Below are 45,444 nucleotides of genomic sequence, written 5' to 3'. Positions count from 1 at the left end.
CACGAGGCCGTGACCGAAGATCGGGCTGACCTTCAAATGCCGGAAGCAGCCACTGAGTTGCTGTTTCAGTCCGATGCGGGAGAACAGTGCCTGAAACACCACGAGGCCGGCGAACGAGGTCAATTTCTGGTCCTCGAACCGGATATCGGGAATGCGATGGGTCTTGCGATGAACGGCGGCTCTGCTACACTTCATCCAGACGGTCTCCGTTGGTTTTGTTGGACGGTGTGGTGCCACCAATTCTACCAACTTCGAGACCGTTTTTTTATGCGTGCAAGCCATCTTCTCCCACCGATTTAGGCCGTTTTCTGGACTTCACTTTTGGTGAGGTCCAGCAACAGCCGTGCAACAGGCAGTTCGTACCGTATATAAGCCGTTTTCTTGTAAAACCGTGCCGGATTTATGCAACTGTCGGGTAAACGCACAGGCTCAAGCGCCTTTCAGCAGATCCAGCGCCCTGGCATGCAGTGCCGGGGTGGCGGCGGCCAGCACGCTGGTGGTCTCCAGGGTCAGTTCGCGGCCGTCCAGGTCGGTGAACACGCCGCCGGCCTCGCGCACGATCACCGCCAGGGCGGCGATGTCCAGGATGTTCACGTCGGACTCCACCACCAGGTCGATGCGACCCGAGGCCAGCAGGTGGTAGTGGTAGAAATCCCCGTAGCCGCGGGTGCGGTTCACCTGGCGCACCAGGCTGCCGAGGGCCTCCCAGCGATCACTGCCGGCCAGGGTCTTGATGTTGCCCAGTGACAGGGTGGCATCGCTGAACGCATCCACCCCGCTGACCCGGATGGGCTTGTCGTCCAGGTAGGCGCCGAGCCCCTTCTCCGCGTAGGCGATCTCCTCGAACTCCGGCGCGCTGGAGACCCCCATGACCAGCTCCCGGGTGTGCATCAGGGCGATCTGGGTGGAGAAGAACGGGTAGTGACGCACGAAGCTCTTGGTGCCGTCGATGGGGTCGATCAGCCAGGTGTAGGGGGCGCTGCCGGTACTGTGCCCGGTCTCCTCGCCGAAGAAGCCGTGGGCCGGGAAGGCCCCGGTGATGATGCCCTTGATGGTCTTCTCCGTCTCCACGTCGGCGATGGTTACCGGGCTCTGGTCTGCCTTGAGTTCCACCGGGATCTCCTGGCGGTAGTAGCGCTGGATGACCTTCTGGGCAGCCTGTGCGGCCTCGATGGCGGTCTGGAGAAACGGGCTCATGAATACGGGTTCCTGACGGGTCGGATGGCGTGAAAAAGAGGGCGAAGATTATCATGGGCGGATCAGGCCGGCATCCCGCGGCCGCTACAGAACCCGCACAGCGCGCCGGGGTCTATGTCTTTGTCGACCGGCGGAAGCCGGAATCCGGGCGGACACTCGATCCCGCCGCGCCTGCCTCCAGGAGAATTTCAACGCCATGAAACCCCTGAATCTTGCCGCTCCCCTGCTCCTTGCCGCCGCCGCCCTGGGCCTGGGCGCCTGCGCCAGCCTGGACGGCTGGCAGTCCCCCCATGCCCGCATCCCGGTGGGCACCACGATTACCCTGAACCAGGACCTGTCCATCCCCTCGGGCCATGCCCGGGTGTTCATGCAGGACGGCCGGGTCATCCCCAAGAGCGCGGTGAACATCTACTACCCCCACTGCAACTTCGAGGTCTCCACCGTCAGCGACGGCAGCGGGCGCATCGGGGCGGACCGGTTCCTGGTCACCGGCACTCGCCAGGGTTACGTGGAAGTGGTGCGCGGCCCCGCGGCCTCGGTGCAGGTGGCCGCCGTGGGGCTGGTGATGGCCGGCGAAGACGCCGGCGGCCCGCCGCCCATGAGCCGGCTGGTGCACTACCGGCTGCACGCCGAGCGCCAGCCGGACGTGCGCGGCCTGACCTGTCACGGCGGCATGGCCGAGGAATGGGAGGCCGCGTATCCGACCCTGGACGAGATGCGCCAGGTGCTGGGCGGGATCGTCAGCCTGGGAGACTGATGACCTTCTCGCCCGCCCCCGGCAACAGGGTGGCGGCCACCTCGGCGGTCACCGGCCGGCCGGTGAGGTAGCCCTGCACCTTGTCACAGCCGGTGGCACGCAGGTAGTCCAGCTGGGCCTGGGTCTCCACGCCCTCGGCCACCACCTCCAGCCCCAGGCTGTGGCTCACGCCGATCACCGCCTCGGTGATGGCCCGTGCATTCTCATCGCCGGGCAGGCCGCTGACGAAGGAGCGGTCCACCTTCAGGTAGTTCACGTGGAAGCGCTGCAGGTAGCCCAGTGACGAGTAGCCCGTGCCGAAATCGTCGATGGCCACCACCACGCCTGCGTCGCGCAGGCGCCTGATGCGTTCCTCCGCCAGGCTGACGGGCTCCATCAGGGCACTCTCGGTCAGTTCGATGATCAGGGACTGCGGCTGCACCCCCGCCTCGCGCACCACCTCCAGGACCTCCTCCACGAAGCCCGGCTGACAGAAATGGCGCGCCGGGATGTTCACCGACACCGGCACCGGTTCGAGCCCCGCATCGGCCCAGGCCCGCACCTGGGCACAGGCGCTCATCAGGGCCCAGCGCCCCAGGGCAAGGATCAGGTCGCTCTGCTCCGCCACCGGGATGAACACCCCGGGGGAGACCTGGCCGCGCTCGGGATGCTGCCAGCGCATCAGGGACTCCATGGCAGCGATGCGCCCGCCGGCGACGTCCAGGATCGGCTGGTAGTGCAGGCGCAGCTCGTCCCGCTCCAGGGCATGGCGCAGGCCGGTCTCGATGCTGAGCCTGGAGAACACCGCCTCGGTGAGGGCGTGGGTGTAGAACTGGAAGTTGTTGCGCCCCTCGCGCTTGGCCAGGGCCATGGCGGTGTCCGCATGGCGCAGCAGCGTGGCCGCGTCCGTGCCGTCGGCGGGGAACACGGCGATGCCGATACTCGCCGTGCAGAACAGTTCCTGGCCGCCCAGGCGCAGCGGTGCGCGCATGGCCTCGAGGATGCGCTCCGCCTGCATGCCCGCATCCGCGGCATCCGACAGCCCCTCCAGGATGATGCCGAACTCGTCGCCGCCCAGGCGGGCCACGGTGTCCGAATCGCGCACGCAGCGCCCGAGGCGGCGGCCGGTCTCCCGCAGCAGGGCATCCCCCGGGCCATGCCCCATGCCGTCGTTGACCAGCCGGAAACGGTCCAGGTCCAGCAGCAGCAGGCCCACGTGCTGGCCGTTGCGTCCGGCCATGCTGATGGCATGGCCGAGCCTGTCCTCGAACAGGTTGCGGTTGGCCAGACCGGTGAGCGGATCGTGGTTGGCGAGGAAATCGATCTCCTGCTCCGAGCGCTTCTGCGCGGTGATGTCCGAGAACACTGCGACAAAATGGCTCACCTCGCCGTCCGGGTCAGTGAGGGTGCTGATGGTCAGCCACTCGGGATAGATCTCACCGTCCTTGCGCCGGTTCCAGATCTCTCCCGTCCAGATGCCCTCGTGCTTGATCGTGTCCCACATGCGCCGGTAGAAGGCCTTGTCCTGGCGCCCGGAGGACAGGAGGCTGGGATTGCGGCCCACCACCTCCTCGGCGCTGTAACCGGTGACCTGCTCGAAGGCCCGGTTGACGCTCAGGATGCGCGCCCGGGCATCGGCGATCATCACCCCCTCGGTGGCGGTGTCGAAGACCCGCGCATGCAGGCGCAGGCTCTCCTCGATGCGCTTGCGACCGGTGATGTCCCGACAGCTGAACACGCCGCCGCGCACCCGAGCGCCGTCCAGGATGGGACGAAAGGCATAGTCCACCACCAGCACCCGGCCATCGCGGTGATAGAGGGTCTGATCATAGGCGCGGCGGATGTCCCCGGGCATCGGATCCCCGGCCAGGCAATCCCCTTGGCCCTCCCAGACCGAGCGTCCCTGACCGTCGCGGATCTGCAGCACTTCGGACAGGCGATGCCCGTGCATCTGACCGATGCTGCGCCCGGCCAGCGCCTCGGCGGCCGGGTTGGCGAACTCCACCCGGCAATCCGCATCCAGACCGAAGATGGCCTCGTCCACGGTCTCCAGCACCTGGGCTTGGCGCCGGGACTGGGCCAGCACCTCGGCCTGCGCCTGGCGGCGCTGTTCCACCTCCCGTTGCAGGCTGCGGTTGGCCACGTTGAGGTGTTCGGTGCGCATCTCCACCCGGGACTGCAACAGGCGCCCGGCCTCAGCGAGTCGGCGGTTGAGGCGCTGGCCTCGGAACAGCGCCAGTGCAAGTCCGAACAAGAGGAGAAGTCCCGCTGAGATCTGCCAGCGGTACTGGGCCCAGAGGTCGGAGAGGCCCAGATGCCTGGGTGCGTCGTAGGGCGCCAGGCGCAGGGTGTAGAGCAGCTCATGCACCGGCTGATAATTGAGCGGCGCGGTCCAGCCCTGGATGCCGGCGGCCCGCGCGGCGGGATGTTCCTCGGGCATGGACAGCAGCGCCACCGAGACCTGGTTGGCCAGGGACACGGGCACATGGGGCAAGGCCGCCAGGGGCCACTCCGGATACAGGCGGGTGCTCAGGCGCAGGGACAGACCCTCGGAGGCCCCCCGCGCGCCCACCACCCGGAAGGCATCCAGACGCACCCTCCGCTCCTCGGCCATGGCCTCGAGGATGCCGGTGCGCACCACGCCCGCGTCGTAACGGCCGCTCAGCACCGCCTGGACCACCGCGTCGTGATCCCCCAGGAAGTCCATGCGCGCCAGGGCACGGTGCTGCGAGATGCCCAGCTCGTGCAGTTCGCGCAGCAGCATCTGGTAGCCGCCGAAGGAATGCTCGTGCACCGCCGCGATACGCTGCCGCTCCAGGTCCCGCAGATGCCGCAGGTCGTCCCGGTCCGCCCGGGTGAACACCACCGCGCCGAAACGGCAGCAGCCCTGGCCGGAGCGCAGCCCGGTGTCCAGAGAAGCCAGGGGGCGAGCACCGTGGAGATACTCCAGCCGGGCATAGAAGCCCGGGTTGGTCAGCACCAGGTCCACATCACCCCGGGCCACCACCTGTTCCAGCTGGTTGAAATCCAGGGGCCGCAGTTCCACCCGGTGATCCGCCAGCGCCTCGTCCAGATAGCGGGCCGTGGCCGACCAGCGTGACCGGGCGTCCGCCTCACCGCGAAACTCCAGCACCCCCAGGCGCAGGGTCGCGCCGTCCTCGGCCATGGCCGGCGAGCCGGCGAGGCCCAGCAGGAGCAGGCCCAGCCAGGGCAGGACGCGAATGTTCGGCAGGGAAGCGAAAGGCAGGTTCACGGGGATATACTTTCGGGTTTGGGACATCCCCCGAGCGGCCAGGGCCGAACGGGTCAAGCGTCCCGAGCAAGGGGTTTTTGCGATGCACAAAGGATTGCTATCGTAACAGTTCGCCCCGCCAGACACCGGAAAAATGACAATTCATTGACCGGAATCATCCCCAGCCACTTTCGGAGAGCCCATGGCCAGCTTCCAGGACAACCTTAAACAGCTCCCCTCCATCGACCACATCGCCCGCCTGGAGCTCTATGGCGACGGCTACGAGCCCGAGGCCAGCATCGAGAACAAGCCCGGCAGCCAGGGCTCCCTGGCGGTCTACTACAAGGTCTCCTTGGACCACGGCGGGCTCACCCCCAACGCCGCCCGTGACGCCCTGGGCCTGTTCGCCGAACACGTGCAGGATGCCCACGACCACCCCGGCAAGCACCCCAACATCGACCGGCTGTTCAAGGTGATCGACGAGGATCTGTATTACTCGGTGAAGGCCGTACCGAAGGTGTGAAGTGGGAATTGGGAAGTGGGAATTGAGCAGCGAAACAGCCATGGGCGGTCGGGCGAGTCCAAGGCCCTGGATCATGCGCCAGGTCTTCATTTCGTACTTCCCAATTCACACTTCTCACTTGATTTTCATCCTTCTCCTATGAGGTGCACCGCCACCCGCCGCACCTGGGGCGCCCGGCGGTGCTCGAACACGTACAATCCCTGCCAGGTGCCGAGCGCCAGGCGGCCGTCCATCACCGGGATGGAAAGCTGGGTCTGGGTGAGCGCACTGCGCACGTGGGCGGGCATGTCGTCGGGACCTTCCAGGGTGTGGCGGTAGATGGGGTCGTTCTCCGGCACCAGGCGGCTGAAAAACCTCTGCAGGTCTCCCCGCACGTCCGGATCGGCGTTCTCCTGGATCACCAGACTCGCCGAGGTGTGCTGAATGAGCAGGGTCAGCAGCCCGGTGCGGATCCCCGCATCCGCCACCCACCGGCGCACCGGGTCGGTGAACATGTAAAGCCCCGGACCCCGGGTCTCGATCTCCAGCATGTGCGTGGTCTGCATCAGGGACATGGTGCGACAATCCTCCCGATATTCTCCGTTGTGTGACGACGCCGATGGATGCCACATCTTACCCCCAGGTCCTCGAACAGCTGCGCGCGCGTTGCAGCGCGCGGGACTACGCCAAGGGCGATGCCGTGTTCCGCCACGGCGACCCGGCCCGCGCCGTGTACTACCTGCTCACCGAGGGTTCACCAGCGGGCGAGTTGGAACTGAATTTCACGCTGACCCAGTGGGCGGATCTGCTGGGGCTCACCCGGGAAACCCTGTACCGGACCCTGGCGCGCCTGGAGGAGCGGGGCGAACTGACCCGCAGCGGCCATCGCCTGCGGCTCACGGACAGCCGAATGCGCCCCGGTGCCTATGATCTGGATCATAGGCACCGGCGCTCGGGACGCCTACGATCCGGGTTTGAGCCAGCCCATCATTCGAGGACCCCATGAAAGCGATCCTGACCAGTGCCCTGTTGAGCCTCAGCCTTGCCATCCCCGCCCTGACACACGCGGACAGCCGTGAAATGGTGCAGATGCCGCCCATGATGCAGGAACACATGCTCGCCAACATGCGCGATCACCTGGAGGCCATCGACGAGATCCTGGCGGCCCTCAACATGGAAGACTTCGATGCCGCCGCCAGGGTGGCCGAGTTCCGCCTGGGCATGAGTTCCCTGGAAAGTCATGGCGCCAGCCACATGGCCCAGGTGATGCCCGCCCCCATGCGCGAGATGGGCACCCACATGCACCGGGCCGCCAGCCAGTTCGCACGCACGGCCGAGGAAGGGGATCAGCTCAACGCCTTCCGCGCCCTGCGCGCGGTGACCCAGAGCTGCGTCACCTGTCACGCGGCCTATCGCATCCGCTGAACAACACCCGTCCACCGTGGCCGGCTGGTGTCCGGCCCGGTGGATGGCCTTTGTCGTGCGCTTGCCCGACACTGCCACCATGGGACGCTCCCCGACCCCATGGCTGCGCGCGGTCCGCGCGCCCTTCCTGCTGGCCTCGCTGCTGCCCGGCCTGCTGGGTCTCGCCTGGGCCTCCCATCGGGGGCTCGAGCTCGATCCGCATGACCCTCTGGGCGCTCATGATCCACACCGCCGTGATCGCGGCGAGCCTCTGGGCCACGGCGCCCTGAGATGAAGTACGAGGTGCGAATTGTGAAGTGTGAAAAACCCTCAATTGACTTCGCACTTCCCGATTCACACTTCGAACTTTAGTTCACCGATTCACAAACTCCACCGACATCCCCCGCTCGTCCACCCGCAGACGGGTGAGCGCCGCATAGGGCATGCGCAGTCGGTAGAGGGCCGCGGGGGAGACGTCCATGGCCAGGGTGATGGCGGCGCGGATCACGCCGGAATGGGCCACCACCAGCAGGTGACCGCGGGCGTGGCGCTCGGTCGCCGCGGCGAGTGCAAGCCTCACGCGTCGGGCAAATGCGTCCAGGGGTTCGGCGCCCGCGGGCCGCGCACCCACCGGGTCGCTGTAGAAGGCCAGGTACTCGTCCAGGGCCTCGGCCTTGATGGCCTCGGGGCTGCGCCCCTCCCAGCTGCCGAACCCCACCTCGCGTAGTTCAGGCTCCACCGAGAGCGCAATACCCCGCTCACGGGAGAGGGCCTCGGCGAATTCACGGCAACGGCGCATGGGAGAGGTGATGATGTGATCCCAGGACGCAGCGTTCGCCTGCACCGCCGCGCGCATCTGCGCCCAGCCGGTCTCGCTCAGGGGATCATCGATGCCGCACCCCCGGTAGCGCTGACCACCCTCGGGCTCACCATGACGCAGCAGGTCAATCAACATAAAGACAGTGGCGGGAAGTCAGTGGCTAGTGGTTAGTCTCAAGTGGCAAGGGAAACCACCCTCACCCCAACCCTCTCCCTGAGGGAGAGGGGGAAAGATCGGTTCTGACCTTCCTTGCCACTTGCCACTTGAGACTGGCCACTGCCCCTATCCTGCCCATCCCGCCAGGGTCATCAGCGCCAGCACCGCCAGGAACACCACCAGGGTGCGCATGATCAGGTGGTTGGCCCGCTCCACCAGGGCATTGATCTCGTTGGGGTCTTCCCAGTGTTCGCCGCGCACGTGATCCAGGTGCAGGGACTCGGCACCCGCCTCCCTCAGCAGGCGCGTATTCTCCTCGGCCATGTTTGCCCAGCTGCCGGGCAGGAACCGCGTCAGCACGGCAAAGGCCGTGTCGAAGCTGCCCACCAGGGCGTAACCCAGGGCGAACAGGCGGGCCGGGATCCAGTCCATGAGGGCCTGCAAGCGGGCGGCGGCAGCCATCACCCCTTCGGGGCGATCCTCGCCGGGGGTCTTGAGCAGACTGCCCAGTCGGTAGATGAAGGCGCCCAGGGGACCGAGCACGGCGAACCAGAACAACACGGCGAACAGGCGGTTGTTGGCCTCGGAGAACATGGCCTGGACTATGGACAGGGTGCGTTCACGCAGGTCCTCCGGGACCTCCTGCTGACCCAGCAAATCCCTGGCGTGGCGCTTCTGGCGCTCCTCGTCCTTCATGGCGCCAGCCTCCACATAGGCCTCCACCTGGTCGTTGAGATCCTTCGGACCCAGGCACAGCAGCAGGATGATCACCCCCAGCACGATGTCCAGCAGGCCCAGAACAGCGCCGTGCACCAAGAGGGCCACGATGGCCAGCAGCAGCACCGGCGGCAGCAGGGTCACCACGAACACCGCCGTGCCGTCCGAGATGCCCAGGGACTCCATGCGCTCACGGATCCAGTTGGCATAACCGTCCAGCCAGCGGAACTGGCGCAGGTCGTCCAGGGTGCCGGCAAAGCGCTCCAGGAACAGGGCGATGAGGATGGTGATCAGTGACATGGGCGGTCCGGGGTTCGTGGCCTAAGCCCAGAGTTTCGGGCACGCCACCGGCCGGCGCAACCCCGAGGGGCGGTATTGAAGTGCGAAGGGGGAATTGGGAAGTGGGAAGTGGGAAAGAAACCAGCCTCACCCCCACCCCCTATTCCCTTCCTACATCCTACTTCCTACATCCTACTTCCCAATTCCCACTTCGCACTTCCATTTATCCCCCCGCGCTCACGGTCACGCGGTCGGCACCCGGCTCCAGGCGCCCGCGCAGACGCCAGCTGCGGTCCTCGGGCTCCAGATGCACGTGCCAGCGGGCGGCGGGCAGGCTGGCCAGCGTGCCCTGCCAGGTGCCTTGCCCGGCGTCATGGGTCAGGCGGATCTCCGCGTCCTTGTTGGCCCGGGTGGGATGCAGCAGGCGCAGGGTCAGCGGCGCCGGCGGCAGGGGGGTGCCTTCCATGCGCAGGACGAAGTACTCACCTTCGCGGACCAGCTCGCCGCCCAGGCCCAGCTGGGCGGCGAAGCGTTCACGCTCCAGCACCTCGTTGATGGCTCGCCCCTCCTGGTAATAGTCGGCCACCACCAGCCCGTCGGGCTCCCAAGTGGCGGCACGCAGCAGCGCCATGCCCACGAACACCGCCGTCACCGGCGGGATCATCAGCAACCAGGGCCAGGGCTGGCGGTACCAGGGACCGTTGTCCTCTCTCACATAGCGCATGGTTAATGCCCTTCTGTCATGGATATCTTAAAGAATCAGGAGAGTCCGCAAATGAACGCCAATCAGCGCAAATGAGATTCAAAAAGCCCTAACGCAAAGGGCGCAAAGGTATGCGCGAAGGGCGCGAGGGATCTTCTGATAAAAGAAAGTCCTTTGCCCCCTTCGCGGTCCGGCTTCTGAGGTTCCATTTGCGTCCATTCGCGTTCATTCGCGGACCCAACGACTTCACCGCATCCGCCCGACAAAACGTCCGGCACGTTCGTTGCCGGCATCCGGTTCGCCCGCCACCCGGGCGATGAAGACCAGCTCGGCGGTGGGGGCGTCGAGCACCACCGGATCCAGGCGCACCCGGGCGGGCAGTTCCACCACCCCGCCGGCCGGCACGGGGACGGGCATCACCCGGTCGATCACCAGTTCAGCACCTTCCAGGCCACGGATCTCCACATGGTACTCGCGCAGGCTGTCGGACTTGTTGAGCAGCTTGAGGGTGTAGACGTTCTCCACCCGGCCGTCGGGCAGTTCACGGAACAGCACATTGCGGTCGCGGATCACGTCGATGCCCACCGGGTTGCGGCTCATGATGCCGTACAAAAGCCCGGCCATGAGCACCAGCAAGAGTAGGGCGTAGAGCACCACCCGGGGACGCAGCACCTTGGTGACCTTACCCTCCATGGCGTTCTCGGTGGTGTAGCGCACCAGGCCCCTGGGGTAGCCCATCTTGTCCATCACCTGATCGCAGACGTCCACGCAGGCGGCGCAGCCGATGCACTGGTATTGCAGGCCGTCGCGGATGTCGATGCCCGTGGGACAGACCTGCACGCACAGGGTGCAGTCGATGCAATCGCCGAGACCCTTTTCCTTGGGATCGACGCCGCGTTTGCGGGAACCGCGCGGCTCGCCGCGTTTTTCGTCGTAGGAGATGATCAGGGTGTCCTTATCGAACATGGCACTCTGGAAGCGGGCGTAGGGACACATGTAGATGCACACCTGCTCGCGCATGAAACCCGCATTGCCCCAGGTGGCGAAGGCGTAGAACAGGATCCAGAAGGTCTCCCAGCCGCCGGTCTGGAAAGTGAAGAAGCGCGGCATGAGTTCGGCGATGGGCGTGAAATAGCCCACGAAGGTCAGGCCCGTGAACAGGGCAAATATCAGCCAGATGGCGTGCTTGGTGCCCTTGATGGCGAGCTTGCGGCCACCCCAGGGGGCCTTGTCCAGCTTCATCTGCGCCGAGCGGTCACCTTCGATGCGCCGCTCGATCCACAGGAAGGCCTCGGTCCATACCGTCTGGGGGCAGGCGTAGCCGCACCACAGCCGCCCGGCCAGGGTGGTGAAAAAGAACAGGGACAGGGCCGCGATGATCAGCAGCAGGGCCAGCAGGAAGAAGTCCTGGGGCCAGAAGGTCCAGCCGATCACGTGGAACTTGCGTCCCGGCAGATCGAACCAGATGGCCTGTCGGTCACCCCAGGTGAGCCAGGGCGCGCCGTAGAAGATGCCCAGCAGGCCGAGCACGCCCGCCGTGCGCAGGCGCGCGAACAGGCCGTGCACCTCGCGGGGATAGACCTTGGCGCGCTTGGCGTAGAACTCCTGTTCGTTGCCTTCCGGGGGTGTGGCGGCTTTGCTCATGGACGCGGCATTCGGGCTGGTGGACCTTTGCCGGCCCCGGCAGTGTCGCCGGGGCCGATCATGGGTTGAGATTCAACGGCCGGCGGGGCGGCCGAAATAACTGGTCAGGGCACTGGAGACGGCGGTGATGGCCCAGAGGCCGAAGAAACCCGCCGAGTAGGCGCCCAGGCGCGTGACACCCTCTGCGCCGGGCACGTACAGGGACAGCTCGGCGGGATCGATCCAGGTGAACAGCAGCACCGTGGCCAGGCCGGCGGTCAAAAAGGAGGGCCAGAGGATGGCGATCACCCGCTGTGCCAGCGAGGTGTACAGAGGATCACGCACATCGCTCATGGCCGCTCGAACACCCCTGACCTATTGCGCTTGATGTGAGAGGCTATAGACGTAGGCCGCCAGCACGTGCACCCGGTCCTCGCCCAGGAAGTCGCCGAAGGCGGGCATCACCCCGTGGCGTCCCTCGCGGATGGTGCGGGCGATGGCACCGGCGGAGCCGCCGTAGAGCCAGATGTTGTTGGTCAGATCCGGCGCGCCCAGGGCGGTGTTGCCGGTCCCCTCGGCACCGTGACACACCGCGCACATCACCGCGAAGCGGGGCGCACCCAACTCCGCCAGCTCGGCATTGGCGTCCTCACGCCCGGCCAGGCTCAGCACGTAATGGGTCACCTGCTCCACCCCGTCCGCGCCCAGGGCATCGCCCATGGCCGGCATCACGCCCTGGCGTCCCGCCATGATGGTCTGGTGGATGTCGGCGGGCGAACTGCCCCACTGCCACTGCCCATCGGTGAGATTGGGGAAGCCCGGTGCGCCCCGGGCATCGGAGCCGTGGCAGGTGGAACAGTAGTTGAGGAACAGCCGCTGACCGGTGCGCAGCGCGTCCTCGTCCCGGGCCAGGGCCGGCAGATCACGGTCCGCGTAGGCGGCGAAGATGGGCCCGAAACGCTCCTCGAAACGGCTCGCCTCCTGCTGGTACTGGCCTACGGAGGACCAGCCCAGGAAGCCGGCGAAGCGGCCCAGGCCCGGATAGAGCGCCAGGTAGATCACCGAGAACACGATGGTCAGGTAGAACATCCACAGCCACCAGCGGGGCAGCGGGTTGTTGTACTCGGACAGGTTGCCGTCCCAGACGTGGCCGGTCTCCTGCCCCTCCGCCACCTCACCGGCGCGGCGCTTGCTGGTCCAGCGGATGAGCCAGAAGATGCCAACGATATTGGCCACCGTGAGCACAATGACCCACCAGTGCCAGAACGTGCTCATGTCATGTTCAGTCATGGTTCTTCTCCCCTGTGCGACGCTTGCCCTGGGTGCCCTCGTCTTCCGCGAAGGGCAGCATGGAGGCCTCGTCGAATCGTTTCTTCTGCCGACCGCTGTAGGCCCAGACCACGATGCCGATGAACAGCACCATGAGCAGCAGTGTGAGCAGGCCCTGCATCAATCCGATATTCATGGCATCACCTGCGGTGCGGGATGGCGGTGCCGAGCACCTGGAGGTAGGCGATCAGCGCATCCATCTCGGTCTTGCCACGCACCTCGTCAGACGCCGAGGCGATCTGCTCGTCGGTGTAGGGCACACCCAGACGCTGCATGGCACGCAGCTTGCGCGGCGTGATGTCGGCGTTGATCTCGCGCCGTTCCAGGAACGGATAGGCGGGCATGTTGGACTCGGGCACCACCAGGCGCGGATTGATCAGGTGAATGCGGTGCCAGTCATCGCTGTAGCGTCCGCCCACCCGGGCCAGATCCGGACCGGTGCGCTTGGAGCCCCACTGGAACGGGCGGTCCCAGACGAACTCGCCGGCCACGGAGAAGTGGCCATAGCGTTCGGTCTCTGCCCGGAACGGGCGGATCATCTGGGAGTGGCAGGTGTAGCAGCCCTCGCGGATGTAGATGTCCCGCCCCTCCAGCTGCAGGGCCGTGTAGGGACGCAGCCCCTCCACCGGCTCGGTGGTGCTCTTGAGGAAGAACAGGGGCACGATCTGCACCAGGCCCGCGATGCTGATCACCAGCAGGATGCCGATGGCCATCAGGCCGATGTTTTTCTCGACGATTTCATGACTCATGGTTCCAGTCTCCCCTGATCAGTGCGCCGCCTGGGGCACCGCGTGCACGGCGGGCTTGGCCCCGGCCACGGTCTTCCAGACATTCCAGGCCATGATGAACATGCCCAGCAGGAACAGCAGGCCACCCAGGAAACGCACGGTGTAGTACGGATACATGGGCACCAGCGTCTCGACGAAGCTGTAGGTGAGCGTGCCGTCGTCGTTGACCGCCCGCCACATGAGGCCCTGCATCACGCCCGCGATCCACATGGACACGATGTAGAGCACCACGCCGATGGTGGACAGCCAGAAGTGCCACTCGATGAGCTTCACCGAGTACATGCGCTCGCGGCCGAACAGCACCGGGATGAGCGCATACAGGGCACCGATGGAGATCATGGCCACCCAGCCGAGCGCGCCGCCGTGCACGTGCCCGATGGTCCAGTCGGTGTAGTGGGACAGCGCGTTGACCGTCTTGATGGACATCATCGGCCCCTCGAAGGTGGACATGCCGTAGAAGGACAGGGACACGATGAGGAAGCGCAGGATGGGATCGGTGCGCAGCTTATGCCAGGCACCGGACAGGGTCATGATGCCGTTGATCATGCCGCCCCAGGAGGGGGCCAGCAGCATCAGCGAGAACACCATGCCGAGCGACTGCACCCAGTCCGGCAGCGCGGTGTAGTGCAGGTGATGCGGACCCGCCCACATGTACAGGGAGATCAGCGCCCAGAAGTGCACCACCGAGAGGCGGTAGGAGTAGATCGGCCGGCCCGCCTGCTTGGGCACGAAGTAGTACATCATGCCCAGGAACGCGGCGGTGAGGAAAAAGCCCACCGCGTTGTGGCCGTACCACCACTGCACCATGGCGTCCATGGCGCCCGGGTACATGGAGTAGGACTTGAACATCGTCACCGGCATGGACATGTTGTTGACGATGTGCAGCACGGCGATGGTCAGGATGTACGCGCCGAAGAACCAGTTGGCCACGTAGATGTGCTGCACCCGGCGCTTCATGATGGTGCCGAAGAACACGATGGCGTAGGCCACCCAGACCACGGCCACCAGGATGGCGATGGGCCATTCCAGCTCCGCGTACTCCTTGCCCATGGTCTTGCCCAGGGGCAGGGTGATGGCCGCCAGCACGATGATCGCCTGCCAGCCCCAGAAGGTGAACGCCGCCAGCCCGTCACTGAACAGCCGGGTCTGGCAGGTGCGCTGGACGATGTAGTAGGACGTGGCGAACAGCGCCGAACCACCGAAGGCGAAGATCACCGCGTTGGTGTGCAGGGGCCGAAGCCGACCGAAGGTCAGGTACTCGATCTCCAGGTTCAGTTGCGGCCAGACCAGCTGCGCCGCGATCCATACCCCCACCGCCATGCCGACGATGCCCCAGACGATGGTCATAATGGCGAACTGCCTGACCACCTTGTAGTTGTACGTCTGTGATTGCTCCATGGAGCGCCCCCTTCTTATGAAAATCGCGCGCACACGTGGGCATGCGCACCGGATGTTTTCAGGGAGCACTATTAGCCAGTCTTGATGTTCGAAACTTGATGCAGATCAATAAGAGCGAATTCAAGATTCAAGATTCAAGATTCAAAGCGGAGGTGATCCCTTTGAATCTTGAATCTTGAATTCCGATCACCTCTAGGCCAGGCCCGATCTCTCTATCCCCAGTCCGGCCCAGAGCGTCGGCCACTCAAAGTGGGGACCCGGATCGGTCTTGCGGCCGGGGGCGATGTCGGCATGGCCGGCGATGGCGTCCGGGGCGATGCCGGGATAGGCCTCGCGCAGGGCCAGGATCAGCTCGGTGAGTCGCTGGTATTGCACCGGCTCGAAGGGCAGGTCGTCGCAGCCCTCCAGCTCGATGCCGATGGAGAAGTCGTTGCAGCGGGTCCGCCCCTGCCAGCTGGAGGCCCCCGCATGCCAGGCGCGGCGGTCAAAGGGCACATATTGAACCACCTGCCCGTCCCGGCGGATCAGCACGTGGGCCGAGACCTCGAGACCGGAGATTTCCCGGAAATAGGGATGGGCCGCCGGGTCCAGGGTGTTGGTGAACAGGTGATCGATCCACGGCCCGCCGAACTCCCCCGGCGGCAGGCTGATGGCATGGACCACCACCAGCTCCGGCCGGGCGCCCTCCGGGCGCTCGTCGTGGTTGGGGGAAGGCACCCGGGCCGCCCCTTGGAGCCAGCCGCTCTGCAGGTCCACCTTCACGGGGCCTCCTGGGCCGGCCGGGCCAGGGTCGCGGCCACCGCCATGCGGATGCGCTCCGGCAGGGCCTCGGCATGCAGGGGGGCGTGGTAGCGACCGTCCCGGAACAGGAACAGGCTCGGCAGGTGAAACACCTCGAACTCCCGGGCCAGCCCCCCGTCCCGGGCCGCGTCCACCTCGAACAGGCTCCAGGGCTCGCCCGCCGCCACCATGTCCGACAGCAGCGCCTTCACCCGCCGGCAGGCCCCGCAGTCCGGCCCGGTGAAGATGACCAGGGCCGTGCCCGGAGTCTCGGCGAGGACGTGGTGGAAATTGAATTGATCGAGCGTTTGCACGCTTTGAAGTGTGAAGGGTGAATGGGGAAGTGGGAAGGGAGAGACAAAGTCGGAAATGTGAATTGGGAAGTGCGAAGCAAGCCCGTTGCCGACGCCAATACCCATAATCATCCTATAAACGGCAGTTGAACGCGCCCGAGTGTGCGGTTTTCGTGTTGTCTGGCAAGGCGCGACGACGAGGAATGGTCGTTCCATTCCGAGGAGTCGCAACGCCGCCAGGCGACACGAAAACCGTGCAATCGGGTGCGTAGCGGGGCTCACCTGATGGGTGAGCGTCATCGAAGCCGCGATCGTCAGTTACCATGGGACCTGGCGAACGAAATCGAGCGGTCAACTGCCGTTTCTAGGATCATACCTCAACGCCTGTAGACCTCGCGTCGATGGGCGATGCGCACCACCAGCACGATCAGCTCCCCTTCCCGGATCTCGTAGACCACCCGGTAGTTGCCCACACGGATCCGGCGCAACCCCGTCAGGTCCCCCTTGAGGGCGCTGCCGCGGTAGGGATTCTCCGCCAACTCATCGATGGCGCTGACCAGGCGCAGGCGGTCTTTCTTGGCGATCCCCGCCAGGGCCTTTGCAGCGCTTTGCTTAATCCTGATCGAGAAGCCCACGCCGCACGTCTTCCCAGTCCAGCATCGGGTCGCTCGGGTCCTGCAGCCGTTCGACGGCCACGTGCAGGTCTTCGAAATCCTCCAGATAGCGCTCCACCGCCTGACGGACCAGATCCGTTCGACTGCGATGCAAGGTCTTCGCCGCCGCGTCCAGAGACGCCAGGAGTTCGTCAGGGAATCGTGTGGTGATCTGAGCCATGGCCAGCCCCGAATGTCGATGGGATGCAATGGGATTCACTGTAATCTTAGCCCACCTGTGAAGCAAGGTCAGTTGACAGCCGAAGCTGGATACGGGCATTGCCATTGTGATGTATTCAATGGGTTACATCCCTGCTCGCCCTTCTCACTTCGCCCTTCCCAATTCCCACTTCGCACTTCCTGTACAATCGCCCCGCCCATGAGTACCCGTACCCCCCCTCCGTTGAACCCCCAGCAGCGCGCCGCCGTGGAACACGTGGACGGCCCCCTGCTGGTGCTGGCCGGTGCCGGCTCCGGCAAGACCGGCGTGATCACCCACAAGATCGCCCACCTGATCCGCGACCGGGGCATGGACCCGAAACGCATCGCCGCCATCACCTTCACCAACAAGGCGGCCAAGGAGATGAAGGCACGGGCCTCGAAGCTCCTGGAGCGGGACGAGTCCAAGGGGCTCACGGTCTCCACCTTCCACACCCTGGGGCTGAACTTCATCCGCCGGGAGCTCAAGAGCCTGGGCTACAAGGCCGGCTTCTCTATCTTCGACGCCGCCGACAGCCTGTCGCTGCTCAAGGAACTCACCTTCCGGGGCGACGACCCCATCGACCCGGAACCGGCCCGCCAAAGAATCAGCCGCTGGAAGAACGACCTGATCACCCCCGAGCAGGCCCTCTCCCGGGCCGCCGACGAGAAGGAGGCCGCCCAGGCCCGGCTCTACGCCGCCTACGTGCGCGCGCTGAAGGCCTACAACGCCGTGGACTTCGACGACCTGATCGTCCAGCCGGTGCGCCTGCTGGAGGAAAACCCCGAGGTGCGCGAGCGCTGGCAGAACCGCACCCGCCACCTGCTGGTGGACGAATACCAGGACACCAACACCTGCCAGTACCGCCTGGTGCGCCTGCTGGTGGGCGTGGACGGGGGGCTCACGGCCGTGGGCGACGACGACCAGTCCATCTACGCCTGGCGCGGCGCCCGGCCCGAGAACCTGGCCGCCCTGCAGCAGGACTTCCCGCGCCTGAAGGTCATCAAGCTGGAGCAGAACTACCGCTCCACCAACCGCATCCTGCAGACCGCCAACCAGCTGATCGCCAACAACCCCCACGTGTTCGAGAAGCGCCTGTGGAGCGCGCTCGGCGAGGGCGAGCCCATCCGCATCCTGCCCTGCAACGACGGCGAGCAGGAGGCCGCCCGGGTGGTGGCCGAGATCATGAAGCACAAGTTCAAGCACCGCACCGAGTACCGGGACTACGCCATCCTCTACCGGGGCAACCACCAGTCCCGAGTGTTCGAAAAGCTCCTGCGCGAGCACGCCATCCCCTACAAGGTGAGCGGCGGCCAGTCCTTCTTCGAGCGCTCCGAGGTCAAGGACGTGATGGCCTACCTGCGCCTGCTGGCCAACCCCGACGACGACACGGCGTTTCTGCGCATCGTCAACGTGCCGCGCCGGGAGATCGGCCCCTCGACGCTGGAAAAACTGGGCGAGTACGCCACCGAGCGCAGCGTGAGCCTGCTCACCGCCTGCTTCGAGATGGGGCTCACCGAACGCCTGCCCGCCCGGGCCGTGCAGCGCCTGCAGGGCTTCGCCGACTGGCTGCTGGAATTCGGCCGCAAGGCCGAGGAAGGCGACCCGGCCAAGGTCGCCCGCGCCCTGATCGGTGAACTCAACTACGACGACTGGCTGCTGGACCAGGCCCGTGACCCCAAGGCCGCCACCCGGCGCATGGACAACGTCAACGAGGTACTGGACTGGATGGCACGCCTGTCCAAGGAAGGCGCCGAGGGCGGCAAGGACATCGGCGAGATCGTGCGCCACATGACCCTCATGGACATCCTCGACCGCGCCGGCGGCGAGGACGACTCCGACGGCGTGCACCTGATGACCCTGCACGCCGCCAAGGGTCTGGAGTTCCCCCACGTGTTCCTGGTGGGCATGGAAGAGGAACTGCTGCCCCACCGGGTGAGCCTGGAAGAGGACGGCCTGGAAGAGGAACGGCGCCTGGCCTACGTGGGCATCACCCGCGCCAAGCTCAGCCTCACCCTCACCTACGCCCGCAAGCGCACCCGCTTCGGCGAGGAGGTGGACTGCGAACCCTCCCGCTTCATCGAGGAACTGCCCCGGGAACACCTGGACTGGCCCGACGCCAAGCCCCCCGACCCGGAAGAAGCGCGCATCACCGGCAAGGCGCACCTGAGCAACCTGAAGAGCCTGCTTTCCTGAGGGAGAACCGCGACGCAAAGACGCGAAGGCGCAAAGGAACGCAAAATTGCTTGCGCGTGAAATCGCAATTCAATCCACCCGGTCCACGATCGGATCGACCCCATAGGGCGGCCCATGGCCGCCACCCCTTGGCGGGCCCCACCCTGCGATACAATCCAGCGATGCACGTCCCCACACCCCCTGATGCCCTCAAACGCAGCCTCAACCTGACGCTGGTCGCCTTCTACGGCATCGGCACCATCCTGGGCGCCGGCATCTACGTGCTGATCGGCAAGGTCGCCGGCTACGCGGGCATGTACACCCCCTTCGCCTTCCTGGTGGCCGCCGGCCTGGCCGTGTTCTCCGCGCTCTCCTACGCGGAGCTGGCGTCGCGCTTTCCCCGCTGTGCCGGTGAGGCGGTATATGTGCACGAGGCCTTCGGCAGCCACCGCCTGTCCCAGGTGGTCGGGCTCACCATCATCGCCATCGGCGTGGTCTCGAGCGCGACCCTGGTCCACGGCGTGCTCGGCTATCTGCAGGTGTTCTTCCCCCTGCCCCAGGTCCTGACCATCATCGCCCTGGTGGTGGTCCTCGCCCTCATCGCCGCCTGGGGCGTGAACGAGTCGGTCACCATTGCCGGGCTGATGACCCTGGCCAGCATGGTGGGCCTGGTGCTGGTCCTCTGGGCCGCCTCCCCCAACCTGGCCACCCTGCCAGAGCGCTGGCCGGAGATGCTGCCCGGACTCCATGGCGGCATCTGGGTGGGCATCCTGCTGGGCGCCTTCGTCGCCTTCTACGCCTACATCGGCTTCGAGGACATCGTGAACCTGGCCGAAGAGACCCGCACACCGGAAAGCACCCTGCCCCGCGCCATGGTCATCGCCCTGCTGGTGACCACCGGCTTCTACCTGGCCGTGGCGGTGGCCGCCGTGCTGAGCCTGCCCGGCGCCGAACTCGCCGAGAGCGACGCGCCCCTGGCGCGCATCTACACGGAGCAGACCGGCCACCCGGCGGTGGTGCTCGGCCTCATCGGCGTCGTCTCCATCCTCAACGGCGCGCTGATCCAGATCATCAAGGGCAGCCGCGTGCTCTTCGGCATGAGCCGCCAGGGCTGGCTCCACCCGAGCCTTCACCGTCTCTCGCCGCGCCGCCGCACACCCACCCGCGCAGTGCTCGTGGTGGCCGGCCTGATCCTCGCCTTCGCCCTGGCCCTGCCCCTCTTGTCTCTCGCCATGCTCACCAGCGTCATCACCCTGTCGCTGTTCACCCTCATCAACTTCGCCCTGTTGCGCGTCAAACGCATCCACGGCCCGCGCGCCAGCGGCCTGGACCTGCCCCGCTGGGTCCCCTGGTGCGGCGGCCTGCTGAGCGGCGGTTTTCTGCTCTACCAATTGCTGGTCGCGATCTGGCTGTGGTGAACACCCCCCGTCGCCCATAGGGCGGGCCGCGCCCGCCGGCGGCCACGGGCCGCCCTATGCACGTGAGGCCAGGAGGCCACCCGCTCCGCGGCTTACAGCACCGATTCAAGGGATGAAATGGGCCGGATAAGGGGGAATTTCGCCCCGAATTGAGGGCTACTTTTTAGATATAACAATGACTTGGCCGGGTCCGACCCTCGCCCCTCCCTCGCCCCACCTCGCCCAGCCACTTCCTATAACACCTTCGACCTCTATCGCTTCATACAAAGCAGCAGCGCTGCTCACTAGTGCAAACAAAGTTGCATATGACGCAATCCCGACCACTCTTACGAAACTTTACACACCCAAGATTGCATAACGCCCCACCCTCTCCTAGACTCAAACGTCATGGAACGCACAACCGGCCGCTACATCGAGTCCACCCTTTCCGGTGAAGCCTATCGGGCCTTCATCCCCGCGCCCCTGCCGCCCGATCCCCCGATACAACTCAGCCCTGAACTCCTCAATCTGCTTGAAAAGGCAAACCGGGCCCTGGGGCGCCTGGATGGCGTTGCCGACGTGCTGCCCGATGCCGACTTGTTCCTCTATCAATACGTCCGCAAGGAGGCCGTCCTCTCATCCCAGATAGAAGGCACCCAGTCCTCACTCTCCGACCTCCTGCTGTTCGAGATGGACGAGGCGCCCGGCGCGCTGCTTGATGACGTCAGGGAAGTCTCAAACTACGTACGTGCCCTCAATCACGGGCTGGAAAGGATGCGCGAGGGATTCCCGCTATCCCTTCGCCTGCTTCGGGAAATCCATGCCGTCCTGTTGGACCAGGGTCGCGGCGCGCAGAAGCAGCCTGGAGAATTCCGTCGAACCCAGGTCTGGCTGGGAGGAAACACCCCCGGAAAAGCGACCTTCGTGCCGCCGCCACCGGATCACCTGATGGCCTGTCTCGATTCATTCGAACGCTTCCTGCATGACGATCCGATCCCCATGCCGGTCCTGCTCAAAGCGGCACTGGCCCACGTCCAGTTCGAGACCATCCACCCCTTTCTCGACGGTAACGGACGCCTTGGTCGACTCCTGATCACCTTGCTGCTCCTGAACGAAAAGGTGCTGAACGCCCCGCTGCTTTACCTCAGCCTCTACTTCAAGACTCGCCGCAGCGAGTATTACGACCGCCTGCAGCAAGTCCGGCTTCGCGGAGACTGGGAGGGCTGGCTAGGCTTCTTCCTGCAGGGCATCTTCGAAACTGCCCAGCAGGCCGTCACCACCGCGCGCGAGCTCCTGCGGGTCTTCGAAGCAGACCGCGAACGCATCCGCGGCCTGGGCCGCATTGCCGGCTCCTGCCTGCAAGTGCACGAACTGCTCATGCGGCGCCCGATCCGGAACATCGCTGACACCGCCACCGAACTCGGCATCAACCGGACCACGATCTCCAACTGTTTTCAGGCCCTGCAGACCACCGGCATCACCCGCGAGATCACCGGCAAAAAGCGCAACCGGCTGTTTGTCTACGACGAATACCTCAAGCGACTCTCCGAAGGCACCGACCCGCTCCCATAGGGTTCTTGTGGTAACTTCGCATCTCAGGGAAACAAGGCACCAGATCAGGGCATGACACCACAACCGGAACAGGACGCACGCAGGGAGATCGACCGGCTGCTCGCCGCTGCCGGCTGGTCGGTGCAGGACGCCGACCAGGCCAGCATCCACGCCGCCCGGGGCGTGGCCATCCGCGAGTTCCCGCTGCCCGGCCACGGCTTCGCCGACTACCTGCTCTACATCGACGGCCAGGCCGCCGGGGTCATCGAGGCCAAGAAAGCCGGCACCACCCTGAGCGGCGTCGAGATCCAGGCCGAGCGCTACACCAAAGGCCTGCCCGCCGGCCTGCCCCGCTGGGGCGATCCCCTGCCCTTTGCCTACCAGTCCACCGGCGTGGAGACCCGCTTCACCAACGGCCTCGACCCCGCGCCCCGGGCCCGGCCGGTGTTCGCCTTCCACACCCCCGAGGCACTGGCCGACCTGCTGGGCGTCCAGCCCGGCAGGGTCTCCGACGCCGCGCCGCCCGAGACCTTCCTCAGCCGCCTGCGCCAGATGCCCGAACTGGTGGAGGAAGGCCTCTGGCCCGCCCAGATCAGGGCCATCCGCAACCTGGAGCAGTCCCTGCGGGAGAACCGCCCCCGCGCCCTGATCCAGATGGCCACCGGCTCGGGCAAGACCTTCACCGCCATCTCCTTCATCTACCGGCTGATCAAGTTCGCCGGCGCCCGGCGGGTGCTGTTCCTGGTGGACCGGGGCAACCTGGGCGACCAGACGCTCAAGGAATTCCAGCAATACGCCTCGCCCTACAACAACTTCAAGTTCACCGAGGAGTACATCGTCCAGCGCCTGACCAGCAACACCCTCGACACCACCGCACGGGTCTGCATCTGCACGATCCAGCGCATGTACGCCATGCTCAAGGGCCGGGAACTGCCGGAAGACCTGGAAGAGGTCTCCCCCGATTTTCTCCCTCCCCTTCAAGGGCCCCCCGATAATCCCCCTCCCCTTCAAGCGTCCCCTGAAAATCCCCCTCCCCTTCAAGGGGAGGGCCGGGGTGGGGATGGTTTCGGCCTCCTCAAACGACCCGAGCCCATCGAATACAACCCGAGCACTCCGATCGACACCTTCGACATCATCGTCACCGACGAATGTCACCGCTCCATCTACAACCTCTGGGCCCAGGTGCTGGAATACTTCGACGCCTACCTCATCGGCCTCACCGCCACCCCCAGCAAGCAGACCTTCGGCTTCTTCCACCAGAACCTGGTGATGGAATACAACCACGAGATGGCCGTGGCCGACGGCGTGAACGTCAACTACGACGTCTACCGCATCCGCACCGCCATCTCCGAACAGGGTTCCAGCGTGGAGGCGGGCTACTCGGTGCAGATCCAGGAGCGCGACACGCGCAAGAAGCGCTGGGAACAGCTCGACGACGACTTCAGCTACGACCCCAACCAGCTCGACCGCGACGTGGTCGCCCCCGACCAGATCCGCACCATCGTGCGCACCTACCGCGACAAGCTGTTCACGGAAATCTTCCCCGGCCGCCAGTGGGTGCCCAAGACCCTCATCTTCGCCAAAGACGACGCCCACGCGGAGAACATCGTCGAGATCGTTCGCGAGGAGTTCGGCAAGGGCAACGACTTCGCCCAGAAGATCACCTACCGCACCACCGGCGCCAAACCCAAGGACCTCATCAACGAATTCCGCACCAGCCCCATGCCCCGGATCGCCGTCACCGTAGACATGATCGCCACCGGCACCGACATCAAGGCGGTGGAAGTGGTCATGTTCATGCGCGCCGTCAAATCCCGCGCCTTCTTCGAGCAGATGAAAGGCCGCGGCGTGCGCGTCATCAAGCCCGACGACCTGCAAAGCGTCACCCCCGACGCCACGGCCAAGGACCACTTCGTCATCGTCGACGCCGTCGGCGTCTGCGAGCAGGACAAGACCGACTCCCGCCCCATGGAGCAGAAGCCCACCGTGAGCTTCGAAAAGCTCCTGCAGGCCGTGGCCTTCGGCAACACCGGGGAAGACGTGCTCTCCTCGCTCGCCGGACGCCTGGCCCGCATGGAACACCGCCTCAAGCCGGAGGACGAAAAGGAGATCCGCGCGCTTACCGGCGGCTTGGGCGTCAAGGACCTGAGCCACCGCATCGTCGCCGCCCTGGACCCGGACCGCCATCTGTAACAGGCCAGGGCGGACCTGGGATTGGCCCCGGACGACGACCGGCCCATCCCCGACCATGCCCTGGCCGCCGCCCGCCGCAAGGTGCTCCAGGAGGCCGTCCAGCCGATCACCGACCCCGGCCTGAACTCCGATACCCGGGTCGGACCACGGTAACCGACTGAAACACAAAGATTTAACTCCACTATTTGGTACTGTTTGAGGCCTTAATCGGCCATTTCTTGGCTCAAATTGCAGTTCCAAGCGCCTGGGATCGCAGAGGAACCCGTCATCTTCAAGCGCATTGGACTTCAGGACGTCCGGTAGCCGTCAGGCGCTTGTTCACCAGTCGCCCTTGTCCACGGAACGTGAACATCGGTCAATTATGTACACAGGGGGGCTGCCCATGCCGGGGTCAGACCTCGGAACCCATTGGCCATACAGCCCAATTGCCCCCCAGAACAGCCGACAGAATCGCTTTAAACGCCCTATTCTCCCTTGGACCCCTTCCCCCCGCCGCAACCTGACAGGCACGATTACCAGCATCAAGTGATGTATGATTTATGCATCAGAAACAAACGAGGCGCTCCCCATGCGTACAACCCTGAACATCGATGACCAGTTGCTGGCCGAAGCCCAGCGTATTACCGGTATGACCGAAAAGGCCGCCCTGGTGCGAGAGGGGCTGCGCGCCCTGATCGAGCGCGAGAGCGCCCGGCGGCTGGCGCGGCTGGGCGGCAGTGAACCGCAGTTGGAGACCGTGCCTCGCCGACAGTCCGACCCGGCATGATCCTGGTTGATACCTCGGTGTGGGTCGATCACCTGCGCACCGGTGATGCGGCGCTTGGGGCGTTGCTGAACCGCAGTCAGGTGCTGATGCACCCTTTCGTGGTCGGTGAGCTGGCCTGCGGCAACCTGCGCAACCGCAGCGAGGTGCTGCGGCTGCTCAAAGATCTGCCGCAAGCGGTCGTCGCCAACGATGAGGAGGTGCTGTTCTTCATCGAACGCAACGCGCTGATGGGCCGGGGCATCGGCTACGTGGATGCGCACTTGCTGGCCGCGGTGACCTTGGGCGGCTCGACGCAACTGTGGACACGGGACAAGCGTCTGCGGTCGGTGGCCGAGACCCTGAACCTCGCCTATGGCGAGGATTGATTGACCGGCATTGATCTGTGCCGCAATGCCCGGGTCGGACCCAGGCAATTCACAAAAACAGCGGGGAATCTCCTTCCCATTTCGGCCTGGTTGAAACCAGATAGCCCAGACCTTCCAGGTCAAATCACCACTCCAGACTCTCAACCCGCCGCACCCTCCCGCCTGACCTACACTCATCCGTAAGGAGGCCACACCCATGCTGCCGCGTCCCCCGCCCCTGCGCGCCCTGTCCCTGCTGCTGATCGTGCTGCTGCTCTCCGGCTGCGCCGCCATGCGTCCCGGCGCCGAGCCGCCGCGGGTGCATCTGGTGGGCCTGGAACTGCAGCAGGTGGAACTCTTCGAGCAGCGCTATCTGCTCAGGCTGCGCATCCAGAACCCCAACGACTTCGCCCTGAATATCCGCGGGCTGGATTTCCGGGTGGACATCAACGATGAACGCTTCGCCGAGGGCGTCTCCAACCGGCCGCTTGAGGTGCCGGGCTTTGGCGAGGCGCTCACGGAGGTGGAGGTCTCCTCCAGTCTCTGGTCCCTGGCGCGGCAGTTCCGGGACCTGGGGGATTCCCGGCTGGAACGCATGACCTACCGCCTGCACGGCCGGATCGCCGTGACCGGCTGGGGCCTGCCGGTGCAGTTCGACTCCAGCGGGGAGTTGGGGCTGCTCGGGCCCGGCCGGTGACGGCCGCCTCCCTGCCCCGCCCAGGGTAGGCCTCGGCGCAACGGCGGGATCCCCCCCTCAGAAAACGGGAATGACCGGATCCTTATTTCAGAATATCCTGATATAATATCCGGTCATCGCGCCCGGTCATGGATCGGGCCATCCCAGGAGAAATCTGCGGCGGTGGCATCCAAACGACAGCAATTCCAACTCCCCGCCTTCGGCGCGGGCCTGCGCAACGCCTGGCGCGCGGGTTACGGACTCTCCCAGCTTCGACGCGACCTGCTCGCCGGACTCACGGTCGGCATCGTCTCCATACCCCTGGCCATGGCCTTGGCCATCGCCACGGGCGTGCCGCCCCAGCACGGTCTCTACACCGCCATCATCGCCGGCGCGGTGATCGCCATCGCCGGCGGTTCGCGCTTCAACATCTCAGGGCCCACGGCGGCCTTCGTGGTTATCCTGTTCCCCATCGTGCAGCAGCACGGCGTGGGCGGCCTGCTCATCGCCACGCTCATGGCGGGGATGATCCTGATCGCCCTGGGCTTCATGCGCATGGGCCAGCTGATCCGCTACGTGCCCTACCCGGTGATCGTCGGCTTCACGGCAGGCATCGCGGTGGTGATCGCCACGCTGCAGATCCCGGGCTTCCTGGGGCTCACCCTGCCGAGCATGGGCGAGCACTACGTGGAGAACGTCTGGCACATCGCTGAGGCCCTCGACACAATCCGCCTGCAGGAGGTGGCCATCGGCGCCTTCACCCTGGCGGTGCTGCTGCTCTGGCCGCGGCTCAAGATCGGCATCCCCGCGCCCCTGGTGGCCCTGGCCCTGGCCGCCGCCGTGGGCTGGGTGGTGAACCTCTACCTGGACGAGGCCTCGATCCGCACCATCGCCTCCAGCTTCACCTGGACCATCGGCGAGCGCTCCGGCCAGGGCATCCCGCCCGTGCCGCCGAGCTTCATGCTGCCCTGGAACCTGCCCGGCCCCGATGGCGAACCCCTGCAGGTGAGCCTGGGGCTGATCCGCCAGCTCATCGGCCCGGCTATCGCCATCGCCATCCTGGGTGCCATCGAGTCGCTCCTGTGCGCCAGCGTGGCCGATGGCATGACCAACACCCGCCACGACCCCAACAGCGAACTGGTGGGCCAGGGCATCGGCAACCTGATCACGCCGCTGTTCGGCGGCATCACCGCCACCGCCGCCATCGCCCGCACCGCCACCAACATCCGCAGCGGCGCGGTCTCGCCCCTGTCCGCCGTGTTCCACGCCGTGGCCGTGCTGCTGGCGGTGATCAGCCTCGCCGGCCTGCTGGGCCTGGTGCCCATGGCGGCGCTGGCCGCGCTGCTGTTCGTGGTGGCCTGGAACATGAGCGAGGTGCGCCACTTCGTGCACACCCTGCGCTCGGCCCCCGGCGGCGATGTCGCGGTGCTGCTCACCTGCTTCCTGCTGACGGTGATCTTCGACATGGTGATCGCCGTGGGTGTGGGCATCGGGCTGGCCGCCGCGCTGTTCATCCGGCGCATGGCGCAGATCACCAACGCCCGGCGCATAACCCCTGCCGAGGCCCGGCTGCGCGAGGATCTGCCGCCCCAGGTCGCGCTGTTCGACATGAACGGACCACTGTTCTTCGGCGCGGCGGAAAAGGCGGTGGACACCCTGCACCTGGTGGACAGCAGCATCCAGGTGATCATCGTCGACATGCACGACGTCACCAGCATGGACGCCACCGCCCTGGTAGCCGTGGAGACCATGCTCGGCCACATGCGACGCCGTGGCATCGGCCTGATCTTCGTCGACCTGCAGCCGCGCATGATCACCAAGCTGCGCCGGGCCGGCATCCGCAAAACCCGCGGCGAGCTGATGTATTCCAGCAACCTGGAAAGCGCAGTGCGCACCGCCGAGCGCTGGCTGACAGAGAAGCAGTCGACGAGCGCGCCACCCACCTCCAGTCCAGCCTGAGCCCGTCGCCTGGCCACGGATGGCACAGCGCGAGTCCCTGCGCCCCCGCAACCATTCAGTCCCGGTTCATGCACCCCGTCGTACGGTTGACCCACCGTGAAGCAATTCACACGAGGTCGCCGCCATGAAACCCAGCCCGCATAGCTCACCACCGTTCGTAGCGAGGGCGTCGAGATGCCGCCAGACGTCCGACTGCGTGTCCGAGACACAGCCGCGGCAGCTGGGCCCGATGCACACCTGTCATTCAGCTTCCCCGGCCCGCCCCACCGTGCCGGGCGATCTCCCGTTCCACCGTAACCCGGCTTTGGAAATCCACCGCCTGGGCACCGGTCTGTTGCTGATCAACCCCGCCTCCGGCCGCAGCCGTCGGCTCGATGCCCTGCATGCTTTTGTCTGGTACCTGCTGAAGGACCCGACGACCGTCAGTGAGGCCATCGCGGCGATCCGGCACATCCGCCCCGACCTGGCCCCTGCCCGCGTGCGCTCCGACACCGAGCGCCTGTTTCACGAACTGCACACCGAACGGATGATCGTCCCCGATAAGCCCTTCAGCGTCTGAATCGGACTCAAGCTCGCAGGACTTTCGCGCATGTATCCCGTAGGTCGGCCTTCAGGCCGACTGCGAAGTCACCTGGCCGGAAGGTCCCTGCCGCATCAGGGGCTGTCACCGAATGAAAACCCCTCGAATACCCGCTTGCCATCGCCCCCGTTTCCTGTTTTGTGTTATATCCAGCCATTGTGTGGAGCCAGCGCCTCTGAGTAAGCGGCTCCGCTCAATCGGTATGACCCGGATCGATTCCGGCGAAGCAGTCCGACAGCCAGAAAAACGAATAAGGAGATCGATATGTCCAGACAATGGCTTCACTCAGCCCTGTTCACCGCCCTGATCCTTGCCGCCTTCGGCCTGCAGGGCGTCTCCGCCGCCGAGGTGGCACGGGCGCAGTTCACCACCGGCGTGGTGGATCGTGAACCCGTGGATGCCGTGCGCGGCGTCTCTGCGGACACCGACAGGGTGTTCTTCTTTACTGAACTGCGCGACCTGCAAGGGCAACACGTGGTGCACCGCTGGGAATATGCCGGTGAGCCGGTGGCGGTGGTGGGCTTCGACGTGGGCGGCCCCCGCTGGCGCGTGTGGTCCAGCAAGCAGATGGAGCCCGAGCAGACGGGCAGCTGGCGGGTCTACGTGGTCAAGGAAGATGGCAGTGTGCTGGCCAGCGAGGAGCTGTCCTTCGGCGACGGCCGCGCACCTGCCGCCGGGGATTCAGAGTCCATCACGGTCCCCGAAACCCATTTCATGCGTTCGGGTTCGGGCTCCTAGACGTTCCGAATTGACGTGGAACGGCAAGGATAAAAAGCTGATTTCTCGCAAAGACGCGAAGACGCCAAGAAATCTTTAACACAAGAAGTGCTTTTCTTCGCGTCTTCGCGCCTTTGCGAGAAACCTGTCTTTAGATTTTGACCTTCGTCTTTCTCCGCGCCCCCGCGTCTCCGCGAGAGAACAGTCTTTCGTCTTTCGTCTTTCGTCTTTCCAATCGACTGACTCCGGAATCAGGCCTCCCCCGGCACCGGGCTGAAAGCCGGCCCAGATGCTCGTAAGCTTGGCCCGGGATCCATCCATTCAACGGGACACTGTATGCCAGACACTTTCGAAGACCTGAAGCTGCGCCTTCGCCAGTTCGCCATCGACCGCGACTGGGAACAGTTCCACTCCCCCAAGAACATGTCCATGGCACTGATCGCTGAAGCGGGTGAGCTGATCGAACACTTTCAGTGGCTCACCGAGGAACAGAGCTACCAGCTGCCGGCCGAAAAACGGGAGGAGGTCCGCCTGGAGATGGCGGACATCCTCATCTACCTGATCCGCCTTTCCGACCGTCTGGGCGTGGATCTCCTGCAGGCGGTGGAGGACAAGATCGCGCTCAATGAGCGGAAATATCCCGCTGAGAAGGTGCGGGGGAGTGCGAAGAAGTACACGGAGTACTGAGTCGGCCGGGAGGCCGCTGCCAGGCTCGGACAGGCACCCGGGCTGACTGCCGGCTGTTCAGGCGAGTGAGATGCGAGCCTCGCCGCTCTGGCGGTCGATCTCCACGCGCACCTGGCAGTACTCGGCGTTCTCGTCGACGGGGGTGGGATCATCGGCACAGGCGCAGCCGGCGATGATGCTGGTGTAGAACAGGCCGGCGCGTACCCGCAGCGTGTCCGGACCCTCATCCACGCCGAGGATCGTGACCTCGAGGCGATCATCCAGGGCCACGCTGCCGGTGCGCAGCCCCGCCTGGAGGGGCAGACCCGCCGCGCCCAGGGCGGCGATCTCTGCCTTGAGCTCCGTTTCAAAGCGCGGCGTGCCCAGGAACTCAAGGCTGTGGTTCAGACGGGGCATGGCAATCATGGCTCCTGACATTCACATCTCACCGTATTCTATCTCGCACCACCACCTGCGCGTGCGATGCTCAGGCCCGTCGAAAAGGAAAGTCCTCTGTCATGACATCGTCAGCATAACCGATGTAGAACTTTGCCCAGAAAGGGGGACTCCAACACCCATGAACCGCATCCTGCGACTGCTGGTGCTCGCCGTGCTGCTGCTGGGCCTGTCCGGTTGCACGGTGCGTTTCGTCTACAACCAGCTGGACTGGCTGGCCCCCTGGTATCTGCGCAACTACGTGACCCTGGACGAGGCCCAGCGGGCCCTGCTGGACCAGCGCCTGGCGGTGCGCCTGGACTGGCATTGCAGCAGCGAACTGCCCCGCTATGCCCAGTGGCTGCGCAGCGTCGAGGCCGACCTGCGGGCCGGCGAGGTGAGCGCACAACGCCTGTCCGCACACCTGGAGGTGGCCGAGATCTTCCTGAGAAGCCTGGGCAGCCGTCTGCCGCCGGACGCCGCCGCCCTGCTGGTCACCTTCTCGGACGCGCAGATCGCGGAGTTGTTCGAGAACCTGGAGGACCGACTGGCGGACAGCCGCAAGGAGGTCGTGGACAAGCCCGCCGAGGTGCTGCAGCAGGAGCGGGCCGAACGCATGGAACGCCGGCTGCGCCGCTGGTTCGGGCGCCTGAACACCGCCCAGCAGGCGCGCGTCGAGGCCTGGAGCGTGGGCCTCGCCCCCTTCGGGGAGCAGTGGCTCGACAACCGCGCCCGCTGGCAGGCCGAGCTGCGCGAGGCCATCGAGGGACTGCGCCACGACCCGCTCGCCCTGGAGGCGCGGCTGGAAACCCTTCTGGTCTACCCGGAACGGGGCTGGTCGGAGGAATACCAGACCCGCATGGCCTTCAACCGGGAGCAGACCCTGGCCCTGCTGGTGGATCTCTACCGGCTGTCATCCGAGCGTCAGAGGGAACGGCTCATCCAACGCGTCGGCAGCCTGGCACGGGACTTCGAGCGCCTGAGCTGCGCGGTTGAGACTGCGGCTTGATTTGAATCGAAAAAGATCATTCTCTCGCAGAGGCGCGGAGGCGCAGGGAAAACAGAGCTCATTGTTGAACTTCCCCCGTGCCTCTGTGGCTCCGTGAGAGGACAGATTTTCTGCTGGCAAGAACACCTGTCCTCTCACGGAGCCACGGGGACACGGGGAAAACCAATCATCAACTTTCTGAAATCTCCGCGCCTCCGCGCCTCCGCGAGAGAACATGGGTTTATCCTCTCCCCAAGCCATGACAGCGCCACACCGCAAGCGGGTGTACAATCCGCAACCCGCCATTGCCTGATCACGAAGTGCCATGAAGACCCCGGAACTGCTCGCCCCCGCAGGTACCCTGCGCAACCTGCACTACGCCCTGGCCTACGGCGCCGATGCCGTCTATGCCGGCATGCCCCGCTACAGCCTGCGGGTGAGGAACAACGACTTCAGCCGCCTGGAACAGCTGGCGAAGGGCATCGAGGCGACCCACGCGGCGGGCAAGCGCTTCTTCCTGGCCACCAACGTGCTGCCCCACAACAGCAAGGTGAGGAGCTTCCTCGCGGACATCGAGGCGGTGGTTGAGCTGGGGCCCGACGCGCTGATCATGGCCGACCCGGGACTGATCATGCTGGTGCGCGAACGCTGGCCACAGATGCCCATCCATCTCTCCGTGCAGGCCAACACCATGAACTACGCCAGCGTCAGATTCTGGCAGCAGCTGGGACTGACCCGCATCATCCTGTCCCGGGAACTGTCCCTGGACCAGGTGGAGGAGATCCGCCAGGAATGCCCGGACATGGAGCTGGAGGTGTTCGTGCACGGCGCCCTGTGCATTGCCTATTCCGGGCGCTGCCTGCTGTCGGGCTATTTCAATCACCGGGACGCCAACCAGGGCACCTGCACCAATTCCTGCCGCTGGGATTACAAGGTGCACGAGGCCACGACCGATGCCAGCGGCGATGTGCAGCTCTGGCGCCCGGACGAGGACGAACCCGAACGCGACATCCGTGCGCGACAGCCTTACCTGATCGAGGAGCGGGAGCGCCCCGGCGAGCTGATGCCCGTGGAGGAGGACGAGCACGGCACCTACATCATGAACTCCAAGGACCTGCGTGCCGTGGAGCACGTGGAGCGCCTGGTGCGCATGGGCATCGACAGCCTGAAGATCGAGGGGCGCACCAAGTCCCACTACTACGTGGCCCGCACCGCCCAGGTCTACCGGCGCGCCATCGACGACGCCGTGGCCGGGCGCCGCTTCGACCCCAGCCTGCTGGGCGTGCTGGAGAACCTGGCCAACCGGGGCTACACCGACGGCTTCTACCAGCGTCACCACGACAGCGAATACCAGAACTACCTCACCCAGCATTCCGACAGCCTCAAGCAGCGCTTCGTGGGTGAAGTGCTCAGCTACGAGCCGGCCAGTGGCCTGGCGGAGGTGGAGGTGAAGAACAAGTTCGCGGTGGGAGATACCCTGGAGCTGATCCTGCCCGAGGGCAACCGGCGCTTCACCCTGCAACGCATGGAAGGACCGGAGGGCGAGGCCATGGACGAGGCACCGGGTGCCGGTTACCGGGTGCGCATTCCCTTGGAGGCGCAGTCCTGCGAGATGGGTCTGTTGGCGCGGGATCTTTCCTGAGCCTGATGTCCGTTAATCACGCCAAGAGCGCGGAGACGCAGAGGACGCAAAGTTTTTTGATCATCAATTCTTTGCGCCCTCTGCGTCTTGGCGATCTCTGCGTGATCAGCGTTGCCAACACCATGTCGTAGGTTGGGGTGAGCAACGCGAACCCCAAGCTACTCATCATCGGGACAGTTTGAGGCCCACCCGGGTGATGCGTGCGCCTTCCATCTCGCGCACCACCAGCTCCACGCCGGCCAGGGACGCGCGGTCGCCCACCACCGGCGCGGTGTGCAGTGTCTTGCGGATGTACTCCTCCACCGTCTGTTCCGCCACGCCCTCCGGCAGCGTGAGCCCGTAGGCCAGGGACAGGTCGCCCAGCCGCGCATCGCCGTTGAGCACGAACTCGCCGAAGAAGGTCTGCTCCGAGAGACGCTTGGGCGCGGCCCGGGGCACGAACAGGCGGTCCAGGTCCGGCAGGTCATCCGGCGCCGCCATCAGGTAGAGATAATCGCCGGCGCGCAGGTCCAGCAGTTCCAGGGACTCCAGCAACTGCTTGTCCCGCAGGTGTGCCACCACGCGCACGCTCTTCGGCAGCACGAAGCTGGTCCACTTCTCCTGCACCACCGGGGTGTTGTCCGCCAGGCGATAACCCACCAGCTCCATCTCCTGCTGGCCGGGGATGTCCAGCTCCACGCGCTGCACCACGTGGGTGGTGGGCGGCACCTCCAGGCGCAGCAGGCGCGCGGCGGGCGCCACGGTCCAGCCCTGCACCACCAGGGAGATCAGCACCACGAAGAACACGATGTTGAACAGCATGCCCGCCTGTTCGAGGCCGGCCAGCATGGGGAACAGGGCCAGGATGATGGGCACCGCGCCGCGCAGGCCCACCCAGGCGATGAAGCCCTGCTCCCGCCAGGGGAAGTGGAAGGGCAGCAGGGAGAGCCACACCGCCAGGGGGCGGGCCAGCAGGATCAGCACGCCGGCGATCAGCAGGGCATCCACGGCCACGTCCACCAGCGCCGAGGGCGTCACCAGCAGACCCAGCATGAGGAACATGCCGATCTGGGACAGGCGTGCGATGCCGTCGTGGAAGCGGTTGATGTTCTGGCTGGCCTGCAGCGGCCGGTTGCCCAGCACCAGGCCCGCCAGGTAGATGGCGAGAAAGCCGGAGCCGTTCACCTGGCTGGCGATGCCGAACACGGTGAGTCCACCGGCCAGGGCCGCCAGGGGATAGAGGCCGGGGGCGAGGTCCAGCCGGTTGATGATCCACACCAGGGCGAAGCCGCCGGCGATGCCAATCAGCGCGCCCAGGCCCATCTGCTGAATGAACTCCCAGAGCACCACCAGGCCCATGTTCTGCGGCCCGGTGATGAGCAGCTCGATGAACACGATGGTGAGGAAGATGGCCATGGGATCGTTGCTGCCCGACTCGATCTCGAGCGTCGCGCCCACGCGCTGCTTGAGCTCCAGGCCGCGCCCGTGCAGCAGGGAGAACACCGCGGCCGCGTCGGTGGAGCCGACGATGGCCCCCAGCAACAGGCCCTCCATCCAGTGCAGACCCAGCCACCAGGCGGCGAAGATGCCGGTGATCCCGGCGGTGAGCACCACCCCCAGAGTGGCCAGCACCACGGCGGGCTTGAGCCCCACCCGGAAGTTCTTCACCGGCGTGCGCAGGCCGCCGTCGAACAGGATGATGGCCAGCGCCAGGCTGCCGAACAGGTGCGCCAGCTGCACGTCGTGGAACATCACGCCGCCGGGGCCTTCCTCGCCCAGCAGCATGCCGATGATCAGGAACACCAGCAGGATGGGCGCGCCGACGCGGGCGCTGATAACACTGGACAGCACGCTCAGCAGCAGCACCGCGCTGCCCAGCAGGATGATCTGGTTGGTGAGTTCCACGGCGGGCCCGGTTCCGAGTGGCTGGATTCACACCGCACACGTTGCACGGCATGGGATATTCCGAGCAACCATTATGCCAGATGGCCCGGGCCATCCGGTGCGAGTTGCGCCGTGTGCCGCTTCGTTTTCCAGGCATGGTAGGCCGGATAAGCGCAGCGCATCCGGCATGGCGAACGTGTCGAGCGCCGGATGCACAGCGCTTATCCGGCCAGCCTTCCTCTCAGGCCTTGCTCATCACTTTCAGAACGCTGCCCCGCTACTTCCGGTTCCGGGGCGCAGTGTTTCACGGGAACCTCCGGGACGAGCATCGACCTCTGGGTCCAGTACACTATCGATACCATTCGCATCCGCAAAGGTGCCCATGTCCCGTTTCCTGAAGGCAATCCCGGCCGTACTGCTCACCCTGCTCCTACTGCCAGTCACGCCCGCGACTGCCCGCGACCTGCCCGCCTGGCTCCCGGAGATTCCCGAGACACCCGAGCGGGGCATCCTGGTGCTGGAATACGAGAACGACCTGTTCGCCGGCGAAGACCGCTACTACACCAGCGGCGTGCGCGCCAGCTGGATCACACCCGGCTCCGGCGTGCCGGGTCTGCTGAGGGACGTAGGCGAGCTCATTCCCTTCTTCCCGGGCCAGGGCGAGCTCAAGGCCTCCTGGTCCATCGGCCAGAGCATGTACACCCCCAAAGACATCGAGGAAGCCAACCCCAGCCCGGGCGACCGTCCCTACGCCGGCTGGCTGTATGTGAGTGGCGGTCTGGCGGAGGAGACCGGCGACCGGCTTGACCGCCTGCAACTGACACTGGGGGTGGTGGGGCCCGCCTCTCTGGCGGAGCAGACCCAGAAGACCATTCACGAATTCATGGGCTCGCCCATCCCCCAGGGCTGGGATCACCAGCTGGGCAACGAGCTGACCCTGATGGTCAGCTACGAGCGCCAGTGGCGCTCCCGGGTGCGCACCGCCGAGGAGGGCTGGCGCATCGATCTCACCCCCCACTGGGGCGGCACGCTGGGCACGCCGTTCACCCTGGTGAACACAGGCCTGACCCTGCGCGCCGGCCGCGACCTGCCCCACGACTACGGCCCGCCGCGCATCCAGCCCGCCCTGCCCGGCTCCGGACTGTTCGTGCCCCGCAGCCGCTGGGGCTGGTATCTGTTCGCCGGGGTAGATGCCCGGGCCGTGGCCTGGAACACGTTCCTGGACGGCAACCTCTGGCGCGACAGCCCCAGCGTGGACCGCCATGTGTTCGTGGGAGACGCCCAGCTGGGCGCCGTCCTGGGTCTGGGCCGCGCACGGCTGGCCTATACCCATGTGTTCCGCACCCCCGAGTTCAGAAACCAGGTCGGCCGGGATGACTTCGGCGCCCTGAGCCTGTCCTGGATCTTCTGAAGGCCGCCGATAAACCAACCTTTTGCCTGCGGAATACCCCCGAAAATCCGCTGCTGCTTGCCAGTCCTAGACCACCTCCCCATAGTCCCCTGCCCGATTCGGGCTAAAGAAAACCTCAAAATGCCCGATATCAGTGCATACGCACTAAAATAATCCATACATAAACTACGTGATTAATTCACCGCGCCCGCTCGAGGACATGTCCATGGAAACCCTGTTCAAACCCGCCACCTGGCTGATGGATCGCTTCCGCTACCCAGCGAAGTTCGCCATGATCTTCATCCTGGTGCTGCTACCCTTGCTGCTCCTGAGCGGCATCACCCTCAGCAACCTCAACGACACCATCCGTTTCCTGGAGAGCGAGCGCCAGGGCCTGAACTATATCCAGGCCGCCCGCCAGCCCATCGAATTCATGCAGCAACACCGCGGCATCATGGCCACGGTGCTGGCCGGCAACACCGGCGCACGCGCCCAGGCCCAGGAGATTCGCGGCCGGGTTGACCGCGCCCTGACGGAACTCTCGGAGGTGGATGCCCGCCTGGGCGGTCAGCTGGACACAGGCAACCGCCTGGCCGAAATCCAGCGCGCCTGGAGCGAGATCAAGTCCGCCGGGGAGAACCTCGCGCCTGCGGAAAGCATCCGGCGTCATACCGACCTGATTGCCCTGACCCTGGCCCTGGTCAGCCATGTGGCCGACACCTCCAACATCACACTGGATCCAGACCTGGACAGCTATTACCTGGGAGACGCCCTGGTCAATCGCCTGCTGGGGCTCACCGAGACCATGGGACAGGCCCGCGCTCTGGGTTCCGGTGCCGCCGCTGCGGGACAACTCAGCCCGGAACAGCGGGTGCGGCTGGCGGTGCTGGCGAGCAACATGCGCTCCCTGGACAGAGACCTGCGCTCGGGTCTGGAGGCGGCGTTTCGAGCCAATCCGGCCCTGTCCACCAGCCTCGGCCGGCTGGTCGAAACCAACAATCAAGCGGTGGCGGATTTCTCACGCATGCTCCAGGAGCAGCTCCTGGATGTGCAGAACATCACCGTGAGCGGTCCCCAGGTGTTCGATGCGGCTACCCGCTCCATCACCGAGACCTATCGCCTCTATGACGCCATGGTGCCGGTACTCGACAACCTGTTTACCAGCCGCATCCGAACCCAGACGGCGACCCGCAACCTGGCGCTCGTGGTGGTGGCCGGCGTCCTGTTGCTGGTTGCCTATCTGTTCATCGGCCTATACCTGTCCATCCACACCAGCGTACAGCGCATTGGTGACGCCACCCGGCGCATGGCAGGCGGCGATCTGACCACCCGGGTGAGTCTGAACACCCGCGACGAGATGGGGCAGGTGGCACAACGCTTCAATGACATGGCCGAACAGTTCGAGGCCCTGATCCAGCAGATCGTCAGCGCCACCAGTCAACTGGCCTCCGCTTCCGAGGAGGTGGCCGCGGTGTCCAAGGACAGCGCCCGGAACGTGGACCGTCAGCGCCAGGAGACCGATCAAGTGGCTACGGCCATGAACGAGATGACCGCCACGGTGCAGGAGGTTGCCAGCAACGCCGCCGGTGCCGCCGGTGCCGCCAGCAACACCGACAACGAAGCCAAGGGCGGACTGCAGGTGGTCAAATCCACCTCTCAGGCCATCACCGAATTGGCCAGTGAAGTGGAAAAGGCCGCCGAGGTCATCAAGCGTGTCTCCGCCGACAGCGAAACCATCGGTGCTGTGCTGGACGTGATCAAGGGAATCGCCGAGCAGACCAATCTGTTGGCCCTGAACGCCGCCATCGAGGCGGCCAGGGCCGGGGAACAGGGCCGGGGTTTCGCCGTGGTCGCGGACGAGGTACGTACACTCGCCTCACGCACCCAGCAGTCCACCCAGGAGATCGAAGAGATGATCGAGCGCCTGCAGAGCGGCGCCCGGGAGGCGGTCAAGGTGATGGGCGCGAGCCGGGAACGCGCCCAGCAGGGTGTCGAACAGGCCAACGAGGCGGCCCAGGCCCTGGAGGCCATCACCCGCGCCGTGGCCACCATCAACGAGATGAACACCCAGATCGCCTCGGCGGCGGAACAGCAGAGTGCCACGACGGAGCAGATGAACCGCAGCATCATCAGCATCCGGGAGATCGCCGAGCAAACCGCCAGCGGCGCCGAGCAGACCACCTCTGCCAGCGATGAACTGGCCCGGCTCGCCGCCGAGCTTCAGTCCAGGGCGGGCAATTTCACCATATCTCACCGCCCATCCTGACAGCGGGCCACATCCATGCCGGCGCCTGCCAAGGGCGCCGGCATGCCATACTCAGGGCACACCACGGAGGATTCACGCACCCGGCCCCGTCCATGCCACGCACGACAAAGCCGCTCCTGTTGATACGCCAGGCGAGCCTGGCCCTCGCCTTGTCCTGGCTGGCATCACCGGCTCAGGCTGACCACCCACCCGAACGCCAGGACACCTGGGTGCTCGACATCGAGAACGACTGGTTCGCCGGCACCGACCGCTACTACACGGGCGGGCTTCGGGTGACCCGGATTCGTGCCCCGGGCAAGGCAACACCCTGGGCACGCACACTGGCCGATACCCTGCCGGTGTTCACCGCAGAGACCCGTCTGGGCACCACAACCGCACCCAGCGACTCATCCATGAAGTCACCGGACCGCAATGGCCCCGGGGCTGGGAGTACCAGCTGCACAACGAACCCACACTGATGCTGAGTTACGAGCGCCAGTGGCATGCGCTGGACCGGGGCATCGGCGCGCGGGGCTGGGAGGCGGACTTCACACCCCACGCCGGCGGCAGTCTCGGCACGCCCTTCACCTTCCTCAATGCCGGCTTCACGATCCGCGCAGGCCGGGAGTTCAGGACACAGGAGAGCCGGCAGAATTTCGGCTCCCTGTCGATTTCATGGATTCGTTGATGGGGCGTGAGGCGTGAGGCGTGAGGCGTGAGGCGTGAGGCGTGAGGCGTGAGGCGTCCAAAGTATAAGTCCCCTCCCATTCAGGGTGCGGGCCAGGGTGGGGGTGGTTTCACGCCTATCCCCTAACCCCTGCCCCCTCACAACCTCACTCCTCAACTGCTAGCGCTTTCTCTCCAACTGAGACACATCCCGCACCGCCCCCCGCGAGGCGGAGGTGGTCATGGCGGCGTAGGCCTTCAGGGCGTTGGAGACCGCGCGCTCGCGGCCGATCGGTTTCCAGGCATCGCTACCCTTGGCCTCCATGGCCCTGCGGCGCTCGGCCAGTACCTCGTCGGAGACCGCGACCTTGATGCTGCGGCCCGGGATGTCGATCTCAATCCGGTCGCCCTCTTCCACCAGGCCGATCGCGCCGCCCTCGGCCGCCTCCGGCGAGACATGGCCGATGGACAGACCGGAGGTGCCGCCGGAGAAGCGGCCGTCGGTGATCAGCGCGCAGGCCTTGCCCAGTCCCTTGGACTTGAGATAGCTGGTGGGATAGAGCATCTCCTGCATGCCCGGCCCGCCGCGCGGCCCCTCGTAACGGATGATGACCACGTCGCCGGGCTTGATCCGGTCACCCAGGATCGCCTCCACGGCCGCGTCCTGGCTTTCGAAGATGCGCGCGGGGCCGGCGAAGCGGAGGATGCTCTCGTCCACGCCCGCGGTCTTGACCACGCAGCCCTCGGGGGCGATGTTGCCGTAGAGCACGGCCAGGCCGCCGTCCCGGCTGTAGGCATGCTCGATGTCGCGGATGCAGCCGTTCTCCCGGTCCAGGTCAAGGCTCGGCCAGCGCTTTTCCTGGCTGAAGGCCTCGGTGGTGCGCACGTTGCCGGGGCCGGCGCGGAAGAAGGTCTTCACCGCCTCGTCGCCGGTACGCATCACGTCATAGGTCTCCAGGGCCTCGCCCAGGGTCCGGCTGTGCACGGTGGGCACGTCACGGTGCAGCAGGCCGCCGCGATCCAGTTCGCCCAGGATGCCCATCACGCCGCCGGCCCGGTGCACGTCTTCCATGTGGTACTTCTGGGTGGCCGGCGCCACCTTGCAGATGTTCGGCACCTTGCGCGACAGGCGGTCGATGTCGGCCATGGTGAAATCCACGCCCGCTTCCTGGGCCGCGGCCAGCAGGTGCAGCACGGTATTGGTGGAACCGCCCATGGCGATGTCCAGGCACATGGCGTTCTCGAAGGCCTCGAAGCTGGCGATGGAACGGGGCAGCACCGACGCATCGTCCTGCTCGTAGTAACGCTTGGCCAGCTCCACCGCCAGACGTCCGGCCCTGAGGAACAGCTCCCGGCGATCGGCGTGGGTGGCCAGGGTCGAGCCGTTGCCCGGCAGGGACAGGCCCAGGGCCTCGGTCAGGCAGTTCATGGAGTTGGCGGTGAACATGCCCGAGCAGGAGCCGCAGGTGGGGCAGGCCGATCGCTCCATCTCCATCACGTCCGCGTCGGACTCCTTGGGGTTGGCCGCGGAGACCATGGCGTCCACCAGGTCCAGGTGCACTTCCTTGCCGCCGATGATCGCCTTGCCGGATTCCATCGGGCCGCCGGAGACGAACACCGCGGGGATGTTCAAGCGCAGCGCGGCATTGAGCATCCCCGGGGTGATCTTGTCGCAGTTGGAGATGCACACCAGGGCATCGGCGCAGTGGGCGTTGACCATGTACTCCACCGCGTCGGCGATGATCTCCCGGGAGGGCAGGGAATAGAGCATGCCGCCGTGGCCCATGGCGATGCCGTCGTCCACGGCGATGGTGTTGAATTCCTTGGCCACGCCGCCGGCCTTCTCGATCTCCCGGGCCACCATCTGGCCCAGGTCCTTGAGGTGCACGTGGCCGGGCACGAACTGGGTGAAGGAGTTGGCGATGGCGATGATGGGCTTGTCGAAGTCGCCGTCCTTCATGCCCGTGGCGCGCCACAGGGCCCGGGCGCCGGCCATGTTGCGGCCATGGGTGGTGGTGCGGGAACGATACTGGGGCATGGGAGACTCCGGGTCTTGAATTCGGCTGCTGAGCCGCACATTTTACACCGGTAGGACACCGGGCCACACCATGCCCTCGCGCCTCGCGAGGAATCCCCCTAACATGGTCGACATAGGGCGCCCCGTGGGCGCAGCCTTAGCCATCGAGCTGGCGCCCACGGGGCGCCCTATGCGTACCCAGCCATCTACATGGGAGCAGAAGCCATGCAACTGACCATCGACGTGGAAAACATCAAGTGCGGCGGCTGCGCCGGCAGCATCAAAAAAGGCCTGTCCGAGGACCCGCGGGTGCAGTCCGTGGAGGTGGACGTGGCCGAGGGGCGGGTGAGCGTGGAGGCCGGCGAGGACATCCGCACCGAGCTGGTGGCCCGCCTGACCAAACTGGGCTACCCGGAGAAGGGCTCCGTGGAAGGGATGCAGGCACTGAAGGCCAAGGCCAAGTCCTTCGTGAGCTGCGCCGTGGGGCGCATGGGCGAGGACAAGTAGGCCGCCCCATGCAGACCTGCCTGCCCACCCGACTCGCCCGGCTCGCGGTCGCGCTGCTGGCCGTAGGCCTGCTCGCCAGCCTGGCGGGCGCGCGCCAGCCCCAGGGGTTGCCCCAGACCGGCTTGGCCGTCATCGAGCTTCGCATCGGCGAGCGGTCGCTGACCGCCGAGGTGGCGGACACGGAGGCCACCCGGCGCCACGGGCTCATGTTCCGCGAATCCCTGCCGGAGAACCACGGCATGCTGTTCGTCTGGGATGAACCGGCGCGCTATGCCATGTGGATGTTCAACACCCCCCTGCCCCTGTCGGTGGCCTTCATCGACGCCGAGGGACGCATCGCCAACATCGCCCACATGCAACCCCACAGCACCCGGGTGCACGAGGCCGTGCGCGAGGTGCGCTACGCGCTGGAAATGGAACAGGGCTGGTTCGAACGCCACAGTATCGGCGCCGGGGATCGCGTGCTGGGGTTGCCTTGAGGAAAATCTAACGCAAAGACGCGAAGGCGCAAAGGACGCAAAAAGTCCAATTATCGTGTGAGACCCGGCGCAAGCGCCGGGTGTTTTGATTTTTTTGATAAAGAAATCTTTGCGTCCTTTGCGCCTTCGCGTCTTTGCGTTGAACGCTTTTCAACCTGTCCAATTCACCGCTTGCGCTTACGATCCAAACGGCGCACGAAGTCTTCCAGGATGCGCTTGTAGAGTTCGTCCTTAAGCACCGCATCCTCCACGCCCGCGTCCAGGTTGGGGTTGTCGTTGACCTCGATCACCACCACGCCCTTCTGGGTCTGTTTCAGATCCACGCCGTACAGACCGTCGCCGATCAGATTGGCGGCGCGCAGGGCGGTCTTAACCACCTCGGGCGGTGCGTCCTCCACGGCCAGGGTGCGGAACCCGCCCTGGCGGGGGTTGCCTTTGGCCTGGTGGTTGACGATCTGCCAGTGCTTGCGGGACATGAAGTACTGGCACACGTAGATGGGCTGCTTGTTCATGATGCCCACCCGCCAGTCGAATTCCGTGTAGGCAAATTCCTGCGCCAGGATGAGATCCGAATCCTTGAACAGGTTCTTGCCGATACTCTCCAGCTCCTGGCGGTTGTCCGCCTTGAACACACCCCGGGAGAACGAGCCGTCGGGGATCTTCAGCACCACCGGATAACCGATGCTCTCTTCGGCGGCCAGCAGGTTGTCCTTGCTCAGGATCAGGGTGCGCGGCGTGGCCACCTTGTGGGCGGCCAGCAGCTCCGCCAGGTACACCTTGTTGGTGCACTTGAGGATGGAGTCCGGATCGTCGATCACCACCATGCCCTCGCTGTCGGCCTTGCGGGCGAAGCGGTAGGTGTAGTGGTCGATGCGCGTGGTCTCGCGGATGAACAGGGCGTCGTACTCCGCCAGGCGGGAGAAGTCCTTGCGGTCGATGAGATCCACTTCCAGGCCCAGGGTCTTGCCGACGCGCGCGAAGTTGGCGAGCGACGCGCGATTCGACGGCGGCAGTTCCTCGTCCGGGTTATGCAGGATGGCCAGGTCGTACTTGTAGCTGCGCGACCCCCTCGGCTTGCGCCAGGGACGCTTGAGATAGGACTCCAGGGCGGCGAAGAAATCCGTCTCCTGCTCCGGCGTCAGCGATTGCAGGGACAGGGGCTTCAGGGCATCGATGCGCCACTGCCCCGCCAGCTTGAACTCCACCTTGAAAAGCGGCGCGCGGAAGATGGAGAACAGCTGCTGGGCGATCTCCTGCATCTCCTTGGGCGCGCAATGCCCGAAGAACACGGTCATCTCGAAGGCGGTGGGCTGAAGGCCGGCGCGCTTGCGCCCCAGCACCCTGGCCACCTTCCGATCGATGTCCTCGGTGTCCAGGCTGTAGATGGCCTTGCGGGAGAGATCCTGCAGGGTGCGCACCGTGGGCACCACCTTGTGGTTGCGCGCCTCGGCCAGCAGGGAGCAGTAATAGCCCACGCTCAGGTAGCGGCTGCTGCGGCACAGGTTGATCACCCGCAACTGGCGGCCGCCGGTCTCCGGGGCCTTGGTGAGGTAATCCCGGGCCAGCATCACCGGGTATTCAGGGAAGTGGGGTTTCCAGTCCCCGGGCTGTTCGATCAGCAGAACATGGTCGGACATTGGCTGCTCTTTTATGCCTCGCGTCAGGGCAGTGTATCGGTCTTGGGATAGATCACCAGCACGGCCTTGAGCCCGGCCTTGCCATAGCGGGCCATACGCTCGAAATCGCGCTTTGGGATGGGCATGTTGATGGAGTCCATGGGTGTCTCCCCGGCCTCATAATCCACGAACGGGTCGTGCACGTATATGAAGTGATCATCAAAACCGGTCACCACCACCCAGTGGGGAAACTTCTCGCCGTAGATACGGTAGGAGCTGATGAGCACCACCGGAACGCCGCCGGCATCGAAGCGGGCGCGCAGGTCGTCCACGCTCAGGGAGCCATAGTGCACCGGGATGCCCAGGGTCTGGATCTCGTCCAGCATGTCCTCCTGGACCAGGCGCATGACCTCCTTCTTCTCCTCGCTGCGTACCGAGTCCAGCAGGGGCATGCGCGCGTCGTTGATCACCAGTTCCACGCCGAATCCCCGGTGCGCCGCCGACAGCGCCAGGCCATAGGGGCCGCAGCCGCCGTGGCCGGAGGTCATGAAGATGGTGGTGGCCTCGCGCCAGATGCGCAACTCCAGCTTGCGGTCCAGGTCCAGGTTCGGGTCCAGGGCCTTCATGGCCATCATCACCGAGGACGGTCCGCAGGTGAAATCCAGGGTCTGTTCGTAGTAGGGCACCCGCACCAGGTCGGGACTCAGATTGGGCGCCAGGGACTTTTCATAACGCCAGGCGTCCATGTGGTCTTCGTAATAGTCGCCGTACTCGCCGAAAGGTTCATAGCCCAGGCGGGTGAACAGGGCGATGGAGGCGGTGTTGTCCTTGCGGATCTCCAGGCGCAGATAGGCGCAGTCCCGGTCCCGGGCCTCGGCCTCGGCCGCCTCCACCAGGGCCTGGCCGATGCCCTGCCCCCGGGTGCTCTCGTCCACGGCGATGGAATACAGCCGCGCCATGGAGGTGCCCCGGCTGAACAGCAGCAGCACGTAGCCGTTGATCTCCCCGTTCTGCGCGTTGACCAGCACATGGGCATTGGCCTTGGTGAGCATGTAGCGGAACTGGCGCCTGGACAGACGGTCGGTCTGGAAACAGCGCTGTTCCAGGTCGACCAGGGCGGGGATGTCGGTGACTTCGGCGGGGCGGATCATTGAGGAAGTCTCTAGAGACAAGAGGCAAGATACAAGAGGCAAGATTCGCACGATTACACGGCTGGTTTTCTCTTGTATCTTGTATCTTGCCTCTTGTCTCTCGGCCACACCACCATGAAACAACTCCCCAGCCTCACCCACATGCTTACCCGGCTCATCGCCCAGCCGTCGGTGAGCAGCGTCTCCCCGGAATTCGACATGGGCAACCGGGCGCTCATCGACGAGCTGGCCGGCTGGTGCGAGGCGGCGGGCTTCGCCGTGGAGATCACCCCCATCGAGGGCCACCCGGACAAGGCCAACCTGGTGGCCACCCTGGGCCGTGGACCCGGCGGACTGGTGCTGGCCGGGCACACGGACACCGTGCCCTGCGACCCCGGACTCTGGCGCCAGGATCCCTTCAAGCTCACGGAGCGGGACGGACGCTTCTACGGTCTGGGCACCTCGGACATGAAGTGCTTCCTGGCCCTGGCCCTGGAGGCGGCCCGGGGCCTGGCCGCCGAGCAGTTCCACCAGCCCCTGGTGATCCTCGCCACCGCGGACGAGGAAAGCTCCATGGCCGGCGCCAAGGCCATCCGCGCCGCCGGCCGCCCCCTGGGGCGCCACGCCATCATC

At 65.6% G+C, this 45,444-nt stretch carries 47 protein-coding genes and 1 pseudogene (1 of these 48 cut by a window edge); 26 read left to right on the top strand and 22 right to left on the bottom strand.

Annotation, left to right across the window (positions count from 1 at the left end; genetic code table 11):
* Window positions 1-195 (bottom strand): annotated as a pseudogene (locus D580_RS0105345) (IS1380 family transposase); the annotation flags it as partial.
* Between the two features lie 234 nt (window positions 196-429).
* Complete coding sequence (locus D580_RS0105340; RefSeq protein WP_018953398.1) at window positions 430-1,197, bottom strand: inositol monophosphatase family protein; 768 nt, start codon at window positions 1,195-1,197, stop codon at window positions 430-432.
* A gap of 196 nt (window positions 1,198-1,393) precedes the next feature.
* Here D580_RS0105340 and D580_RS0105335 point away from each other — a divergent pair, with 196 nt between their 5' ends.
* Window positions 1,394-1,954, top strand: coding sequence for a hypothetical protein (locus D580_RS0105335; RefSeq protein WP_018953397.1), 561 nt, complete (start codon window positions 1,394-1,396; stop codon window positions 1,952-1,954).
* Here D580_RS0105335 and D580_RS0105330 read toward each other — a convergent pair.
* On the bottom strand, window positions 1,938-5,186 hold the full coding sequence (locus tag D580_RS0105330; RefSeq protein ID WP_018953396.1) for an EAL domain-containing protein: 3,249 nt from the start codon (window positions 5,184-5,186) through the stop codon (window positions 1,938-1,940). The two genes, D580_RS0105335 and D580_RS0105330, sit on opposite strands and share 17 nt — an antisense overlap.
* 181 nt (window positions 5,187-5,367) lie before the next feature.
* On the opposite strand from D580_RS0105330, the gene D580_RS0105325 reads away from it, so the two are divergent.
* Entirely contained in the window at window positions 5,368-5,688 is a 321-nt protein-coding gene (locus D580_RS0105325; protein ID WP_018953395.1) for a DUF2322 family protein, read from the top strand.
* 125 nt (window positions 5,689-5,813) lie between these two features.
* Here the strand turns inward: D580_RS0105325 and D580_RS0105320 are convergent, their stop codons facing one another.
* Complete coding sequence (locus tag D580_RS0105320; protein ID WP_018953394.1) at window positions 5,814-6,242, bottom strand: secondary thiamine-phosphate synthase enzyme YjbQ; 429 nt, start codon at window positions 6,240-6,242, stop codon at window positions 5,814-5,816.
* 44 nt (window positions 6,243-6,286) lie between these two features.
* On the opposite strand from D580_RS0105320, the gene D580_RS0105315 reads away from it, so the two are divergent.
* From D580_RS0105315 to D580_RS0105305, 3 genes are all read left to right on the top strand, one after another.
* On the top strand, window positions 6,287-6,673 hold the full coding sequence (locus tag D580_RS0105315) for a helix-turn-helix domain-containing protein (RefSeq protein WP_018953393.1): 387 nt from the start codon (window positions 6,287-6,289) through the stop codon (window positions 6,671-6,673).
* Complete coding sequence (locus tag D580_RS0105310) at window positions 6,670-7,092, top strand: cytochrome c (RefSeq protein ID WP_018953392.1); 423 nt, start codon at window positions 6,670-6,672, stop codon at window positions 7,090-7,092. The genes D580_RS0105315 and D580_RS0105310 overlap by 4 nt, the downstream gene beginning before the upstream one ends.
* A gap of 79 nt (window positions 7,093-7,171) precedes the next feature.
* A complete protein-coding gene (locus tag D580_RS0105305; RefSeq protein WP_155999731.1) occupies window positions 7,172-7,366 on the top strand; it encodes a hypothetical protein in 195 nt (64 codons plus the stop codon).
* A 78-nt stretch (window positions 7,367-7,444) separates the two neighbouring features.
* Here D580_RS0105305 and D580_RS0105300 read toward each other — a convergent pair whose 3' ends face one another.
* The 13 genes from D580_RS0105300 to D580_RS0105240 form a co-directional block, all read right to left on the bottom strand.
* Window positions 7,445-8,026 (bottom strand): histidine phosphatase family protein, encoded by a 582-nt coding sequence (locus D580_RS0105300; RefSeq protein WP_018953390.1) that lies wholly within the window; start codon window positions 8,024-8,026, stop codon window positions 7,445-7,447.
* A 147-nt stretch (window positions 8,027-8,173) separates the two neighbouring features.
* Window positions 8,174-9,064 carry a regulatory signaling modulator protein AmpE gene (ampE, locus tag D580_RS0105295; protein ID WP_018953389.1) on the bottom strand — a complete coding sequence of 297 codons (891 nt, stop codon included), beginning with the start codon at window positions 9,062-9,064 and terminating at the stop codon, window positions 8,174-8,176.
* A gap of 202 nt (window positions 9,065-9,266) precedes the next feature.
* Window positions 9,267-9,767, bottom strand: coding sequence for a FixH family protein (locus D580_RS0105290; RefSeq protein ID WP_018953388.1), 501 nt, complete (start codon window positions 9,765-9,767; stop codon window positions 9,267-9,269).
* Window positions 9,768-9,992: 225 nt separating this feature from the next.
* Window positions 9,993-11,390 (bottom strand): cytochrome c oxidase accessory protein CcoG, encoded by a 1,398-nt coding sequence (ccoG, locus tag D580_RS0105285; RefSeq protein ID WP_018953387.1) that lies wholly within the window; start codon window positions 11,388-11,390, stop codon window positions 9,993-9,995.
* Between the two features lie 72 nt (window positions 11,391-11,462).
* Complete coding sequence (locus D580_RS0105280; RefSeq protein WP_018953386.1) at window positions 11,463-11,723, bottom strand: hypothetical protein; 261 nt, start codon at window positions 11,721-11,723, stop codon at window positions 11,463-11,465.
* A 21-nt stretch (window positions 11,724-11,744) separates the two neighbouring features.
* Window positions 11,745-12,659, bottom strand: a complete 915-nt coding sequence (ccoP, locus tag D580_RS0105275) for a cytochrome-c oxidase, cbb3-type subunit III (RefSeq protein ID WP_018953385.1) — start codon at window positions 12,657-12,659, stop codon at window positions 11,745-11,747.
* On the bottom strand, window positions 12,652-12,834 hold the full coding sequence (locus D580_RS15220; protein ID WP_038043194.1) for a CcoQ/FixQ family Cbb3-type cytochrome c oxidase assembly chaperone: 183 nt from the start codon (window positions 12,832-12,834) through the stop codon (window positions 12,652-12,654). The genes ccoP and D580_RS15220 overlap by 8 nt, the downstream gene beginning before the upstream one ends.
* A 4-nt stretch (window positions 12,835-12,838) precedes the next feature.
* Window positions 12,839-13,447, bottom strand: a complete 609-nt coding sequence (gene ccoO / locus D580_RS0105265) for a cytochrome-c oxidase, cbb3-type subunit II (protein WP_018953383.1) — start codon at window positions 13,445-13,447, stop codon at window positions 12,839-12,841.
* 18 nt (window positions 13,448-13,465) lie between these two features.
* Window positions 13,466-14,884: a cytochrome-c oxidase, cbb3-type subunit I gene (ccoN, locus tag D580_RS0105260; RefSeq protein ID WP_018953382.1), complete on the bottom strand. Its 1,419-nt coding sequence runs from the start codon at window positions 14,882-14,884 to the stop codon at window positions 13,466-13,468.
* Between the two features lie 192 nt (window positions 14,885-15,076).
* Window positions 15,077-15,646: a 1,6-anhydro-N-acetylmuramyl-L-alanine amidase AmpD gene (gene ampD, locus D580_RS0105255; RefSeq protein WP_018953381.1), complete on the bottom strand. Its 570-nt coding sequence runs from the start codon at window positions 15,644-15,646 to the stop codon at window positions 15,077-15,079.
* Complete coding sequence (locus D580_RS0105250; RefSeq protein ID WP_018953380.1) at window positions 15,643-15,978, bottom strand: thioredoxin family protein; 336 nt, start codon at window positions 15,976-15,978, stop codon at window positions 15,643-15,645. Before D580_RS0105250 ends, ampD begins: the two co-directional genes overlap by 4 nt.
* Window positions 15,979-16,334: 356 nt before the next feature.
* Complete coding sequence (locus D580_RS0105245) at window positions 16,335-16,592, bottom strand: type II toxin-antitoxin system RelE family toxin (protein WP_018953379.1); 258 nt, start codon at window positions 16,590-16,592, stop codon at window positions 16,335-16,337.
* Entirely contained in the window at window positions 16,570-16,791 is a 222-nt protein-coding gene (locus tag D580_RS0105240; RefSeq protein ID WP_018953378.1) for a YlcI/YnfO family protein, read from the bottom strand. Before D580_RS0105240 ends, D580_RS0105245 begins: the two co-directional genes overlap by 23 nt.
* Before the next feature lie 198 nt (window positions 16,792-16,989).
* Here D580_RS0105240 and rep point away from each other — a divergent pair, with 198 nt between their 5' ends.
* The 12 genes from rep to D580_RS0105180 all read left to right on the top strand — a co-directional run bounded on the left by rep (window position 16,990) and on the right by D580_RS0105180 (window position 29,854).
* Window positions 16,990-19,005 (top strand): DNA helicase Rep, encoded by a 2,016-nt coding sequence (rep, locus tag D580_RS0105235; RefSeq protein WP_038043192.1) that lies wholly within the window; start codon window positions 16,990-16,992, stop codon window positions 19,003-19,005.
* Window positions 19,006-19,166: 161 nt separating this feature from the next.
* Window positions 19,167-20,402, top strand: a complete 1,236-nt coding sequence (locus D580_RS0105230) for an APC family permease (RefSeq protein ID WP_018953376.1) — start codon at window positions 19,167-19,169, stop codon at window positions 20,400-20,402.
* A gap of 387 nt (window positions 20,403-20,789) precedes the next feature.
* The gene (locus D580_RS0105225; RefSeq protein WP_018953375.1) at window positions 20,790-21,953 is read left to right on the top strand and encodes a Fic family protein; all 1,164 of its coding nucleotides are present in this window, start codon (window positions 20,790-20,792) and stop codon (window positions 21,951-21,953) included.
* A gap of 51 nt (window positions 21,954-22,004) precedes the next feature.
* Window positions 22,005-24,125 (top strand): DEAD/DEAH box helicase family protein, encoded by a 2,121-nt coding sequence (locus D580_RS15215; RefSeq protein WP_018953374.1) that lies wholly within the window; start codon window positions 22,005-22,007, stop codon window positions 24,123-24,125.
* A gap of 21 nt (window positions 24,126-24,146) precedes the next feature.
* On the top strand, window positions 24,147-24,278 hold the full coding sequence (locus D580_RS16955) for a hypothetical protein (RefSeq protein WP_018953373.1): 132 nt from the start codon (window positions 24,147-24,149) through the stop codon (window positions 24,276-24,278).
* Between the two features lie 415 nt (window positions 24,279-24,693).
* The gene (locus D580_RS0105210; protein ID WP_012637195.1) at window positions 24,694-24,891 is read left to right on the top strand and encodes a type II toxin-antitoxin system VapB family antitoxin; all 198 of its coding nucleotides are present in this window, start codon (window positions 24,694-24,696) and stop codon (window positions 24,889-24,891) included.
* The gene (locus D580_RS0105205; protein ID WP_018953372.1) at window positions 24,888-25,256 is read left to right on the top strand and encodes a type II toxin-antitoxin system VapC family toxin; all 369 of its coding nucleotides are present in this window, start codon (window positions 24,888-24,890) and stop codon (window positions 25,254-25,256) included. The genes D580_RS0105210 and D580_RS0105205 overlap by 4 nt, the downstream gene beginning before the upstream one ends.
* Before the next feature lie 196 nt (window positions 25,257-25,452).
* Window positions 25,453-25,932: an LEA type 2 family protein gene (locus D580_RS0105200; RefSeq protein ID WP_018953371.1), complete on the top strand. Its 480-nt coding sequence runs from the start codon at window positions 25,453-25,455 to the stop codon at window positions 25,930-25,932.
* Window positions 25,933-26,094: 162 nt separating this feature from the next.
* Window positions 26,095-27,870 (top strand): C4-dicarboxylic acid transporter DauA, encoded by a 1,776-nt coding sequence (gene dauA / locus D580_RS0105195; protein WP_018953370.1) that lies wholly within the window; start codon window positions 26,095-26,097, stop codon window positions 27,868-27,870.
* A 304-nt stretch (window positions 27,871-28,174) separates the two neighbouring features.
* Entirely contained in the window at window positions 28,175-28,429 is a 255-nt protein-coding gene (locus D580_RS0105190) for a PqqD family protein (RefSeq protein WP_018953369.1), read from the top strand.
* A gap of 285 nt (window positions 28,430-28,714) precedes the next feature.
* The gene (locus D580_RS0105185) at window positions 28,715-29,188 is read left to right on the top strand and encodes a DUF2914 domain-containing protein (RefSeq protein ID WP_018953368.1); all 474 of its coding nucleotides are present in this window, start codon (window positions 28,715-28,717) and stop codon (window positions 29,186-29,188) included.
* 315 nt (window positions 29,189-29,503) lie between these two features.
* The gene (locus D580_RS0105180; protein ID WP_018953367.1) at window positions 29,504-29,854 is read left to right on the top strand and encodes a nucleotide pyrophosphohydrolase; all 351 of its coding nucleotides are present in this window, start codon (window positions 29,504-29,506) and stop codon (window positions 29,852-29,854) included.
* A gap of 57 nt (window positions 29,855-29,911) precedes the next feature.
* On the opposite strand, the gene D580_RS0105175 is transcribed toward D580_RS0105180, so the two are convergent.
* Window positions 29,912-30,250, bottom strand: coding sequence for a hypothetical protein (locus D580_RS0105175; RefSeq protein WP_026289729.1), 339 nt, complete (start codon window positions 30,248-30,250; stop codon window positions 29,912-29,914).
* A gap of 160 nt (window positions 30,251-30,410) precedes the next feature.
* On the opposite strand from D580_RS0105175, the gene D580_RS0105170 reads away from it, so the two are divergent.
* Entirely contained in the window at window positions 30,411-31,277 is an 867-nt protein-coding gene (locus D580_RS0105170; protein ID WP_018953365.1) for a DUF6279 family lipoprotein, read from the top strand.
* A 304-nt stretch (window positions 31,278-31,581) separates the two neighbouring features.
* Window positions 31,582-32,898: a tRNA 5-hydroxyuridine modification protein YegQ gene (gene yegQ / locus D580_RS0105165; RefSeq protein ID WP_018953364.1), complete on the top strand. Its 1,317-nt coding sequence runs from the start codon at window positions 31,582-31,584 to the stop codon at window positions 32,896-32,898.
* A gap of 165 nt (window positions 32,899-33,063) precedes the next feature.
* On the opposite strand, the gene D580_RS0105155 is transcribed toward yegQ, so the two are convergent.
* On the bottom strand, window positions 33,064-34,782 hold the full coding sequence (locus D580_RS0105155; RefSeq protein ID WP_018953362.1) for a potassium/proton antiporter: 1,719 nt from the start codon (window positions 34,780-34,782) through the stop codon (window positions 33,064-33,066).
* 361 nt (window positions 34,783-35,143) lie between these two features.
* On the opposite strand from D580_RS0105155, the gene D580_RS0105150 reads away from it, so the two are divergent.
* From D580_RS0105150 to D580_RS16785, 4 genes are all read left to right on the top strand, one after another.
* On the top strand, window positions 35,144-36,172 hold the full coding sequence (locus D580_RS0105150) for a lipid A deacylase LpxR family protein (RefSeq protein ID WP_018953361.1): 1,029 nt from the start codon (window positions 35,144-35,146) through the stop codon (window positions 36,170-36,172).
* A gap of 205 nt (window positions 36,173-36,377) precedes the next feature.
* Window positions 36,378-38,417 carry a methyl-accepting chemotaxis protein gene (locus D580_RS0105145; RefSeq protein WP_026289728.1) on the top strand — a complete coding sequence of 680 codons (2,040 nt, stop codon included), beginning with the start codon at window positions 36,378-36,380 and terminating at the stop codon, window positions 38,415-38,417.
* Between the two features lie 92 nt (window positions 38,418-38,509).
* The gene (locus D580_RS16790; protein WP_026289727.1) at window positions 38,510-38,875 is read left to right on the top strand and encodes a lipid A-modifier LpxR family protein; all 366 of its coding nucleotides are present in this window, start codon (window positions 38,510-38,512) and stop codon (window positions 38,873-38,875) included.
* Window positions 38,806-39,084 carry a lipid A-modifier LpxR family protein gene (locus D580_RS16785; protein ID WP_231363498.1) on the top strand — a complete coding sequence of 93 codons (279 nt, stop codon included), beginning with the start codon at window positions 38,806-38,808 and terminating at the stop codon, window positions 39,082-39,084. The genes D580_RS16790 and D580_RS16785 overlap by 70 nt, the downstream gene beginning before the upstream one ends.
* Window positions 39,085-39,243: 159 nt before the next feature.
* Here D580_RS16785 and ilvD read toward each other — a convergent pair whose 3' ends face one another.
* A complete protein-coding gene (gene ilvD / locus D580_RS0105130; RefSeq protein ID WP_018953359.1) occupies window positions 39,244-41,100 on the bottom strand; it encodes a dihydroxy-acid dehydratase in 1,857 nt (618 codons plus the stop codon).
* 210 nt (window positions 41,101-41,310) lie between these two features.
* Here ilvD and D580_RS0105125 point away from each other — a divergent pair, with 210 nt between their 5' ends.
* Both D580_RS0105125 and D580_RS0105120 read left to right on the top strand, forming a co-directional pair.
* Complete coding sequence (locus D580_RS0105125; RefSeq protein ID WP_026289725.1) at window positions 41,311-41,586, top strand: heavy-metal-associated domain-containing protein; 276 nt, start codon at window positions 41,311-41,313, stop codon at window positions 41,584-41,586.
* 8 nt (window positions 41,587-41,594) lie between these two features.
* Window positions 41,595-42,065: a DUF192 domain-containing protein gene (locus D580_RS0105120; protein WP_018953357.1), complete on the top strand. Its 471-nt coding sequence runs from the start codon at window positions 41,595-41,597 to the stop codon at window positions 42,063-42,065.
* A 164-nt stretch (window positions 42,066-42,229) separates the two neighbouring features.
* Here D580_RS0105120 and D580_RS0105115 read toward each other — a convergent pair whose 3' ends face one another.
* Both D580_RS0105115 and D580_RS0105110 read right to left on the bottom strand, forming a co-directional pair.
* Complete coding sequence (locus D580_RS0105115) at window positions 42,230-43,702, bottom strand: RimK family protein (RefSeq protein WP_018953356.1); 1,473 nt, start codon at window positions 43,700-43,702, stop codon at window positions 42,230-42,232.
* Window positions 43,703-43,725: 23 nt separating this feature from the next.
* The gene (locus tag D580_RS0105110; RefSeq protein WP_018953355.1) at window positions 43,726-44,832 is read right to left on the bottom strand and encodes a GNAT family N-acetyltransferase/peptidase C39 family protein; all 1,107 of its coding nucleotides are present in this window, start codon (window positions 44,830-44,832) and stop codon (window positions 43,726-43,728) included.
* Between the two features lie 114 nt (window positions 44,833-44,946).
* Between D580_RS0105110 and argE the strand changes: the two genes are divergently transcribed.
* On the top strand, window positions 44,947-45,444 hold the 5' portion of the coding sequence (argE, locus tag D580_RS0105105) for an acetylornithine deacetylase (RefSeq protein WP_026289724.1). Its footprint extends 663 nt past the window's final position; only the first 498 of its 1,161 coding nucleotides appear in the window; its start codon is at window positions 44,947-44,949; its stop codon lies off the right edge, out of view.

The sequence above is a fragment of the Thioalkalivibrio sulfidiphilus genome (assembly GCF_000377945.1).
GTDB classification, from domain to species: Bacteria; Pseudomonadota; Gammaproteobacteria; order Ectothiorhodospirales; family Ectothiorhodospiraceae; genus Thioalkalivibrio_A; species Thioalkalivibrio_A sulfidiphilus_A.
Note: the sequence above shows the minus strand (reverse complement) of the source record. Positions and strands in the feature narration are given on the sequence as shown.

Excerpts from the sequence above, each read along its gene's own strand:
- D580_RS0105310 (WP_018953392.1), top strand. The coding sequence starts at position 6,670 with ATGAAAGCGATCCTGACCAGTGCCCTGTTGAGCCTCAGCCTTGCCATC.
- rep (WP_038043192.1), top strand. The coding sequence starts at position 16,990 with ATGAGTACCCGTACCCCCCCTCCGTTGAACCCCCAGCAGCGCGCCGCC.
- D580_RS0105335 (WP_018953397.1), top strand. The coding sequence starts at position 1,394 with ATGAAACCCCTGAATCTTGCCGCTCCCCTGCTCCTTGCCGCCGCCGCC.
- D580_RS0105180 (WP_018953367.1), top strand. The coding sequence starts at position 29,504 with ATGCCAGACACTTTCGAAGACCTGAAGCTGCGCCTTCGCCAGTTCGCC.
- yegQ (WP_018953364.1), top strand. The coding sequence starts at position 31,582 with ATGAAGACCCCGGAACTGCTCGCCCCCGCAGGTACCCTGCGCAACCTG.
- D580_RS0105175 (WP_026289729.1), bottom strand. The coding sequence starts at position 30,250 with ATGCCCCGTCTGAACCACAGCCTTGAGTTCCTGGGCACGCCGCGCTTT.
- ampE (WP_018953389.1), bottom strand. The coding sequence starts at position 9,064 with ATGTCACTGATCACCATCCTCATCGCCCTGTTCCTGGAGCGCTTTGCC.
- D580_RS0105240 (WP_018953378.1), bottom strand. The coding sequence starts at position 16,791 with ATGGCTCAGATCACCACACGATTCCCTGACGAACTCCTGGCGTCTCTG.
- ilvD (WP_018953359.1), bottom strand. The coding sequence starts at position 41,100 with ATGCCCCAGTATCGTTCCCGCACCACCACCCATGGCCGCAACATGGCC.
- D580_RS0105185 (WP_018953368.1), top strand. The coding sequence starts at position 28,715 with ATGTCCAGACAATGGCTTCACTCAGCCCTGTTCACCGCCCTGATCCTT.
- D580_RS0105300 (WP_018953390.1), bottom strand. The coding sequence starts at position 8,026 with ATGTTGATTGACCTGCTGCGTCATGGTGAGCCCGAGGGTGGTCAGCGC.
- D580_RS0105110 (WP_018953355.1), bottom strand. The coding sequence starts at position 44,832 with ATGATCCGCCCCGCCGAAGTCACCGACATCCCCGCCCTGGTCGACCTG.
- D580_RS0105200 (WP_018953371.1), top strand. The coding sequence starts at position 25,453 with ATGCTGCCGCGTCCCCCGCCCCTGCGCGCCCTGTCCCTGCTGCTGATC.
- D580_RS0105210 (WP_012637195.1), top strand. The coding sequence starts at position 24,694 with ATGCGTACAACCCTGAACATCGATGACCAGTTGCTGGCCGAAGCCCAG.
- D580_RS0105150 (WP_018953361.1), top strand. The coding sequence starts at position 35,144 with ATGTCCCGTTTCCTGAAGGCAATCCCGGCCGTACTGCTCACCCTGCTC.
- D580_RS0105340 (WP_018953398.1), bottom strand. The coding sequence starts at position 1,197 with ATGAGCCCGTTTCTCCAGACCGCCATCGAGGCCGCACAGGCTGCCCAG.
- D580_RS0105170 (WP_018953365.1), top strand. The coding sequence starts at position 30,411 with ATGAACCGCATCCTGCGACTGCTGGTGCTCGCCGTGCTGCTGCTGGGC.
- ccoO (WP_018953383.1), bottom strand. The coding sequence starts at position 13,447 with ATGAGTCATGAAATCGTCGAGAAAAACATCGGCCTGATGGCCATCGGC.
- D580_RS15215 (WP_018953374.1), top strand. The coding sequence starts at position 22,005 with ATGACACCACAACCGGAACAGGACGCACGCAGGGAGATCGACCGGCTG.
- D580_RS0105290 (WP_018953388.1), bottom strand. The coding sequence starts at position 9,767 with ATGCGCTATGTGAGAGAGGACAACGGTCCCTGGTACCGCCAGCCCTGG.
- D580_RS16790 (WP_026289727.1), top strand. The coding sequence starts at position 38,510 with ATGCCACGCACGACAAAGCCGCTCCTGTTGATACGCCAGGCGAGCCTG.
- ccoG (WP_018953387.1), bottom strand. The coding sequence starts at position 11,390 with ATGAGCAAAGCCGCCACACCCCCGGAAGGCAACGAACAGGAGTTCTAC.
- D580_RS0105120 (WP_018953357.1), top strand. The coding sequence starts at position 41,595 with ATGCAGACCTGCCTGCCCACCCGACTCGCCCGGCTCGCGGTCGCGCTG.
- D580_RS0105305 (WP_155999731.1), top strand. The coding sequence starts at position 7,172 with ATGGGACGCTCCCCGACCCCATGGCTGCGCGCGGTCCGCGCGCCCTTC.
- D580_RS0105320 (WP_018953394.1), bottom strand. The coding sequence starts at position 6,242 with ATGTCCCTGATGCAGACCACGCACATGCTGGAGATCGAGACCCGGGGT.
- D580_RS0105325 (WP_018953395.1), top strand. The coding sequence starts at position 5,368 with ATGGCCAGCTTCCAGGACAACCTTAAACAGCTCCCCTCCATCGACCAC.
- D580_RS15220 (WP_038043194.1), bottom strand. The coding sequence starts at position 12,834 with ATGAATATCGGATTGATGCAGGGCCTGCTCACACTGCTGCTCATGGTG.
- ccoN (WP_018953382.1), bottom strand. The coding sequence starts at position 14,884 with ATGGAGCAATCACAGACGTACAACTACAAGGTGGTCAGGCAGTTCGCC.
- D580_RS0105280 (WP_018953386.1), bottom strand. The coding sequence starts at position 11,723 with ATGAGCGATGTGCGTGATCCTCTGTACACCTCGCTGGCACAGCGGGTG.
- ccoP (WP_018953385.1), bottom strand. The coding sequence starts at position 12,659 with ATGACTGAACATGACATGAGCACGTTCTGGCACTGGTGGGTCATTGTG.
- D580_RS0105225 (WP_018953375.1), top strand. The coding sequence starts at position 20,790 with ATGGAACGCACAACCGGCCGCTACATCGAGTCCACCCTTTCCGGTGAA.
- D580_RS0105115 (WP_018953356.1), bottom strand. The coding sequence starts at position 43,702 with ATGTCCGACCATGTTCTGCTGATCGAACAGCCCGGGGACTGGAAACCC.
- D580_RS0105145 (WP_026289728.1), top strand. The coding sequence starts at position 36,378 with ATGGAAACCCTGTTCAAACCCGCCACCTGGCTGATGGATCGCTTCCGC.
- D580_RS0105315 (WP_018953393.1), top strand. The coding sequence starts at position 6,287 with ATGGATGCCACATCTTACCCCCAGGTCCTCGAACAGCTGCGCGCGCGT.
- D580_RS0105205 (WP_018953372.1), top strand. The coding sequence starts at position 24,888 with ATGATCCTGGTTGATACCTCGGTGTGGGTCGATCACCTGCGCACCGGT.
- D580_RS0105230 (WP_018953376.1), top strand. The coding sequence starts at position 19,167 with ATGCACGTCCCCACACCCCCTGATGCCCTCAAACGCAGCCTCAACCTG.